Raw genomic sequence first — 45,178 nt, 5'->3', positions numbered from 1 at the left:
TTGTTGCAATATGAAAAATCTATTGTAAGGTTTTGTAAAAGCAAATAATACCTTTATTGCTCATTCGGTTTTATATTTTTAATAATGAAAGTGGGAATAGGAATCAAAGAGATATTTACATGATCCTGATATTAAATAGTCCTTTGGTTGGAAACTTTCTTTATAATCGTAAACCTACCCTTATGAGCATATCCATCTTTAAGGCGTGCTCTAAAATAAATTGTGTAGCCTCTCTCTCACCAATAATTCGAAAAAGATTGCTTTCAAGTTCCTTATACGTATAAAATTTTAATTTATCCAGAATATTGACTACGAACCATAAGCCCAAGGAGAAAGCAGGCGATATCGGTTTCTTTGGCCGAGCCATTGCAGGACGATCCACTCCAGACCTAAGGCGAGCAGCGCTATGGAGTACACCGGCAGGGAAGCGTAATCCATTAGTACGCTGTAAATCAATCCGATGGGAGAAAGGCAGGCGAACGAACTCGCCCATGCGGGATGCGGCGGGATCGACGTCAGTCCCATAGGAAGAAGCATCCAGGCGGCGAGAGTGGAGGCCGACCATAGAACTCCTTCGAGATCGTCCTTGGCGGACAAGCCAATGCGAATTCCCAGGCGCGCCGCGATGCGGAGCATAAGCCAGCCTTGCAGCCCATAAATCGCAGCGGCGGCGAGAAAAGGAATGGCTCCGAGAGGATCAGAGAGTAGAGCCAGCAAGGCAACGTATCCAAAGAGCCATTTCAGCGCCGCGTTGGGCAGCAACAGGGTTAAATATTCCTTGACTTCCAGAATTTCGCTTAGGGGAATCAGCGTAATGCGCATGGAATCGAGACGCAGACTGCGCCGCTCGTCCAATGTTTCCCGCATGACGTAGGAAGCGGCGTAGAAAGCGGAAACGGCGAGAGCGATGGCGTAAACGAATTGCAAGACGATCAGGCTAGTTTTATGGTCGAATATGGCAAGGAGCGTCAGAATAGGAAGGAAGATAACCAGACCGAATAAGGCGACTCCTTTTACGGATTCCAACCGATGAAGCGGGCCGCCCAAGGTTTGCTGGCGGATGGTTTCCAGGGTCATGTATTTCGAGCCGTCATCTTCTTTTGGGAAAATGGTTTTTTCTCTGCGGCGCAGAAAGGCGAACAATCCGGCGATCGTGGTTGGATGGGGATCGGCGAGGCGCTCCAGACGTTCCAAATCGAAGAGTTTTTCCGTTGGCGATTTTCTATGGAATAGAGAAGGAATAAAAAGAATTAGAAGAAAAGCAAAAAACATCCGAGGACCCGTGAAGATGGGACTATAAACGATCAAGAGTAAAAAATAATAGACGATCGCCGTCCCGTTGATGGTGTTCATGATATTCGATCCCAAAGGTATTCCCAGCGCGCCCGCATGAATCGCCCGCCAGATTGCGTATTCGGCGACAAGAAAGGCGATGAGGAAGAAGAGGGCGATTTTCCGGATATCAGGGGCGCTCTCCAGGGTTGAAAGGCATAGCAACGGCGCCGGAGCGACGGCTATGAAGAGCGCCGCCGTCATGACGGCGGGGGCGACGGCGATCGCGATCGTTAGCCGATGCGGCGAAAGCGGCAGCGTCATCAGCGTTTCCAGCGTTCCCCGGCTATGTTCGTCGTGGAGCAATGCGGCGGCAAAGACGGCCCCCCAAACCGCCGGCCAGAAACTGGCGGCCAGCGCGATGGCTTCCGGCATTCTGCGCAGAATGGAAAAACGGCCATCGATAGCCGAAGAAAGATAAATCGCAGCTGCGTAAGACAATAACATAACTAGCCAGGCGCCATAAGCCGCTCGGCGGTCGCGGAACAAACGAAAGGAGTATTGAAGAAATCCCGTCATTGATCGCCTGTACGCTACGCTTATTGAACGCCGGGCGAATTCTTGCGCATTGAGACGGAAAGACTGCGGCGTCACGTAAGAGGTTTATTATTAGCCGCTCAACATTTCATGAGCGGTTGGTTCGCCGCTTTCTTAGAGGTCATCAGGTTTCAGTCCAGTGTGCTTGGAAATGCGGCCTAACATCCGCGGGCCGATCTCATCATGGTCGTGAAATGCGAAAACATAGTCTGGCCATCCTGATCGCTGAAGGACGCGGTGCGAACCTCTCGCTTCGCGCTTGATCGACCAACCGATGCGAAGGAGCGCGGCAAGGACCTGGCGCTCTTTGCTGGATGACCATTGAGTCATGATGGAAGCGCAAACAGTTCGTTCAATTCCGGAATCGATTCGCCATGATCCAACCGATCCGCCAGTACCCGAAGCGCCAGCGCTTCCACTTTGACAATGGCCTCGGATCGAGTGAGTCCGTAGGCCATGACTCCAGGCAAATCCGGCGCTTCCGCGATCCAGCGCCCGTCGTCTTCCCGCTCGATATCGATTTTCATCTCGGTTTCCTTTCAACGCGCGGCGCGATCACTTCTTCAAGCGATTCCCTGTGTTCGTTCTCGCGTTCTTTCGCCAGCAGCGCATCGTAAAAATCTTCCCAGATTTCTCGATGTTTTTTAAGGTCGATAAGAACCGCCTGCTTCTGGCTGTTTTCGTCAATTACGAACTGAACACCTTTCATAGTTTCGCCTCTGTCAGATGAATACAATCGCATTCATGAACCGGTTTTCCAATTTCGTACAAAAAATCAGGAGACATATCCGCTCCATTGTCCCACATAATCGTATCAATATCGGGATTGACCCATGCCGTTTTAAAATAGTTCATATCTTTCAACGGCTCGAAGATTTCTCCATCCAAATGAGGTTCCAGATCAACAAGCTTAACGCTCCCGTCTTCAAAAGACAGCAGCAATTTATATTCGGATGTATAGGCCGCGTTTTTAACAAAGTGCATATTGTTTCTCCTATTCTAGGGGAGATATCTTTTGCAAAGGTTTTTTCGCCGTAGCCAGCTGCCAATCTATCATTAACTCATCTCGATGTTCGAACGCCCATTCGAGAACTAGCGCGATCACTCGCTTGGGTAAACGCCCTTCGATGATTTTTAAATCGGAAATGGAAAAAACTCCGGTCTGGCCTCCATTTGGCGTGGAAATGCGGCATCCCATGCTCTTTGTAATACATCGCGATGACGATGCCGAAAAACCTGCTTATCTCCGCCATAAACACTTTTCTCGGTTCATTGATATGCAAGTCATAATATCGCTGATTTTGCTATTATAGCAGAATCGGGCGGCAATCATACGCTAATTTCTTGCATGGATGGAAAGCCTGCGGCTTTCAAGCGTACACCTGGCTCCGCACGCGGGAAATATTGTCGTTAACGCAATTCAACTCGTCCAACAGCTCGCGGACTAAAAGGCAGCGTTTGTTGAACTCTTTTTTCTTCTCTTCGTACTGCGAAGGCAGTTCGTTTTCGAGACGCTTGAGGAGCAGTTGCTTATAGTCGTCGTCGAGCATCTCCTCCAATTTTCCGCGTACGATAATCAAGTGATCCTTGATGGCCGTCCATAGGTGCGTCAAAACGTGATTATAGAATTTATCCGCCTTTTCGATGTAATGCGCGCCAAGCAGTTCGCGGATTTTTTGCGTCTTGCGATGTAAGTCCTCTTTTTGGATTTCGTTCTGGCTGCTATGCAGCCGGTCGTAGCCGACTTTGGCGATGTCGAGTAATTTGTCGCAGAGATCAAGCGGACGCAGCCATTTCGTCCAGACGCTTTTAGGTTTGTAGACGAGAATGTCGTCGAGATCGCGGGCGTAGTTGTCCACTATGCCGCGGATGGTGGTGACGAAACCCTGCTTGTCAAGGATGCTGTCAATGTTTTCCTGGAACAGGCGGTCGAACTCGATATCGCGGTTGAGGGATTCGATGACGGCATTGGTTTTGATAACGAACTCGTCGAAGATGGCGGAGACGTTGGCTTTAGTCACTTCGATGAATTTCTGCTTGACTAATAAATTCAGTTTGTCGATGATTTTGGTTTCGATTTCGAAATAGTAGGGGAACTTGCGGTAAGGCTGGCTGACGATTTCGATGTACGCCTGCTGGGCGTCTGTCTCCAAACCTTGCGTGATGGTGTCGAGGATGTGCCCGCGCACGGATTGGAGCTCGTCGCTGTTCTTGAATTTTTCCAACTTGTCCATGATGACGTCGGTGAGCATGGCGTCGATGTTTTCTTTGATGAGGGTCTTGCTCTCGGCGACTTTCAAATCCGCCTGCGTCTTGATGTCGTTCTTCAAATCTTTGTCGATGCGGCTGTCCAGGTAGGATTCGTAATCCTTCTTGACGTTCGTCGACAATTGATAAAGGGGATCACAGATATTGTTGCGCAATTGGCTGACGTAGCTTTGAATGGTAACATCGCGGATTTTGTTGTTGAGAAAATCGAAGAGCGAATCCTTCAACTCCAAAATTTGGCTGTCTTCCAGCACCAGATGATGATTGCCTTGGTATCGGGTTTGCAAGTCCTGGCGGTATTGGATTTCATGGTTGCCGAGGCGGGGATCGGCGATGGGGATGTCTTGCAGGCGCATTTGCGCCAATAGGCCGTAGAGCGCGTTGGTTTTGAAATACTTGTAGTCGTTGATGCCGAAATCGTCCTTCATGGCGCGGTTGAAATTGCGGTCGGTGCGCTGGCGCTGCTCATCGGTGGTGAGACCGTCCCAGCGGTTGAGAACCCAGAAGGTTTTCTGAGCGACGCCTTCGTCGCCTTTGCGGATGATTTGCATGATCTCGTGTTCGTCCTTGTCGAAGACGCGCAGAGCGAGCAAAACGAAGACGACGGCGTGGGCTTTCTTTTCGATGAAATGATAGGTGACCTTGCGATGGCGGGGATTGGGAACGCTGACGCCGGGAAGATCGACGAAGGTGACGTCTTCCGGCAGATCGCAGGCGATGTTCAAGACCACCCGGTCGATGAAGACGGATTCTTTTTCGTTGGCGATGAGCTCCCGCGCTTCATCCAGGGAAGCCGACTTCACTGGCGGATTTTGCAGCGCTTTGCGCTGGTTTTTGAGGTTGTTGAAATTCTTGAAATATTGAACCAGAGTGCGGTTTTCGCCGTCGCTGGCGCGGCCGTCGATTTCGCTAATCAGATTCTGATAGGGCATGTTTTCGAAGGACGGCGCGTTAAAGGCGGCGATCAGTTCCTTGCGGTACATGAAATCGAGGTTGTCGATTTCGTCCTTGTTAAGATAGTGAATTTCGACATGATTGCCGCCGTTGGCGCTTCTTTGCAGGAAGGTGGGAACCGTCGTCGTGATTTCCGGCGCTTCGGGCAGGATGTAATCGCCCAGAATAGCGTTCACCAACGACGACTTGCCGGCGCTGAATCCGCCGATGAAGGCGACATACAACCGTTCCGATTTCATGCGGGTGCGGTGTTTGTCCAAACTATCCAGCGCCGATTTCAATTTATCGGGAAGAGAAGGGAAGGCCGCCAGGTATTTGCTCTTCAAATCCTCGCGGATGTCCAATAATTTTTCCACGGATTGCAATAAAGACAAACGGCATTCCGTATAATTCGAGATATCCATAACGCCCTCAAACCGTCAATAGATTGAAAGGAGCCCAAAAGCTCTTTTTATCATAATCGGATAGGCGTTATCGAACTAGGCTGTCGAAAGATTCCTTTACTTCAAGGGACTAATAGAAAGGGAAAAAAACATCAATAGAAAGAAAAGGCTGAATTAAAAAAGGCGGCCATCGACAACGCGGCCGCCGTGATTTCAATCCATGAAATGATGTCTTCAGAGAAAGCGAGGGAGTTTCTCTTCAATTATTTAAAAGGATACCGGTCTTCCCAGGCGGCAAGCAATGGGGAGCAAAGCGTACCCTGGCTTACCAGGCCGTTGGTAATGTCATACGGAAGCGAGTATTCCATAACTTTATCCATATCAGGACCGACGGAGCGGCAAAAGAAGGCGGCGTTTTTGTATTGCTCCGCGTAGCGTTTCGCCGCCGGATCGCCCGTTGCAATAAATTCGTTGCGCATTTGACGGCCTGGTTCTTGGTGATACTGCCCCATATACCATCCTAAGGAAGCGGAATTCGTTACGCCGGGCTTTTGAAAGGGGTCCCAGATCGATGTAGTGAGATAGGCGATAGGCGTAGTAACGTAGCGGTGTTGGGCGGGATCGCCATCGATGTGAGGCGGCCAGGCGGGATTGTCCAGGCGGTACATCATATAGGCGTCGTTGACCGCCTTCTCGTCGGCGTAGACGCGGACGATGAGCGCGCGCAGGCGGGCGTTGATGAAATTGGGTACGGCGATGGCGGCGAGGACGCCGATGATGGCCACAACGATCAGCAATTCGATAAGCGTGAAAGCGTATTTCGATTTTTTCATGATCTACCACCTGGAGGAATAAAAAAAATAGTATCGTTGCCGTTTCAATTATAAGATAATACCATACTCTACGAGTGATTTTATATAAGAATAATAAATTTTTCATTATTTTTCTTTCGGATTTTGTTGCGTAACGAATGTCCATCGGACTGGAAGCGGGTCATTGATTTTCGATTTGGAGGGAAAAGAAGTTTTTATCGATGGGTAACGTCGATCAATTCCGTGTAGGGGTAGCCCTCGCGGAGTTGACCTTGGATGGGACGCAAGATGTCGCCGTTGCTGACGACGCCGTTGGAAGAATCGTAGCGTCCAGCGGCGGGGCGGGGAGAGTCCAAATCGGCATCGGGGCCGAAACTTAGCAGGAAAAAGGAAGCATTGCTGTTATTCGCAAAATAATCGGGATCGTTTTTCACTCCATTTTCGTAGCCGTAAAGCAGTTTGTTCCAACACATGGACGGCTCGGCGTGGTACTGTCCCCACGTATTCTGCCAGAGAGGGTCTTTTTTCGCTGGTTCGTTTTGGGCGAAAACGTCGGCGACGGAGGTAGTAAGGTAGGATATAGGCGTGGTCAAGAAACGATGCTGGGCCGGGCCGTCGAAATGAGGCGGCCAGGCGTTGTTGTCCATGAAGTACGTCATATAAGCGCTCTCGATGGAGCGTTCTTCCGAAAAAGCGCGGGAGCATTTGGCGCGAATCTGCGCGTTGATGAAATTGGGGACGGCAATAGCGGCCAGGACGCCGATGATGGCGACTACGATCAATAATTCGATGAGAGTGAAGGCGGTTGGCTTATTCATAAGGTAAAAAGCGGGACCTGAATCGATCAGGCCCCGCCCATTTGCATTTTAACCGAAGATCAATTTCTTCTTAAAATACAGACCAATCCAGCACGCTGGTTTCATAGTCGACTTTGTAGCGAGCATATCCTATGCCGCCGCCGCTGACCAGGATTTCAACGCCGCCGTCATCGAGAATATCCAGATTAATTTCCACCTGATAGACGTTTTGCCAGGCGGCGCCAGCGTTTTCATCGAAGTCGGCGCCGGGGATGTTCGGTTCGTCGGCATCCTTCCAGGGAATCTGATAGGATCCAATCAGATCGCCTGCCATGCCGTCGCCGTCGCGGTCGTCATAAGAGACGAGAGCGATCCAGGCTGTCGGCGGACCGCCCTGAGCGGTCCAATCTTCATAGAGGCTTTTCCACTTGGGAATGCTCAATACGGCTGCGAAAGGCGCCCCCTGTTTGGCGGCGACATCGGTCATTTGCCATGCCATGAAGCGTTGAGTTTCCCCTTTGCTCGTATCCAAATCCTGGGGAGTATAGTTCCAATAAGGAGGTTGAGCTTGGAGGAATTTTCCCGCAGGATCGCCTATGGGACGTTCCATCTTATAGAGATAGCCATCGCTGCCGGGGAAGCCGGTTCCGAATACGTATTCCGTAGCGCCGATGACGATCGGTTCGCTGCAGGCGCCGCCGGTTCCCACAATGCCGCCGCGTTGATCCTGACCCTTATAGGATCTCATTTTAAAGGTCTTGCCGCCATCCTCGCTGGTATAGTACATGATGCCCGCGCCATCAAGCCAATGCCGTCCGGCCGTCGTCATGATCTTGTTTTGGCCTTCGCCAATGATATTGACGTCTTGAATAGCCCAACTGCGGTAATGGCCGTCAGTAACCACGGTTCCATCCGGCATGACGGGAGGATTGATTTTTGGGTATTCGAAAGCAAGCGTTGGCGCTTTGAAGCCGCCCTGGCCATCCGCTTCGTAACGAACCAGCATGTGCCGGTCGCTGAGATAGAGATTGCCTTCCGCATCGACTTCGACTTTTGGACTACTGGATTGCATCAAGTCCGGCCGGAAACTGCGCGCCCGGTCATCCAAAGCTCTTTCTACGAAGAAATCGGAAGTGGGCCACAAGTCCAGCGTTTTATAAGTGACTCCACCGCGCGTGAAGGTTACGCCGCCGCCGTCGTATTTCAGCGGTTCCAACGCAATGCCGATGGGAGAGCCGTTGCTAGCGTTGATCCACCAAAGGGAACGATCGGGATATTTCGCCGCCAGCGCTTGGTCATGATCCGCCTTGTCCTCATTGATGCCATTTTCAACGAGGAACAGAAGGAGCCGATCCTTATCGTAACGGATCAGAGAGGAGACCAGGTCCATATCGAACTTCGTGTTCTCGTAACCCGGAACCTGTCCGCCGCACCCTTCTCCCGCAAACGCCCCATCCCTGGCGATCATGATGGGAAACTCCGGATTTACGTGACCGATCGGCGCGTTATATTTTTCCCAGACCGGCTCGATCTTGATGTTGTCCAGAGCCATTGCGCCGGGAACGGCGATGGCTAGAAGCAACATCCCCTGCAACAACCAAATCTTTTTGCTCATAATTCGTTCTCCTTTAGAAATGGGATGAAAATCTGTTAGGAATATCCTTCCTAAAACGGATTTATTGAAGCCTGATCTAGATGAGAGTTAACATGGATGGATATGAACGTAAAATAAAATCTGGCTTGAGATTATTTTGCTTCCTTTTTCCTTACTATACAGGGGAATGCTTGAATAATCGAGGCTCTTGCATAATGGATAAAGTCTACGCTTTAATTCTCCCCCCAAGTTTGAGGGGAGTTAGAGGGGGGGTGATTTTATTAGGTTTAAGGCAACCCCAACCTAACCTCTCCCAGGCTTGGGGGAGGAATAATGGAATTTTGCAAGAGGCTCAATCAATCAAAATGATTGATATGCTTTGCTGTAAATTGTATCGAATTAATTTCTATTTTCTATATATTAATGAAATATACAATTTTTAAATCATTATTTTAACCGAATCGAAAGAGAAGATAATGATGGTCTGTTTTATAGAGATAACAGAACGGGGTTTGCTTCGCGCAAACCCCGCCTGTTTGGTTCTTTCGTAGTGGATAACTATCCGCTTAATAAACAGACCAATTCGCTACGCTGGTTTCGCCGATATCGCCGATCACATAGCGGCCATACCCGTAAATGCCGCTGTACCATAACAATTCGGCGCTGCCGGGAGTCGCCGCAGCGGGGATGTAGAGGTCCATGTCGCCCAGCGTTCCATGCCAGCGGGAGGCGGGATTGACGCCCGCCGCATTGACGGTGTCGCCGTCGAGTTCATCGGATTCGTAGACGGCCAACATGTGCGCAGAGCCTTCAATATACTCGCCGGTTTCAATGCCGTGCAAAGCCAGCCAGCCGGGAAGATAAGGCGTATCGACGGGACTGTCGCTGAAGCCAAGAGTTCCCGCCGTTTCGGAGTCTTTCGTATCCCAACTGGGCGTGGAGTAGACGGCGAAATAGGGCAGGCCAGTGCGCGCAGCGTAGCCCGACAGGAACCATCCAATGTAAGAGTCCAAGTAGTTTTTATTATCTTTATCCAATGCGGGAGCGGTGAATTGGAGCAGGGGATCTTGATAGAAGTCCTCATCGCTTCCTTGCGCGAAGAGATAGCGGGCTATGTCGCTGCCGAAGCCGCTGGCGCCGCCGGGATAGTTGCCGCCAATCACCATCACTTCATTAAATTCGTTGACGTATGGCTGACTGCCGCCGCCTTTGAAGCCGACTTTTTTCTTCTTGGCGAAAGTCAAACCGTCTTGCGTATCGAAATAGTAGTAAATCTGATCCGTACGCCAAGTTTTGCCGCCTGCGAAGACGATTGTGTCTTTCCCTTTCCCGCTCGCTTTAATAGTTTCCCAGCGCCAAGCTTTCCAGTACGTCGGATCGCCTTTGGGTTCGGTATAGGCGACGGTCGGCCCGCTGAAGCCGCCTTGTCCATCCGGCGCATAACGCAAAATCTTGTTCTTATAACCCGTAAAAATTACGCCGTCGTCAGAAACGCCGAACGTGAAATAATAATCGTTCGTACTGCCGCCATCGGCGAGGAAGTCCGCATCCAGCTGCACGGGCTTTAGACCGATCGTCAACGCCACGCCCATTGGGGAACCGTCATACGGATTGATCCAGATGAGAGAACGGTCGGGGAACTGAGCAGCTAAAGCAGCATCGTGATTGGGATCGGATTCGTTGATGCCGTTTTCGCGAACGCCGAGCAGAAGGCGGTTTTCGTCATAGCGCTTGAATCCGCCATAGGAATCGTACACGTCGGTTCCATCCCAGGCTTCATTGCCAGTTGGCTCGTTCTTTTTCAGGATGGGAAGGGGGGATTTTTCGCTAGTGATTAAGTATTCCCATAAAGGTTTAATGGATTGCTGAGCCATAGCGCTGGATGCGGCTACGGAAAGCCCCAAAAATACGGCGAAATATTTCATTTTCATAAAACATACTCCTTTTTTGTTTTAATGTTGATAGAGCGATTTTCGCTATTCGCGAACGATTGACTGCCTTACTGCGACAGCGTTGCAACGATGAAATATTCAATCTATTCAGCCCTAATAATAATTTCTTCTCGATATCGCCTCCTTATCGCAATAATGGGAAAGAAATAATAGATTCATTATAATGAGTTTTTTTATGAATCAATATATATTGCTGAGCCTTTCGATCTCCGATTCCTCCTCGCGCCGGGATTCCATGTACACCCGCTGAATTGCGGAATATAATCCTGCCGAGCCTTTTATATTTCTCGTGAATGAGGTGGATCATGCCGAAATGGACTCGCCGTGAGTTTTTGCGGACTGCCGCTGCGGGGATAGGAACTTTAACCGGAGCGCCCTTCGCCCTTGCTTCCGAAACAGGAAAAACCAAAAGGACGGCTACGGATATCGTAACGCTGGGCCGATCGGAATTGAAAGTTACGCGATTGGCCTTCGGAACCGGCAGCAATGGCGGCAGCGTGCAGCGTGCGTTGGGGCAGAAGGAATTTACGAAGATTATCCGTTACGCCTACGATAAGGGCGTACGCTTTTTCGATACGGCCGACAACTATGGCGAGATGCACGAAATGCTGGCCGCTGCTTTGGAGGGTTTGCCTCGCGAGAGCTACGCCATTCAAACGAAAATGAAATGGAGTCCGGGGCACGTTCCCAAGGAGGAAATCGACCGTTTCCGCAAAGAACTGAAGACCGATTATTTCGACTCTTTTCTGCTTCATTGCCTGCAAACCTCGAATTGGCAAGAGGAACTGAAGCCGCTCATGGACGGTCTGCAAGAGGCGAAAGAGAATAAATGGATTCGCTCTCACGGCGCTTCCTGCCATGGCCTAAAGCCGTTGAAAGCGATGGCGGGATGTTCCTGGCTGGATGTCGCTCTCTTGCGCGTCAATCACGACGGGACCCATATGGACGGCCCTACGGGCGAGTGGGCGGAGAAGGGAAGCCATGACGAGGCAGTTGGCGAGATCAAGAAAATCCACGATTCGGGAACGGGCGTGATCGGGATGAAATTAATCGGGAATGGCGATTTCACCGATCCTGCGCAAAGGGACGCCTCCCTCCGCTTTGCGATGGGGCTGGACTGCGTCGATGCCATCGTCATCGGATTCAAAAGTACGGCGGAGATCGACGAGGCCATCGAACGGATGAACAAGCATCTCAACGCTTGAGCCGGACGCCGCTTCCCTTGGAAAATAAGGGAAATATGAGAAGAACCTTCCGGTTCGGCGCATTAATCGGTTGCGTCAATTGTAATTTCGCAATAACCTAATTTTCTGGATTTTATCGATGATCCTTTAGAGGATGGGATATGAAAACCAAAATTATTCTTATCGCCTTCATCTGCCTTTCGCCGCTTATCGTATGGGCGCAAAAAAGCGAATCCATTGCCGCCGTCGTCGATAAAGACATCATTCTCAGCGGGGAAGTCAGCGCCCAACTGCGATTTTTGACGATGCGGCAAAATATCGATCCCAAATCGCTCTCTTCCGAACAACTCAAGAAGGAATGGGACAAGGTTTTGCAAATGCTGATCGACGATCTTCTTATCGATCAAGAAGTGCGGAACCGCTTGTCGGAAGAGCAAAAGGATCAAATCGACCGGAAGGTGGAAGAGTTGACCAATAAAGCGATGGTGGAGTTGCGGGATCAATACAACTCGCCGGAAGCGCTGCAACGTTTAGAACAGGAACAGGGAATATCATGGGAAGAAATCCGGCGGCTGCGCAAGCGGCAAATCTATAAGGATTATTTGCGCATGATGGTGATTCCTCATTTCATCCCCCAAAAAATTACGCCTCCTACGCCGGAGGAGATTGAAAAATACAAGGAAGAGAATCCCGGCGTAGATGCGGGCGGGAAAGCCTTGATCGCCCATATACTCTTCTATGTTCCGGCAACGGCGGCTGAGGAGGAAGCGAAAGCCATTCAGCGGCGCGCCCAGGAAATCGCTCTGCGGGCGCGGGCGGGCGAATCCTTCGAAGAACTGGCTCGCCAGTATTCGGAACATGCGCAGACGAAGGATCGCGGCGGCGCACTGCCGGAATTTAAAAAGGGAGATTATTACGAGGAATTCAACCGGATTTTCGATATGAAGGAGAACGAAATCAGCGATCCTATCCGTACGCCGATCGGTTATCATGTCGTCAAAGTTTTGAAATTGGATTCCCTCGAAGATTTGGTCTTGCAGGAAAAAGGAAAACGGATCACCCTGGCATGGCTCCAGGGATTGCGAAGCAAAGCGAAAATCGAAATCCGCGATTGATAGAAATGCCGGGTGGCAAGGGCAAGGTTGTTTCTGCCCTTGAAATGCTACACCGAAACGCATTAGCCGATCATTTCGACTTGTCCCAATTCTTTATGAAGATCGAAGCCTGCGTCGAAATCTTCGATCCGGTCTTCCTCCGTTTTTTTGATTTCGCCAACTTGCACCAAGTTGAAGACGATATTGCCGAAATCGCGGGAGGAAGCGATTCCCCATTCTTCGAATACGTCCAACGCCAAATCCCCAAACCGCTCCCGCGCTAGACGGGTGATGCCTACAAGAAGCTCTTGGCCTGTTACGTGCTTGGGCTTATTGAAGTGACATTGCGTGTAACGCAGAGCTTCCAAAACAAACCAATAAGAGTTGGGGTTGTATCGCGAATCATTCTCTCTCAGCCATCCAAGCAGTTTATTATCGCTCATTGTCAACGCCCCGCCAATTTTTCGCTTATCCGCCATAACGGATAGGATAATATAAAATTATAAATCTTTTTTTTATTGGGACAATAGCTCAACGGCGCCCATGCAGGAAAGCGAATGTTTTGCTATACTCTGCACAAACGAAGTCCAACGCCTCTATACCTTAAGCCCATCGGGATCGAAACTATGAACGCTAACTTCTCCAACGGCGGCGCCAGCAAGAAGAGCGGAACGGGAGCAACCTCGAACGGCGGCGTTTCCATCGTCATTCCGGTCTATAACGAGGCGGAGAGTTTGCCGGGATTCATTGAGGAATTGTCGGCGTTTTTGAGAGATTATCCGCGTCCGTTCGAGGCGATCTTCGTCGATGACGGTTCAAGCGACGACACGCCTCTGATCTTGGAAAAGGGTCCCTTTCCATTTCTGCGGCGCGAGGAGAATTTGGGATACGGGGCGGCCATCAAAACCGGCATCGAGAACACCGGTTACGAATCGATCGCGATTATCGATGCGGACGGCAGCTATCCGCCAGAAGAGATCGCCGCTGTGGTGGAACGTCTCGACGGCTGCGCTATGGCCGTAGGAGCGCGTACGGGGGACGATGTTCATATCCCTTGGCAGCGGCGTCCGGCCAAGCGGCTGATCGGCCTTTTCGCTTCGTGGCTGGTGCGGAGATCCATCCCGGATTTGAATTCGGGATTGCGTGCGTTTCAGCGGCGGGAAGTGGAGAAGATTGTGCGGCTGCTGCCGGATGGATTTTCTTTGACGACGACGCTGACAGTCGCTTTTCTGGCCAGCGGCAGACGGGTATACTACCACCCCATACGCTATCGCAAGCGTTCGGGACGGTCGAAATTCCGTCCTTTCGCGGATACGTGGAATATGATTCTGTTGATTTTGCGGACGGTGGTTTTAATCCGGCCGCTGAACGTCTTTTTGCCCTTGAGCCTTTTTTTGGCCGCTTTGGCGATAGCAGTGCTGGTGGTCAGCAAGGTCTTTCTTGACCGATTCATGGATGCTACCTTCATCGTTCTCATGACGAGCAGCATTCAGATGTTCGTGTTGGGCTTGATCGCCGACCTCATCGTACGAATCAATTTATGGACGCATTGATGAAACGCAACGAAATGACGCCAAAACTAAGCCGAATCCATACGCCGCTTCTTGTTCTCTCTGCGCTCGCCTTCTTTCTGACGGCTTGCGGCGAAAAGCATGAATCGATTCCATCGCCCGTCAAAAATCTGGCGGCGGCGACGTACGACGATTTGACCGTGACGGCGCAGGATATCCTTATTGCCTTTCAGGAGAGCCGCAATTTCATTGAAATTTTGATCCCTAATCCAAAGAATCCCAACGCCGACAAAGACTTGATTAAGGAAATTGCCGGACAAATTGCCTTCAATCGCTATCTCGAACAAAAAGCCCGCGAAAGCGGCTTGGCGGATAGCGAGACGTATCGCCAGAATCACGCCGCCAATGTGGATGAGGAACTCTATCAGAAAATCGTCATCGACGAGATTTTGCGCAAGATTAAAATTACTGAGAACGAAAAGCGGCAATTTTACGATATCAACAAAATGGGATTCTATCTGAAACCGCACACCAATGTTTATATGGTGCGGGGCATCTACATCAACAACGAAGGCGACCCAGAGAAAGCGGAAAAGGCCATGACCCGTTTGCGGGAAGCTCACGGCCGCCTGAAAAAGGGCGAGTCCTTCGAATCCGTCGCCAAGGAGTATTCTGACGCCGAGGTGGGCATGGTGGACAAGAGGGGCGTTCTCAATGAGATTCCTCCCGGCGTGGCTCCTCCAGAAATTGAAGATCGCCTCAAGACTCTAAAAGACGGGGAATTTTGCGAACCTTACGAATACGCGAACCGAACGCGCATCTATCTTAAAGAAAAATTCGCCGAGCCGGAATTCATGCCTTTCGAGGAAGCAAAGGATTCCATAACGAAGCGGCTTTATGGGGAAAAGCAAAATCAAGGCGTTTTTATCCTTATGCAGGAACTGCAGATGAAATACAGCGCCGTAGTGGAAGACGGCTTGTTGAAGAACGGGGAGATTGCCAATGCTTCTTCCACTATTCTCAGCGTTCCGGGCATCCGCCAGTTGACGTTGGGGGAATTTCTTAAAGAGACGGAACGGTTGGGAAAATATACATTGAAAGATCAAGTGGAATATTTGAATCTACTCTTGAATAAAGCCGTATTTCTGGCTGAAGCGCGCAAGCGGAATCTATCGGAAGAGGACGTCGCCGCCTCCGCCGCCTATTACGACCGCAATTGGCTGGCGTCGAAATATATCGAATCGCTATATGCGGATCAACCGTTGACGGAAGAACAAATGCGCGCCATTTTCGATCAGAACCGAAGCAATCCGGCGCTGGCTTTGAAGGACGTTTACGAGCTGCAACATCTTTTCTTCCGGGCGGCCTATAGTCCGGCGATGCCTTACGCGGAAAGGATGGCGCGGATGCAGCGGGCGGAATCGTACGCCCTAACTGCGAGGTCGATGATGGAAAACGGCGAATCGTTCGTCATAATCGCTGAGAATTTCTCTCAAGAACCATCCGCCGACGCCGATGGCGGCTTCTACGGACGCATACCCGGCGATCGCATTCCCGCCGCCGCCCAAAAAGCCGTCGACGCCTTGGCGGCGGGCGAGATCAGCCAGCCGCAATCCGTGCAGGATTTTCTAGTCAGCCGTTATGGATTCGAACTTTTTTACGTCAAGGAAATCGAACCGGGCCGTCCTATGACCTTCGAGGAAGCCCGTCCCATCATCGAACGCAGTTGGAAGAACGACCGTTTTGCGGAGACGCAGAAACAGCTAAAACTGGAATTCGAGAAGAGCCATCCGCCATCAGTGGAAGAAGCGGCCGTTCAATCCATCGTCGATTATCTGAAACGGCTCGCCCCGCGGGAAGATTTGCATGTGGACATCGCCCGTTATGAAGAATCGTAAAACCATTAGCGTCTATGGACAAAAAAGAATCGTCTCCCATAGCCAACGATAACATCAAGGTCCTGATCGCCGCCTCCGAAGCGGCGCCGCTGGCTAAAACCGGCGGACTGGCCGACGTGATCGGTTCGTTGCCGCGCTACTTAATCAAGCAAGGCGTCGACGCCGCCGTCGTCATGCCCAAATATCGGGGAATCGATCTGGAATCCGTTGTTGTCGGAGAATTCCCCTTGCCCGTAGGCGATAAAAAAGTCTGGGGGCGCATCGAACGAACGTGGCTTCCGGAATCGGAGGTTCCGCTCTATCTCATCGTACAAAATCAATATTACGGCCGCAGCCAGATTTATGGCGAGGAAGGGCAGGATTATACCGATAACCTGGAACGTTTTACGTTTTTCTGCCGCGCGGTTCTCACCCTAGTAACGCGCGGTTTGGTTGCGCCGCATATCATCCACGCCAACGATTGGCAAACCGGATTGATTCCCGCTTACTTGAAAACGCTGTACGCCGATCATCCAGGCGCCAGCGCTGTGAAATCGCTCTTTACAATTCATAATCTCGCTTATCAAGGAAATTTCCCTCCCGAAGCGCTTTCCGTCACCGGCATCGGAGAGGAACATTTCCACATGGGGGGATTGGAGTTCTATCGGCAGCTTTGCTTGATGAAGGCGGGGATCGAATACGCCGATTTCATCAATACCGTCAGCCGCCAATACGCCGCAGAGATTCAAACCATGGAATTCGGCTGCGGGCTGGAGGGCGTGCTGCGGCGGCGCTCCGCTTGCCTGACGGGGATTTTGAACGGAGTGGATTATTCGTCCTGGTCGCCGGATTGCGATTCGCTTATCCATACGGCTTATACGATCGATACGGCGGAAAAAGGCAAAGCGGAAAACAAGCGCGTCTTGCAAAAACAGCTCGGGTTGCCCATAACGGAAGATCGCGTTCCCATCATCGCCGTTATCTCGCGCCTGGCGCACCAGAAAGGACTAGATTTATTAGCCGAAATCGTTCCCGAATTGATTAAAGAAGGGGCGCAGTTGGCCATCCTGGGCGAAGGGGAACCGGCGCTGGAGGAAGTATTTCTCTATCTGCAAAAGGAGTATCCCCAATCCTGCGCTGTGCGCATTGCCTACGACAACCCCTTGGCCCACGCCATTGAGGCGGGAGCGGATTTATTCCTGATGCCCTCCCTTTACGAACCGTGCGGATTGAACCAAATGTATTCGTTGCGGTATGGGACCATCCCCATCGTGCGCAATACCGGCGGCCTGGCGGATACGATCGCCGACGTGAACCGGAATCCCAACGGCAATGGCTTCGCCTTCGACCGGCCGGAGGCGGAAGAATTGTACGACGCCTGCAAGCGCGCCATGAAATATTATAAAAACAAACCCGCTTGGAACAATCTCGTCCGCCGGGCGATGAGCATGGATTTCTCCTGGAATCGGGCGGCGGAGAGTTATATTGCGTTGTACGAGCATATCTTGAATGATCGCCGATAAAGTTAGGGCGGTTTCCTTCGGTTTTCCTTTTGGAGCGTAAAATCAATTGCTCAATCCATTTTACATGGACGCCTTTATCCGCGAGAATGTAAAATGACGAGAATGAAGACGCGCTGCTCCATTTATCCGCCTCACCTATTATAATAAACTTAATAATAATAATCCGGCGATTTGTTTAACGAGAAGGAACGAACATGGCGCAAAAGACGCAAGTCTATCTTCATATCTTGTGGCATCAGCATCAACCCTGGTATGTCGGGCCGGGAACCAGCCGCGCCGTCATGCCGTGGGTTCGTCTGCATGGAATCAAAGATTATTACGATATGGCTCTCTTGAGCGAGACGTTTGACGGCTGGAAGCAGACGATCAATCTTGTTCCCTCTCTGCTGGAGCAATTGACGCTTTATACGGATGGGAAGATTGACGACGATTCTTGGGAATTGAGCCGCAAACCGGCGGCGGAACTATCGTCGGAAGAAATCATCCGGGTTTTGGAGCGATTCTTCGACGGCCATTATCCCCAGATGGTGCATCCGTTTGCGCGATACGACGAATTGTATCGTCAACGCGGCTCGTCCGCCAACGAGGCCGCCGGACGCTTCACGGTTCAGGACTTGAGAGATTTGCAGACGTGGCACAACCTCGCTTGGTTCGATCCGGTCTGGCGGGACAATAGGGATTATCCCTTGAAATCGTTGATCGAAAAGCAGCGCGGCTTTACCGAAGAGGAAAAACGATCCGTATTGGATTTGCAGATGGAGGTTTTGAAGAAGATCATTCCTCTGCATCGCAAATTATGGCAAGAAAGAAAACTCGAACTGACCTGTACGCCTTTTTATCATCCCATCCTGCCGATTCTGTGCGACAGTTCCATCGCCGCCGTTTCCAATTCTCACGATGCCTTGCCCCAGCCCTCTTTCGCTTTTCCGGAGGACGCCGAATGGCAAATTCGCGAAGGGATTTCCTATTTCGAGAAAATATTGGGCGCGAAACCGCAAGGGATGTGGCCTTCAGAAGGCTCCGTCTCCGACGCCGCCTGCGCTCTGATGGTCAAACAGGGGATCAATTTCTTTGCTACGGACGAGCAGATTCTATTCCGATCGACGTCCGCCGACCGCAAAACCATTCAAAACCGGGCGGAACTCTTCCGGCTGCACCGGCTGGCGACGCCGAATGGCGGGATCGACTGCGTTTTCCGCGATCATGGATTATCGGATGGAATCGGGTTTCTCTATTCTGGCGTTCCGGCGGAATCGGCGGCGCAGGAATTCATCCGTCATCTGAAAGAGATCGGAAACAATTGGACGGGAAAACAGCCGCCGTTGGTCAGCGTGATTCTGGACGGGGAGAATTGCTGGGAGTTCTATCCCAACGACGGTCGCGATTTTCTGCGCGCTATGATCGAGGGCGTTTTGAAGGATTCGCAGATCGTCCCCACAACCATTCCGGAATACCGCCGCCAGTTTCCCGCCCAGCCGACGCTGCAATCGATCTTCCCCGGATCGTGGATCAACCACAACTTCCGCATCTGGATCGGCCATCCGGAAGACAACGCCGCCTGGCATTATCTGCGCGAGGCGCGGGAAGCCTTACTCGGCGAGGAATCTCGATTGGAGCCTTCGGCGCGGGAAGAGGCGTGGAAAATGATTCATATCTGCGAAGGGAGCGATTGGTTTTGGTGGTATGGCGACGAGAATCATTCCGTCCTCGATGTATTATTCGACCGCTTGTTCCGAGAACATCTGCTGCGCGTTTACGAGTTGATCGGAGCGCCAGCGCAAGAAGCCTTGCAAAGACCGATCAAGCAGCCCAAAGCGGCGGAAGAAGGGGGCGGGATTTTCTTCAGCGATCCGTTTCTTTGCGGCGGCTATTATCGTTGGGCGGGAGCGCGCCATTATTCCTCGCGGAAGGAGGGGGGGGCCATGCACAAAGCGGAAGACGCCGGCGTTGAAATTTTCTTTGGGCGATGCGACGGGCGCCTTTGCTTCCAGGTGGAATTTGGCGAAAAAACGAAGATCGACCATAATGCCTTCGTTACTCTTCATCTAACCAAACCGTCAGTAATGGAAGTATCCGTCAATCCCCCCCAAAAGGGCGGCTATTTTCACTTTGCGGGCGGGCGCATGGAAGCGTCGATCGACCTGAAGGGTCTGGGGATCGATCCCCAGCGGGACCTATGGTTTTTCTTGCATATCGACGCAAAGAAGAAGCAAGGTTTTTCCCTGCCCCAGGGAGGCGAACTGCATCTCCAAGGGTATACGGCGAATAACGCGAGCATGTATTGGTTCATATAATCAACGAGGACGCCGTTCCTCATTCCAAGGAATGATAAGATGATTGTCAATCGAAGAATATTTCTGCCTTTTTTCTTGTTTTTCGCCATTAACAGCGGTTACGCTCAGGAAGTTTCCGACGCCAAGCCCGCCCGCATTCCTCCGCGGACGGTTTTGGAACGAGCGCAGAAAGCGTTCGAAAAAATCGCCGATTTGCAAACGGATTTTCACCAAGTAACGCGGCATGCCAACGGCCATATCGAAGAACTTTGGGCGCGGTTGATCGTTGTTAAATCGGGGGAGAAAGTTCGTCCGGCCAATTCTTCCCTGGTTCTCGAACTCTATGATCGGCCTATTCCTTCCGTAATGACGGAAAGGGAGATCGTGCAAGACCCGACGGATCAAAAACCCATGAAGATTTATTTCGCCGATAGCGGACGCAAGCTGCTTTATACCTATGATCCCGAAGGCAATGCGCTGACGATCGAGAAACTGGACGAGAGCGGGCCGTTGCCGGAATTTATGCAACTGGCCGGTTTTTTGGAATTGAACCTGGACGAATTGGAGAAGAAGGTCTACTTGGATGCGGACGTTTACCAAGAGACGGTGGACGGCGTTTCCTGCTACCGCGTGAAAATTCAACCCTTAAAGGATATGCGCGGCATCGAACCGGATCGGATGATCTGGGTGGACCGTAAAACCAATCTCCCCAAAAAATTGGCCGTCATAGGCGAGACGCGGACGGAGATTTTTTTCGGCGAATGCCTATTGGATCGGGGATTGAACGCCGAAGCCATCGTTCCCGAAATCCCGCAAAACGCGCAAAGGACGGATTTGACGGCAGGACAACAAACCGCCAAGAAAGAATAGCGCAAATTTTATGACTGAACGACATGGGAACGGAACTTGGATTGTTTTTTTAAATAGGACGATAATAGGCTGCTGCATTTGAGAAGAAAGGTATATCGATGAATAAGCAATTCGTTGCCCCTAAAGACGGCCCGAAACCGGTGGGGCCTTATTCGCCCGGCGTTTTGGTTAACGGCTTTCTTTTCGTTTCCGGGCAAATTCCTTTGAATCCCGGTACGGGCCAGATGGCGGCGGATTCGTTCGCCGCCCAGGCGCGGCAGACGCTGGAGAACTTAAAAAGCGTCGTCGAAGCGGCGGGCGCCGCGCTGGACGACGCCGTGAAAGTTACTATCTACCTTACCGACCTCAAGAACTTCGCCGAGTTGAACTCCATTTACGAGGAGTATTTCTCGCAGGGAAAACCGGCGCGAGCCTGCATCCAGGCGGCGGCGTTGCCCAAGGGAGCGGATATCGAAATCGACGCGATCGTCGCCGTGAAATAATTGCAATATCCAACGAGTAAAATTGGGGGCTGTTCGAATCTAGCGAACAGCCCCCAATTGTTTATATAGAAACTATATGATCGATCAGACGGCGGCAGGCCGTGGAGCGCTTGCGCTGGGTCCTTGCCGGCCATGAACAAGGAAAACGTAGAGAAATGCGCCGAGGAACAACGTGAGGAGAATAACGATCGTCCATACTACTTTGTCGTGAGCGCCGCCCGCGGGGAAATCTTCGCTCTTGCGCTTCAGGCAATTCTGCAAAGCCCAAATCCACAAAATGACGAGCAGCAACAACAACGCGTGCAATAGAACATCGCCCGGACGGTCTCCATTGGGCGGACTGGCATCGAACTCCCGTTGATTCATCCGGTCTTCCCGCTCCCGCGGGGGTTGTTCTCGTTCGGAAAATTCCCGTTCGCGCCGATCGGTTTCTGCGAAACGTTGTTTCGAGTCTTCATCCCGCCGCTTCATCTCTTCCTGGATGCGGTTAAGATTGTCTTTCCGTTGTTGGAATTCCTGGTCTCTTCTCTTTAACTCGTTTTCCCAATCTTCCAATTTTCTCTGCCGGTCGTTGAACTCTTGATTCCGCCGGTTCGCTTCTTCTTGCCGCCGGATAATTTCCATTTCGGGATTCTGAAAACGATTTTCCCGTTCCTTCATTTTTCTTTGCGGGTTATTGATCTCTTCTTCGCGCCGGTTCAGTTTTTCTTGAAAATGGTTCAATTCCTCCTGACGTCTGGCGATCTCTTCGTCTTTTCGATTCAGGTTATTTTGTCTTTCCTCCCATTCCCGCTGTTGGTTATTCATCTCTTCCGAACGGCCATTCAATTCTTCCTGGCGCCGTCCCATCTCTCCTTCCCGTTCTTCCAATTCCTGTTGTTTATTATTAAGATCGTTCTCCCGGTTGTTTAATTCTTCTTGCCGCTGCGCAATCTCTTCTTCTTTTTGATTCAAGTTATTTTGCTGTTCCTCCAATTCCTTTTGCCTGTTATCCATTTCTTCTGAGCGGCTATCCAATTCTTCCCGGCGCTCTTCCAACTCTCCTTCCTGTTCTTCCAATTCCTCTTGTTTATTATTCAGATCATTCTCCTGGTCGTTTAATTCTTCTTGCTGCCGATCGATTTCTTTTTCTCGATCCTCCAAGGTTTCTTCGCGTTCTTTCAATTCCTTGGAGGCGGCGTCCAGTTGTTTTTCTCTTTCCGACAGTTCGCGGTCGCGTTGGGCGAATTGTTCTTTCGCTTCCCGCATCTCTTGAATGCGATGTTCGATCTTTTCTTTCTCTTCCAACATACTATGTTTTTGTTTCTCCAAAGCGGCGAGTTGTTCTTGCAACTGCTTATGGATTTCTTCCGGCGGCGGCAAAGGACGATCCGGCGGCGCAAGGGCTGGATTTTGAGCGATCCAGAACGAGCTGGAGGCTAAATCGAGCGGATTCTTCATAATGGCTAGACCGTCCGAATCGATGACGCTGGACATATGGACGGGAATCGCCCACCCCAGTCCGTTTGCGAAAATCAGAAAAGCGATGAGAATAAGACCCTTTTTCATGATATGTTCTCCCTTATCCAATATTGATGGAATCGATGAATGAAATTCGTCTCGTAGAAGCGCAAATTACTTCTATTATGGCATGGAATGAATTAAAAATGAAATACTATTTGGAAGGGAATGTTCGCGGTTCCTGTGGCGCGGCGGGAGTCCGCTGCTATTTGGCGCTTGGCTGTTGCTGGGTGAGGCAGTGGATGGTTCCGAATCCCCAAACCAAATCCACGGCGTGTATGCCGATTGCAGGACGATCCGCGAATAACTCGCCGAGAATGCCGAGTGCGATACGGTCGTTAGGATCGTTGAAGGTGGGAACCAAAACCGCCGCATTGGCGATGTAGAAATTGGCGTAGCTGGCGGGAAGGCGCGTCCCCTCGAAATAGAGCGGATGGGGCATGGGCAACGGAACGGCTTCGATCTTGCTTCTGTCTTCCAACCGCATTTCTTGCAATCGCTCGCGGTTTTCTTGCAAAGGCTTGTAATTGACGTCTTTCGGATTTTTCTCTTCGCAAAGAACAACTGTTGTAGGAGAAACGAATCGGCAGAGATCGTCGATATGGCCGTGCGTATCGTCTCCCGCAATGCCGCCGCCGAGCCAGAGGATATTCGAAACGCCGAGGTCGCTGCGCAATACGCTTTCCAATTCCTCCCGCGTCAAATAAGGATTGCGCGCTTGCGTCTCCCTGTCCAGCAGACATTCTTCCGTGGCCAAAAGCGTTCCCTGTCCGTTTACGTCGATGGCGCCGCCTTCCAGTACAACGTCCCGGCCTTGGCATTGGACCGGAATCAGGGGCAAGCCCAACGACTGGGCCGCCCATTCGGAAATCTTGTCGTCTTTGCGCCAATTGCGGTATTTGGCCCAGGCGTTGAAGCGGAAGCGGGCGATGGCGAGGCGGCTTTTCCCGTTTTTTCTCTTGAGAAAAAGAGGGCCGTAATCCCGCGTCCAACTCCGATTGGTAGGGAAAGTAAAAAATTCGATCTTCGCCGAATCGGCGCCGATCCGCGTCATAATATTGCGGGCGCGAGCTTCGTACTGTTTCGATGGGACGATGATGCGGACGATTTCGCCCAGGGAAAGATAGCGGGCGATCTCGCCGTAAACCCACGGAATAGGCGCGAATTTACCCGGCCAGTCCAAATGATTGTGAGGCCAGGCGATCCAGGTCGCTTCATGGCGCTCCCATTCGGCGGGCATGAAATAGCCAAGTTGTTGCGGCGTTTGAGAAAGGATCTTCGAGTCCATACGCAAAACGGTAATTTTTTATTGCTGCGCTAAATCGCGTTCGTAGAATTTTGGGAAAACATCGATTGCAACGGTATGGCCGGCCGGATCAGCCTCCTGCAATGATAGGACATCCGGGCGTGTTGCCGCCCCAGCGTCCGATATCGCCCTTACTGACGAGTCCATTACTGGGCGCATACATGCGGGCGCGCCCGCCGGCGGGATCGCCCAATTTCGTTTGCACATAAACCCATTCGATGGCGTCCTGCCAACGGTCCGGCCCCCAGCTGGCGAGGCAATATCCCTTCGTGCTTAAATCGGGACGATTGATGGCGTTCATCCAATTCCCCGGTCCCTTCTCTTCGAAGAAATAATTGAAGTAGAGATAACTTTCCTGATTGTTTCCCGTACTTCCTTGCTGCGCTTTGAAGATATCGCGGAAGCCGACGCCGCTGATATAGGAAACCGGCGTCGTCAAGCCTTTCAAATCTACAGTTAGGTGGGATTGGTTATTGGGATGTTTATTATGATCGAGAAAGTAAGTATCGATCGCCATGCCTAAGGCTTGCAGGTCGCCGTTCGTGCGGGCGACGCGAGCGCGCGTCTGCGCGTTAAGAAAATTGGGAACGGCGATGGCCGCCAAAACGCCGATAATCGCCACGACGATTAATAATTCGATGAGCGTAAAACCCATTTTGCGTTTCAATTGCATGTCATCCTCCAGGTTGCCGGGAGAGTTTTCTATAAATAAGATTATATATAGAGAATAGTAAAAGATAGATTGCCTCCCTGACAAGAGAGAAGAAGAGTTTGCCGCTTATCCGCCAACAATAATTTTCTAGGAATAAGTTTCGATTGGGCGTCTGCATTGTTCCTTTCCTCATTCGTGATAAAATGATTGTCCTATACTTTATCATTAAGGTTGAGAACGATTATTATGGTTCTGCGTAGAGCTTGCGTCGGCGATGTCCGCCGGATCAAACAGCTGATCGACGATTATATGAAGGAGGGATTTATGCTGCCTCGTCCCTTGAGCGAGCTTTACGAGAATTGCCGCGACTTTTTCGTCTGGGAAGAGGATGGCTCGGTTCAGGGTTGCGCGGCGTTGCATATTGTCTGGGAGGATTTGGCGGAAGTGAAATCTCTGGTCGTAGATCGGCAAGGGCGGAAAAAGGGCTGGGGAAAAAGCCTGGTGCAGCATTGCCTCGACGAAGCGCGGGAATTGAAAATTCACCGCGTATTCGCATTAACCAAAATTCCCGATTTCTTTCTCAAGATGGGTTTTGAGATGATGGATCGTTCCGATCTGCCGCATAAAGTCTGGGCGGAGTGCATCAAATGCCATAAGTTTCCGGATTGCGACGAATCCGCTGTAGGAATCGTCGTTTGCGAACGGTCCGCCAATCCCATTCCCGCGTCCAACGGGGCGAATGGGACGAACGGATCGGTTCCATTATGACCATTTATCAGCGAGGATGAAGGCATGTTTTTAGCGAAAGTAGTAGGAACCGTCGTAGCAACGCAGAAAGACCCGAAATTGGCGGGGCTTAAGCTGCTTCTAGTGCAAAATTTATCCCTGGATATGAAGCCCACCAGTACGTTCGTCGTGGCGGCGGACGCCGTCGGCGCGGGGAAGGACGAAGTCGTCGTGTGCGCTACTGGTTCCTCCGCCCGGCTCACGGAGATGACGGAGGGGCTGCCGGTCGACGCCGTCATCATGGCTATCGCCGATACCCTGGAAGTCGAAGGAAACATCGTTTACCAAAAGGGATCGAATTGAGGGGAGGGGCCGCCGCATGAATCTCGCCACGGTGATCGGCTCGCTTTGGGCCACCCAAAAACATCATAGTTTCATCGGCATGAAGTTCTGCGTTTTGCAGCCGTTGGATCAAAACCGCCAGCCTTTCGGCAAACCACTCATCGCCGTCGATCCCGACAACAACGTCGGACGGGGAGAGACGGTTTTCTACGTCGAGGGCGGCGACGCCGCTGAAATATGGAAAAATCATTCCATGCCCTCGGATGCAACCATCGTGGGCATCGTGGACAGCCTTTCGACCGATAGGAAAGGTAAATGCTGAATGAAACTCGCGCGCATTGTTGGAAACGTGGTATCTACTCTCAAACATCCCGCCTATGAAGGCCGCAAACTGATGTTGGTCGAACCTATCACCCCCGATGGAAAATCCGCCGGTCCTGCTACCGTTGCCGTCGATTACGTCGGCGCAGGCGAGGGCGAACTTGTCCTCCTCGGCGGCGCTCCCGGCGCCGCCCGCGTCGTTTTCGGAATCAAACTGGCGCCCATCAAAGATATGGTTATGGGCATCATCGACGAAGTCGAGCTGAACGGCGAAATCGTCCTCCGCGCCTCCGATTTTCATTAAAACGAACAGGCGCTATTTTCCTACCAACGCGTCGTCGCAAGGATTCGACGCTTTCGCTCCCAACAAGATTAGATCGCCTAAACTGCTTATTCCGTTCGTGACCATGTAGGTTACCGTATTGCCCCAAGTATTGGTAAAGTCGGGGCCGGCGCTGGTGAGTTTGAATTCGGCGCAACGCGCTTGCACGGGCAGGACCGTCAATTTGCCGAAATGGATGCGGCTCCAGGCATCGGTATAGTCGTAGGTAACATAGGCGGCGTCCTGACTCTCGTTAATGCGGGCGCCGGGAGGGCCGTAGAGAAACGGATCTTGCGGAACGGTGGAGATATAAGAAATCGGGGTGGTTAAGGGAATCAACCGGCGGTTGACGGGATTCTTTTGTACGCCGTTCGCATCCAACCAGGGGGGATAGATGGAATTGTCGACGCGATAGGCTTCGAGCGCCGTGTGAATAGAGTTCATTTCGGATTCCGCTTTGGCGATTTTGGCGCGCATTTGCGCATTCAGAAAATTGGGGACGGCGATGGCGGCCAAAATGCCGATGATGGCGACGACGATAAGCAGTTCGATCAGGGTGAAAGCGGGAGAAACATTCAATTTCTTTTTTATCATAGCGTTCCTCATTCATCATTCATTCGAATGGCTGAAGCGAAATATTTTCGATGAATCGATCCTTAGATAAAATATTTTTACATAATACATCTATGAAAATCAAGAATTTTCATTGTTTTTTCAAGTTTTTTTTTCTTTATAAGATTTATTGGAGATTGGATGGTTTTTTCTATGGATTTGAAAATGCCTGCCCTTCCAAATTATATCATTGCCGCATATAAAAATCGAATAATGTAAGTTTTTCCAAGAAGCCGGGCGAAGATGGAATGAAGCTATAGAGAAATCGTTTCGCGTTCATTATAGTATCATGACCGTCGCACTTAATTTTTTTCTGAATTTTTTCGATTGAACCTACACATTATCAACATATTACGCTAATATGCTCCAATTATTTTTTGATTAGGAGAAATACTATAGACAATAATTGAAATGCTGATTGAATCGCTTTCCAATAATATTATATTTAATATTATTCCAAAGTGTAATTATTTGTTTTATATATAATTGATATTGTATACTTTCACGGAGGAAAGAAGAATGGAAGCGAAGATTGTCATTTCTAGCGTCAAGGAAGATCGAAAGAGGTTTTTACGAGAAGGGATTTTGGATGAAATTATCAAGAGGATGCGCCATTGGGACAAACACGCCTGGACGATCAATCGTCCTTTTTATCCTTCCTTTTCCACTATAATTTCGCTCTTCGAATCCAACCGGCATGCGCTTCAATCCGTCGAAAAGCTGATCGAAGAGATGCGCAGGTCGGAAGAGCCGGATCAAGAAAAATTGATTCGCGCTGCTTCTTTTATCCAAATGGGTTTATGGAACGCCTTTGAGGGGTTAGAGGAAGAATGGAGCCAGGTGATTGCAGAAGCCTCCAGGGTAAAGGAGTCAACGGAATAAAAAAAGAGGGGGTGCGTGATTAGCCCCTTCGGTTTGCAATGGAAAAAACGAAGGGGCGGTCATGCGGCCGCCCCTTCTTGTCTTTCTTGAATGATTCTTTATTGAATCTCCAGATAATCCTTGTCCGGCAGGACGGGAAACTTGGCATGCGGTTCTTTTTGATACCAGAACGCCGTGGAGGAAATGTCGTCTTGCAGCGGCAGGTAGCGTCCGCCGGATCGCCAGCCCAAGGCTTGAATCGTTACTTTCAAGTCCTTCTCGAAACGGATGGGATCCGTAATATGCCAGCGGTAGAGGCCAAAGCGCTGCTGGGATTTATAAAGGCCGTCGGGGCGGATGACTTGCGCCAGGCCAGTGTAGGGAGTAGAAAATTCCTGATAGCGCCCGGAAGCTCTATTTTCGAAATTATAGGAGCCGCAGAAGTAATCTTCCGTGCCCGTTCCGCAGATCGTAGGGAACTTATCGTCTCCATCCAGGTAAAACTTGATCTCGCCTTCCCCCCACCAGCTGTTATTGTTGACGCCCCAGGCCAGGTAAGTCCCCACAAATTGGCCTTTGCCTTGAATCCCATCCAAAATCGTATAGACGTCCTTGTAGGGCAGGGGATTGATTCTCCGAAATTGGGCGTGGAAATAGGCGGCGTCTTCCGGGAGGCTTGTCAGGGCGTAATCGATTTGGTAGTAGAGTACCATATCGTTGACATCGATATTTTCCAAAGTGATCTTGCATTTTTTGCGGAAGGGCATCGTCCAGTAGCAATTAAAAGCGCTGCCGGGATTGACGCAGACCGCCAACGAACTGACCTGGGCGTATTCTCCCCAACCGCAAGCGAAGAAATCGCCGATGGGGCATTCCACCGATGGCTCTTTTTCGCCGTCCCAGTACATGCGCAGGATAGAAAAGCGCCAACTGCCCGTGGGAGTGAGCCAAATATGCTGAATGACTCCGGGACCGTCGATTTCCGCCATAGTAAAAGTCGTATTCGCTTTAATTTTCACGGACGGCGACACCTTCCAGCCTTGGCCTAAATCTCTGGAAGCGTTGGAACCCGTGCCTTCGGTCGCCATTCCGCCTTTTCCTTTTTCACCCGTAAAATTTTCCGGGCTGATGGATCGGGTTTTGGCGTCGGATAGGCGATATAGGTTGCCTATATCCGATCCAACGCCGTTGAATCCTCCATCCGCCGCCTGAACGGCCGCCGTCGCAGCGATCCATACGCCCACGGAAACTAACGCCATCAATACGCCTCGTCTCATGCTTCTTCTCCTTTTTCTCGTTATATTTTTAAGGATAAGGATAGCAAAACTTCCATTCGTTATTGCGAAGGAAAAAAAAGGGATTGTCAAGATAAGAAGAAATTTCTCATGATGTTTTTCTTTATAAATATGCTTCTAGATAGTTTTTCCCGTTTGCGCGATTTTTGCCTGAACGGATTCCATGATCGAATCCCTAATAAATCCGCTTGCGCTTAGGATTTCGATGCCAATCAATTCTCCAATGCCGTTCAATTCCGCTGTTATATTTGGACTAAGTTCAATGCTTCCTTCTTCCGGTTCGTCGGAAATCGACAAATGAAGAATATCTTCCTTCTCGAAATAAGTCATTTTTGTTTTATTCATAAATAAACCTTCCTGTTCTAATCCGAAAATTGATCTGTGAGCGCGTCGTTGCATGAATAGTTATCGGCGTAATGAAATTCTTATCCTCTTCGAAGGGAATTATAACTAATGTTGTATCATGTTGACCAATCGCGATTCGCCTTGTAGTCATTCTATCGAAGTAACGTTCCGTTGAAAACCTGACAATGCGTTCTATTTTTTCAAAATCAAATCCGCGCAAAACGGCTTTATATTTTAAATAATCCGTCCATTGAATAATCATACCTGAAATAACCTCTAAATCTATATTCCCTTTTCCAACGCTTTACATACCTCTAGCAGCTGTTCCATGCGTTTGGCGAAGGTATGGTTCTTGGCGATGATTTCGGCGGCGTAATTCACCCACTCTCGTCTTGAGAATTCGTCTTGCAGATATCCTAGCGCCGCTGCGGCCATCGCTTCCGGCGTTTCATAGGAAGGCGCCCAGGGGAAATCTGACAACCGAAAACGATCGGAGGGATCGTTGGCCCTCCAATCTATTGCGCTTGGCGAAATCGATGTAGCCAGCATGAATCCTCCCAGGCGGGGGATAAGAAAATCGCGCTGAGTCGGCGCCGAGAATCCTTGCAGGCTGCGCAGGTTGATGTTGATCGCCGCCGAATGGATCAAATGCGGATACTCCGTAAAAGGATCCAATTTTCCCTTGAAACAAGATTCCAACGCCGTCCCTTGTATCGCGGGCTTCCAGGCTTCGTTTCCGTAAAGCCGCAGTCCAAAAGGCGCCAGGGCATTGAGAAAACGCAAGCGAGCGAGGCGGTTGGCTTCCGTATAGAGATAATAGGCCAAGGGGCCGGAAAACGAGACGCGCTTGCCCTCGGTGATGGGATCGCGTTCCAGCAGATCGGGGAAGGACGCCGCTGGTTCCAGGGCTTTGCGGCGCGCAATGCGGTCTAGATAAGCCGCCATGTCTGGGGCCATGCGCGCTCGCATTCCGTCCAGGCTCAGCGCCGCTCCGACATAGGCGATAGGGACCGCGTGTGGCGGCAACGTTTGAAAATCGTTTTGCATGGGAGCGGCGACGGGGAGAAAATAAATTTTTTCCGCGCCTCGCGCGCGGGCGCCTTCAATAAATCCCGGATCGGCGGCGAGTACGATTTCATCGGGAGAATAGCGCTCATCCCCCATCATATAAGGATCGTCGAAAATCCAAACCAGAGTGGGGCAGGGCGGTTCGTTTAATCCGATTTGAGAGTAGAAGAGAGAGGCGGGATGATTGGCTAACAAAACGGCGTCTGGCCGAAAACGCAGCAGGTCTTCCCGCAATTGGACGGCGGCGTTGGGAGCGGAGGGATCGAAGGGAAAAAGCCGCGCTTCTTTGCCGATAGCGCGCAGACCTTCCGCCGCGCCCCGCAATATCGCCCGCGCTCCATAAGAACGAGGATCGTCGAATAGCCAAAACCGCTTCAGGTTCAATCTCATCGCATCCTATAGGAAATTCTTTAAAACTATTTCATCGTCCAAACGTTTCTATCATTGATAACTTATAACATATCGGGGGAAGATATCATGAAAAAACATTGGATTTTTCTTTTCAACTCCATATTCTTCGTCAGTATATTCGCTTCGGCGGGGTGGACGCAGGGGTTGATCGTTCCTCCGCCTTCCAGCGGCGAGCGATGGGGGTTGTCGCTGCCCATCGCCAAGTATGACGTCCGCGCTTCCATCCAGAACCAGGCCGCCGTCACCAAGATCGAACAGGAATTTTCCAATCCCTACGACCGGCAGGTGGAAGGAACTTACTTGTTCGCTTTGCCGCCCGGCGCTCATATCTCCAAATTCGCCATGGAAGTGGACGGCGAGCCGGTGGAGGCGGAATTGCTGGACAAGGATAAGGCGATTAGCATTTACGAATCCATCGTACGCAAAAGCATGGATCCCGGCATCCTATACTATAACGGAAGAGACCTGATCCGCGCCCGCGTTTTTCCCATCGAAGCCAAGAAGAGCAAAACCATACGCTTACAATACGAAGAAATTCTGCCTTACGACGGGGGCGTAAGCCGTTACTGTTGCGCCTTGGCGGCGCAGCCATTATGCAAAAAGCCGGTCGAGTTCTTGAAAATCAAACTCGATCTCAAGGCGGAAGAACCGATCCGCAATATCTTTTCCCCCAGCCATGATATCAAAGTCGATCGCGAGGATCAATTTCACGCCAAGATCCAATTCAGCGACGAAAACGCCGCGCTGGATAACGATTTCGTCCTTGTCTATAGCGTTTCCAAAAATTCCATCGGCATGAACCTGGCTTCCTATAAAGAAAAAGCGGAAGACGGATTCTTTCTGCTTTTGGCCGCGCCTTCCGTGGCGGAGAAAAAAGAAGTCAATCCCAAAAATATCATTTTCGTGCTGGATAAATCGGGCAGCATGAAGAGCGACAGGAAAATCGATCAGGCCAAGGAGGCGTTGGAGTTCTGTCTTCGCAGCCTCAACCGTGAGGACCGCTTCGCGCTGGTGGTTTTCAGCGATGAAATCGAGACGCTGACCGATGCGTTGACTCCCTTCGACGAAGATCGAGTCGACGATTATTGTTCCAAGATCAAGCAGATCGAAGCCGGGGGCGGCACCAACATCGACGGGGCGTTGAAAAAGGCGTTGAGCCTGGCCGAGAAAAGCGAGCGCCCGACGTATATCCTTTTTTTGACCGACGGCTTGCCTACGGCGGGCGAGAAAGACCCCGCGAAAATTCTGTCCCATCTTGAGGATTGGAACGAGGCCAAATGCCGCTTCTTCACCTTCGGCGTCGGCTACAATGTCAATACTTTTCTGCTGGATCAAATCGCGCAGAATAATAAAGGGCTGGCGACGTACGTTAAGCCGAATGAAGATATCGAAACCTATGTCTCCTCCATGTACAACAAAATCGCCGAACCGGTTCTGTCCGATCTCGAACTCGATTTTGGCGACATACATGTTTCCAAGATGTATCCCAAGGAACTGCCCGACATCTTCAGCGGTTCGCAATTGGTTCTTTTAGGACGTTACGATGAGGGCGGCTCGGAGAAAGTAACGCTGTCCGGCAAGGCGTCGGGGCAGCGGCGGACGTTCAGCGAGGAATTTACGTTCACGCAATCCAACGACGAACTGGATTACATTCCCCGCTTGTGGGCGGCGCGCAGAATCGGCTATTTGATGGATGAAATCCGCCTTCGCGGCGAGAACAAGGAACTGACGGAGGAGATAATCCATCTCAGCCAGAAATACGGCATCCTCACGGAATACACGTCGTTTCTCGTGAAAGAAGCGCCCATCGCCGCCGTACCCATGCGTCTGGTGGAACGGGAGCAATTGCGCCAACGCGCTAGTTCCCAGACGGTGGAGAGTTTATCCTTGGGATTCGGCATGGCGGAGGGCCGGCAGGCGGTTTCCAATTCGGCCATGCTGCAGGATCAATTCAAGAATGCGTCTTCGCTTTCTTCGCAGAACCGAGTCTATTCCTATTACGAGGAATCAGGCAAAAAGCAGGCTGAGTCCATCCAGGGCGTACGCTACGCCGCCAACCAGGCGTTCTTCAACCGGGGAAGCGCCTGGATATCCACCCAATTCGACGCCAACCGCGAAATGATCCAGGTCAAGCCGTATAGCAAGGCCTATTTTCAACTGGCCAACGTTGCGCCCGCCGTTTCTCAGGCGCTGGCGCTAGGAACTGAGGTTTCCTTCGTGCGCAACGGCATGATGATCCAGATCGATGAGAAAGGTATTGAAGAACTGACGGAGGATCAGCTAACCCGCCTGCGTTGATTCAAAAAAGGCGAATAATTTTGGTGGGGCAGGCTGCAAGCAAAACGCATCCCGCCCCAATTTTCTTCATTCGTCATTCATTAGCAGTAATCAATAAACCATCGCCATCCGCGATTTGTTCTATCGTTTTTGAATGGAAACAAGGAAGGGAAATGTTATTGAAGAGCGGTTAGAAAGGAAATGCCGGAGGCGGGACTCGAACCCGCACGTCCCGGAGGACACTAGGTCCTGAACCTAGCGAGTCTACCAATTCCACCACTCCGGCATGATCGAAAGGCGATTTTGTACTATGTTTCCCCTGCTGGGGGATCGCTTGCGGTGTTAAATTTTAGTAAGATTTTCCAGGAATTCAAGCCGCAAGCCGTTAATATCGCGGATTAGGTTTCCTTGAAAATTCGGCGCGCCGTCTGACGTCGGATTTTCTGTTTCGCCTTCTTCTCCTCCTGCGCCAGGCGCACCAGTTCCGCCAACAATTCCGTAAACGTTATTTTGGGTTTGGCTCCTTCCCAGAGGTAATAGGAAAAGGAACCGGGCAGGGGATTGATTTCGTTCAAGTAGAGTCTTCCGTTCTTTTTGTTGACGAGAAAATCGATGCGGATTACTCCCCGGCAATCCAAACCGTTAAATGCCTGCACGGCGAATTTCCTTACTTGATCTTTGATGGCGGCTGGAACATCGGCGGGATCGAGGTCGCGCGGCAATGACGCCATTCCCTGGCTGGTGGAAGAGGCTGTCAGTTTTTTATTTCCCTTCATATATTTCTGTTCGAACGTTAGAACGGGGGCGTCGCGTCCCGGACGTTCGATGGCGGAGAGGCGGGGAGGATCGCCTTCCAGGACGGAGATGTTGAGTTCGTACATATCGTCCAGAAACGGTTCGACCAGTACTTGGCTGTCGAAAGCGAAGGCGCCCGCGAGGGAAATCATCAATTGTTCTTCATCTACCGCTGAGGAAACTCCGATGCTGGAGCCAAGATTGTTGGGCTTGACGATAAGAGGAAAGGGTAAATTTTTAAGGACTTCCTTGACAGTAACATCCGCCTTGGCGGGGTCCCATTCCCGTTGGTGAATCATCACGCCGGGAAGGACGGAGATGCCGAAGGTGGAGAGGATCTTTTTGGCGGCGTGCTTATTCATGGCGATGGCGGAGGCTCTGGTTCCGCTGCCCACATAATCGGCGCCGATCAATTCAAAAAAGCCCTGAATGCAGCCGTCTTCGCCGAAAGAGCCGTGAAACGCCGGAAAGAAGACGTCGACGGGGAAGCGCTTCGGTTCGCGTTTGGAAAGCCAGCCTTTCGGCGCAGCGGCTTCGATCAGCTCGGATTGCGGATCGCTGGAGAGGCGAACCTGGCATAATTTATTTTTCAATTCTTGGGAAGGTATATAAATTTCCCTCTTGCGCAACTCGTCTCCCGTATACCAAAATCCTTCGGAATCGACATAGATGGGAATGGTTTCGAAGCGAACGGAATCGAACGCGTCCAATACTTGCAAGCCGGTGATGATGCTGATTTCATGTTCGGTGGAACGTCCGCCGAACAAGACGGCTACGCGCGTCTTTTCCTGTTGGGTCATGATCGTATACCTGTCCTCTTTTGAAGAATGACGGCGCGGCGAAATGGCTGCCGTCCGCTTTGATCCCCGCTGGATCGATTGGCGAATCTACATGAGCGTGAAGGCCGTTTGCGCTTCCAGCAGGTCGGGGAGGTCGTTTTCGAAGAGAACGGCGTCTCCCGGTTTGAGGTAATGCCGCAGCCATTCTCTAGCTTGCTGCAATGTTTCGAATTCAAATAGATTTTCGCTTGGAAATCTGTTTTGCAAAAGGCCTAAACGAAGCGGGGCGGTTCGATGCGGCGCCACTAGGGCGACGGCGTTGCAGACTTGGGCGGCAAGGACGGCAATTTTGCGATGTTCTTCCTCATGCTTGCTTCCCAATTCCGCCATGCCCGGCGTTACGAGTATCTTCCGGTTGGCGGATAAGGCGCGCAGCGTCTCCAAGGCGTTTTGGAAGCCGATGGGATTGGAATTATAGGCGTCGTCAATAGTCGTGATTCCGTCGCCGCCCCGTTGTACGACGAGGCGATGGGGGATCGGAGGTATCGTGTTCAGGGCGGCGGCGGCGGTCAACGGGGGAACGCCCAGGCTCGCTGCCGCGAGGAATGCTCCCGCCGCATTCAGCGCCTGGTGTTGGCCGTGTATGGGAATGAGGAATTTATAGGTTTTTCCTTCGTACTCCAAGCGGCCGGACGTTCCTTCATCCTTAATTTCCACATTCGCCAAGCGGCAATGAAGTAGGCCGAAGCTATCTTCTTTTCCGTAATAATAGACTTTCGTCTGGAGTCCTTCCCCCATGCGGCGGCATTGGAGATCGTCGCCATTGAGAATGGCGGCGCCGTCCGGCGGCAAGGCGCGCGGCAATTCCGATTTCGCTAAAGCGACATTTTCCAAAGATTGAAATCGCTCCCAATGCGCCAGCCCCACCGCTGTAACCATCGCAGCGTCCGGTGGCGTAAGGCCGCAGAGTTTTTGGATCGATCCTACGCCATAAGCCCCCATCTCCACGATGAAATAGCGATGCTCTTCTCGCAGCCGCTCGCGGATGATGCGGGTGATGCCCATAAGTGTATTGACGCTGCCCGGCGTGGCTAGGACGGGTTCATGAGCGGCGAGGATATGCGCCAGAATATGCTTGGCGGAGGTTTTGCCGTAACTGCCGGTGATGCCGATAATCTTAGGTTGGAATTTTTTGAGAATCGCCTTCGCCTCATTGAGATAATGCCGTTGGATCCTTGCTTCGTAAGGCGATAAAACCAGATTGGCGAGCATGAGAAAAAACGGAATGATGGTCAGAAAAAGAACGAGGCAAAGGAAATAAGTGATGATTTGACAGGTAAGAAAATGTACAGGATTGTGAGCTGAGTTCAAATTCATAATTATGGTTAGAACTTGCATTGCCATTGAGTTGGCAAGGGCGAAGATGGCGAGTTGCAGCGCCAGGCTGACGCCGAAGATACGTTTGGCGCGCGCCGTCATGACTAGCGGCTTTTTGGATTTACGCAAACGATTGCTCCAAGCCAATAGCGCCAGTGCGGCGAATATGACAAGAAGCGCTATGAAATAGTAATCGCTTCTTCGTTGAGAATAGGAGCGCGGCGCCGTAATAAAGATGGTAATTCCTAGCAGCAACGACGCTAGGGTTGTTCGTTTTTCGAAGGAAAGGGTTTTGATCCACCAGCGGGGAAAGCGCTTATTATCGTATTCTTCCTGCTGAAAGAACTGCAAAAAGCAGAGAGTGATCGGCCAGGCTGTAACAAGATAAAAAGCGCAAAAAAGGAAAGGATATATCTCAATAAGTGTTTTAATATTCCAATATGGACCTAAGTTGTCGTTCATCATTCTTGGATTTCCTTCAAAAATCCCCGCATTTGATGGCCGGTCTGATGACGGCCCCGGTCGAGGATGGAAAAATGGTCGAACTCCGGCAATTCAATGCAGCGGGAGTTGGGAAGCAACGCATTCATTTTCTTCCCAATCGATGGCGGCGTCTCTTCGTCGTTCTCTCCATAGATCAACAGCGTTGGAATTTGGATGCCGGGAAGTAAGCTGGCAAGGTCTTCGTTAACGACTTTAACGAAGATGCTGCGCATTTCTCCCGCGTTGAGATAATCCCGCGAGGCGATGCGTTGATAGAGCGAATCCTTTAGTTTTATCCCCATGCTTCCCGGCAGCAATCGTTGCGCCAACCGCGCCGCGGCGCGGATCGTTTTGACGCGGATTTTGCGCCGGAAGGGAACGTCCCGCTTTAAGCCCGCCGCTCCGATTAAGACCATGCCTCGCAGAACATCGGGATGTTTGCGCGCTAGCCGCAGCGCCGCCCGCGCCCCAAAAGAATGGCCGATCAGCATAGGCTTCTCCAGGCGGTATTGTTTAATTAACCGATATACCAAATCGCCGTATTCTTCCGTACCCCAAACGGCTTCAGGACGCGGCGATTCGCCGAAGCCGGGAAAATCGATGGCAATATGCCGCCCCTGATCGGATAGATTTTCTATCAGCGGATAAAAGATGGAATGATCGCAGCCCCAGCCGTGCAGGTATAATAGCGGCATCCCCTCGCCCCAATCGAAATACCGCAAACGCTGCGAATGGGATTGGCAATCGATATCGATAAATTTTATATGACGTGAAAAATCCATAATTGAAAAAGCAAGTTCCCTTTACCCTGTTATTAATTCATTATAAGCCATAAAAGCGGGCTGCGCTTCGCTTTGATCTCTCCCTACAAAGTTTTCTTTCTATCGCGGCAGAAAGGCCAAAGAGGTTTGCAGGGAATATTCGCACGTGCAGCCCGAACTGGATTCGGGGATCAAAACCAGGCCGCCGACGGGGATGGTATTGATGAAGCATCCCGGCCGCGTGATATCGCATAAAGGATTGGACGAAGGCCGCAGCGAGCCGTATTCGTAATAGGATGGATTGCCGTCGCGGGCGAACAAGAATCTCGTCGAAGCGGAATAGGTTCCGCATCTTCCGCCTAGATTCAACGTAAATTTTTCGCGGGCGCCGGTTTGCAGATTGTAAAAATAGGGCCGCGAGAAAACGTTGCCGTTCAAGATGACGGGATGCTGCCATTGTTCGCCGTGCGAACCGCCGGGATCGCTGCCGGAATCGTAATCGTCCTTCCATTTCGGCTGACCCGAATCCGCCGCGTAAGCGTATACGGCGTAACGGCAATTTCCCGCCAGATTATAGGAGCCGACGGCGACGACGGTTTGATTGGAGTAACTCAGATACATCATTTCCGTAAAGGGCAAATTGACTTGCCGCTCCCAGATTTTTTCTCCCGTTTTCAGATCGAGCGACGTCAGATAAGTATTGTTACCCGCCGTGAAATTGCCTACCCAACGCCGGCCAGGCTTTTCCCAAACGCCTTTGGAAGCGGGCAGGCTGCGGTTTTCCGCGAAATAGACGCAGCCGTCTCCGGCGGCGATCGAGCTTTCCAGTATTGCGCCTTGGTTGTAAGTCCATAACAATTCGCCCGTTTGACGGTTGCGGGAGAAGATAAAGTCGCTAATCATGCAGGCGCGTCCGTCTTCTTCCAGTTCGTTGCAATTGCCATTGTATGAATATTCGTAAAAAGGCGTTCCTTTTTTGTGCGCGGTACCCACGATTTGGTCGTCGATGCAGGAGAGATATCCCCATTCTAAAGTTTCGTTTTTATTCAATTGCGGAACTTCGAGGCTGAACGCCGGGAGACCGTTGGTTGCGCTAATGGCATGGCAACGATCTCTTTGGGCGATATATACATATCCATCGGCGGCCGCCATTTGAGCGCTGCCTTTGAAGGCCCCCATGCGGCGCGAACCGGGAACGCCCAAGTCCCACAAGCGCGTTCCGTTGTAAGCATCAATCGCGATGATGCGGTCGTCCGCCGGGATGAAGACGCGTCCATTTTTGTAAAGCGGGGACATGGGGCGGCTGTGGCGATTGACAATCAAGCGCGGTCCAGGACGGCCATACCACAAAACATTCATAGGAGCTTGGACGACTTGATCGGAACTGCAAGCGGAATTGCCCGGCTCGGCGTAATAGTGCGTCCACTCGCCCGTTCCCGGCAACGGCTCTCTCGTTTTCTTGAACCATAATCCCTCATCGTCATTACACGCTAGAAATCCCTTAATGCTACCCGAAGCCAGCCAATTTTCCCAAGCGGAACGATCGTCGGCGGAGCCGTATTTCGTCTGCCCCAGATAGAGAACTCCGCCGCAAGGCCGAAGAATCCGCAATGTTTCCGAAGCCGATCCAACAGGTTTCCCCGTCAGCAAAAATCGGTCGGATACGATAAGATTGGCGAAATAATTCCCATACGGCAGTTCCGTCAAATTTCCCTGCTGCACGGATATCCTGTCGCCATATACGCCCGCCGCGCGCAGGCATTTGCGGGCATAGGCGATCTTCTCCGCATCCTCTTCCACGCCGACAATTTTTAGATGCGTGCGCTTGGCGATTTCATAGGCCAAGCGCCCTTTATCGAATCCCAGCACCAAGCAGAATCCTTTGTCAATGCCGGTTTCTTTAACGATTTTTTCCGCCGCTGTCTCATAGAAGCCGGTCAATGAGTCTTCGGGATAAGGGGATGCGATGGATGGGAAGTCTCCAGCGCCGCCATCGTAAGTGGAATCGAAATGGAATGTTTCTCCAAAGGCTTCCGTTCCGTCTAGTTTGGTTTTGATGGCGAAGGAATAGATCGATTCTGGATGTAATTCGTTCAATGTCAGTTGGTGCTTGATTTTCGGCGCCGCATCCTCGGCTCGCCGAGTAGTTTGTCCATTGCTGAATTCGATGATGGAAGGGCTGAGTTCCATGGTTTCCCATATCACTTGCGCCGATTGCTCATCGATGAAATGCACCAGCGGCCCATTGGCTAAGATGGGCGGGGGCGTTGGCGTCGGCGTAGGAACCAGAGTCGGGGCGGGCGTAGGAGGGGGAGCTTGATCCGAGACTTTTACGTTATCGATGGCCCAATACCAATTGTTTCCTGCGTTGAAAATTTTCCACTTAATGACCATCGCGCCATCGTTCGTGGGAGCGGGGATGGTCAGGACGAGGAGCTGGTTTTCACGATCCTCTCCTTGGTTGTTGGAATCGGGGCCGCTGTGATAATGCAGCAATACGATGTCGGGTTTGCCATCGAAGGAGACGAGAACCTGCGCCTCTTGCGGTTTTTCCTGCCGATAGTGGGAATCGAAATAAAGGAATAATGGCTTATTGGCGATGACGGGAATTGGAGGCGATATTAGGACGCTTTCGAACGAACCGGACGCGCTGGGTTTGTTGCGGTCGTCCCATTCGTCGGGATCGGCGATGGCGAAGACGCCGCCGCTTAACGTGAAATTCGCGCGATCTTGCGCATCGGCGCCGGTCCAAAAGTCCATCGTGGCGAAACTCCACCCATGCCATTCCATCATCCCTTTCTGGAAGGGCATTTTCGAATTATCGACGCTCCATCCCGCCGGGGGCGTATGCGTCCAGCCGAGAATTGACGGATCGATGAATTCGTTCGCGGCGGGCTGAAGGTTGGCGGATAATTCATCGAAATTTTCATTCAGAAGATCATGCTCCGAATAGGCGGAATTAAGAAAGACGAAAAAGAGCGCTATGGTTAACGATGCAATTTTCATTTATCCTTCTCCAAAGTCATAATAACGAAGTTATCATTTTTTCGATTGGCGGGATTGAAATAACTCAAGGGCAAAAACGACTTTGCCCTTGCCATCCGGCGGATTTCACGGATGATTTTGGTTGCCGCAAAGAATTCTTTTTTCGGCGTTATTCCTTATTCGATGGGTCAAAAAACGCGACCCATCCTGCTTTTCTGATATGGTTAGACTTGTAACTCTTCACTCTGATCCCCCCCAAAAAAGCGAGAGATGGAAATGCGCAAAATGAGTTAATAATAAATCCAATGCGAAACGCCGGCGCCTGAACTGAAGCGATGAATGGTTCCCTGATCGGTGCTGACAAAGAGGCTGCCATTGGCGGCGGCCAAACCGTAAGCGCGCCCGGTTACTGCGCTTTTCCATAGCAATTCCCCGTTCGTCATGCTATACGCGGCGGCTTCGTTGTCGCCGCCCGCGAAAAGAAGATTCCCCGCCGCGATCAGCGAATAGGGATGGGCGCACATCGCCGACCACAAAACCGCCGCCTGCTTCGCTTGAACGCACTTTTCCATCTCGCTCTGCAAAGTTGTAAGTTCGTCCAACAGCGACGGGGATTTTTCCGAGCGCGTTTGGACGTCCATTTGCTTTATTTGCTTGCGAATCTCTTCGCTGCGCCGCCGCATCTCCGCTTCTCTCGTGGAAGCGGAGAAATAGGCTTCGCGGTCGATGGCGGTTAGCCGACTGTCCGTGTGGAGGAAAGAGATTTTGTCCGTAACGATCACATGATTTCCCTGAAAGGAAGCGACGTTGGCGCGAGTATCAGTATCGTACGTATTGAGCCAATCCGATCCCGCTTCCGTATATCCCGGCCCGGATACGATCTTGTCGTCCACAATCAGCGCATAGGTTCCTCCCGAACGTCCGTTGCTGTAGGAGCCGATTTTTCTGCCGTCCGTGGAACTAAAAACGATCGGATTCGTATTTCCCGTAGGTACGAAAAGATTATCCAGCGTACTTAGGAGATACCCTTGCGGCGAGTCCGATAACGTTTTTTCCCAAATCTTCGATCCGTTATCGGGATTGAGAGCGCAGAGATAAACTCCCTCCAGCGGAAAGATGCCCGCGCAGAAATAGACGGCGCCATTTTGGATCAAAACGGAGGTGCGAATTGGACAAACCGAAATCATGCGCCCATTCCCAATGATCCGCTTGTTTTGGGGATAGGGCTTATATTTCCAAATTAAATCCCCCGTCTGGGCGTTCAGGCAGTAGGCGTAGCCGTCGTCGGAGCCGAAATAGGCTTTCCCCTCGTAAAGGCTGGGAGCGAAGCGTACTGGTCCTTCCGTGAAAAAGACCCAACGCTCCTCGCCGGAATTCATGTCGCGGCAGCTGACAATGTCGTCGGAAGAAGAACCGAAAAAGATCGAATCGCTGACGGCGCTGATATAGTTCGCCTGATCGAAGAGCGACCTTGGCCTCAAATTCTTGAAAAAATGCCAATAGTCGTTGGGAGCGGGGCTTCCTTCCCATGCGGCGCGCGGTTTTTGCCGGGGCGCTAACGTCCATTGGGCGTTAAGCGGCAACGTCAGCTTTTCCGACGTAACTCCCGAACGCTGGTTATCGTGCTGGTATGTCGGCCAATCTTCCGCATCGGCGAAGTAACCGGGAATGGAAACGATTGTCAACAAAAAGATAAAAACGAAATAACGACAAACCAGCGGCGGACGATACTCTTTACGTGATGATTTCCGATACCGCATGGAACAACCTCCTAGTAGGTTCAGTTAATATTTTGCCGTGTTAGCACCCGAAGGAAACGATTCTCTTGTTCGTGGACATCGCACTATAGCATAGCATATTTGCCTATGCGAATTCGATAAAGAATGGGAAGGCGGCGTAACAATAATTTAACCGAATCTATTTAGGCAGTTTGCCCAGCCATTTCCAAATCAGGCGATGAAGGCGATGCGGCCATCCCGCCGGTTCGGCGAACATCAAGATGCACTCGCCATGCACAACGCTGATTCCCTTTTCTTCGCAGAAACGGATGGCTTCCGGCGATTCCGCGCCCTGTTGCATCCAAAGGCGCGCGATGCCCGCTTCATGCGCGTCGCGAACGATCTTTTCCGTTTGCGGCGGCGGAGTGACGATCACGGCGGCGTCGACTTTTTCCGGCAAGGCCAGAAGACTCTCATAACAGGGATTTCCATCGATGGTTTTCGCATGGGGATTTACGGGGAATACGTTATAGCCCTTCGATAGAAGGTTTTTATAAACGACATAGCCGAATTTTCGTTTCTTCTGGGAGACGCCCGCTACCGCGAATCGCTTTTGCTGGAGAAATTCTTCTACGGTGGATCGTTTTGTCATATTGTTTTATCCTATGAGCCTCTTGTAAAACTCCATAATTCCTCCCCCATGCTTGGGGGAGGTCAGGAGGGGATTGCTTTAAGTCTAGCATAATCACCCCCCCTCTAACTCCCCCCAATCTTGGGGGGAGAATTTAAAAGCGGATTTTATTAATTTTGTAAGAGCCTCCCATTACATGGATAATTCGACAATGTCGCCGTCCTGGAGAACATGATCGCGCTGGACGATCTGACCATCGAATTTGGCGCTGCCCCAAATGCGCGCCGATTTCAAATGCGCCGCGAAATCCTTATGCACCAAGCCCGCGAATCCCATCACATCGCAGCCTGCCGGGGCGGTGAAGGGCGCGTCCAAATCCGGCGGTTTGCCGGGATGCTTGGAATAAACGCGGATGATATGAAGCAGATCGAAAATGTCTTTCGCTAAGCCGTCCAGGTTGATTTTTCGTTTGGCGGAAATAGAACGCGCAGGCAAGGAACTCTCGATCAATTCCGCCGCCAACTCCGCCAATTCGCCGTCCGGATCGAGGTCGCATTTATTGAAAATCAGCAGGCTGCGGATATCCGATGTTCCTCCCGTCTCTTCCGTTTCTCGCTCTACCTCCGGCGGGATCAAGCGAATTTTCTTTTGCTGGAGAATTTCCGTTGTCTCTTGATAATCCTGCGCTGGATCCGCTGCGCCCAAGTCGAGCATCAACAATGCGCCATCCGCGCCGCGTATGTTGTCGAAGACGAAACTCTCGCAATGCTCTTTGGATATGGGAGGAAGATCGAGCAGTTGAATTTGAATGTCCAGATAATGCAGCATTCCCGGAATGGGTTCGCGGGTGGAAAAAGGATAATCGGCGATAACCGGTTCGGCTCGGCTAAGCGCGGCGAGGAGGGAGGATTTGCCGCTGTTGGGCGGGCCGATCAGCGCGATTTGGCCCGCGCCTTCCGGCTTTATGCGATAGGAGGGGCCTTTTTTCTTGCTGTGCGATTCTAGGCGTTCCTTCAGTTGGGCGATGCGGCGCTTGATATCGGCCTGCATCTTCTCGGTTCCCTTGTGTTTGGGAATCGTGGAGAGCATCCGCTGAAGGCATAACAGCTTGTCCTCCGGCGTTTTGGCGGCTTTGTATTCTTTTTCCGCGTTGTTGAACTCGGGAGAGAGATTGGCGGGCAATGTTCTTCCTCCACGGCGTCAGCCTTGCAGGGGAATCCCTTTTATGGAATCTCTATCGAAACCAGCGCTGGATTTCAGCGGATGGTTCAAGAGAACTTACGGATTTGAATCGGCTTCTTTCCTGCGGGGGCAGGAGCAAATATGTTTTCCTTTTTTAATCCTAACTCTATCGCCATTTTCACGCAATAATCCAACTTCTCCACATCCAGGCCGTGGATGTTGGTGCCGAACGAGAATAACGCCCCCGCAGTTTTCGCCATTTTGAGAAAAGTTGGGCTGGGCAGATTATAGGCGGAATTGATCTCGATGGCCGGATGGTATTTCACGGCGGCGGCGATGATCTTTTCCATGTGCTTTTCCGTCCATAAAACGTCAAATTCCACCCGGATGCATTCGGGGAGAAATAACGGATTGGCGAGGATGTCCAATGGCTCTTGCGCGATGACTTGGATGTTAAAATCGGGTTGGGGTTTCATTATGTGGGCGCGTTGACCCCTGCGCATCTTCGCGCGCTGATTCACGAGGCCAAACGGCGATTCGAACCGATCGAGATCAACGGCGAATCGCTTTCCGTCTTTCGGGACCGGCGCGAGATATGGGGAGAACTCCGAACGCTGGTGGCGTATGTGTCCGCTCAACTCGAAAAAATGTCCACACAGGAGACCACGCTGATGGACGCGCTTGGAATCCAATTAACGCACTTAGAACGCCCGCAATTTCAGGGCGTTAGCGTATACGCCTCGGAGACTGTTTAACTATCTCATTTCACTTGAATTGAATGAAAACCATTATCGCTTCTATAATAAACTCACGCTAGGCGTTCTCCTTTGCCGGGCTTGACATCGCGGTCAAGGCTTGCCCATCCTGCAACGTTCGCTCGCTGGCTTCCAAAAACTTGGTCGAAGCCAAGAGGTTGCAGTTACGCAGGAGATGATTGATATCTTTTCGCAATAGGAAGACGAATGATGAATTGTTTATGTATTTGA

General features: G+C 51.2%; 42 protein-coding genes and 1 tRNA gene. 15 read left to right on the top strand and 28 right to left on the bottom strand.

What is annotated here, in order from left to right:
• Window positions 1-309 precede the first annotated feature (309 nt).
• From AB1656_01410 to AB1656_01360, 11 genes are all read right to left on the bottom strand, one after another.
• Window positions 310-1,851, bottom strand: coding sequence for a hypothetical protein (locus tag AB1656_01410; protein MEW6234020.1), 1,542 nt, complete (start codon window positions 1,849-1,851; stop codon window positions 310-312).
• A 132-nt stretch (window positions 1,852-1,983) separates the two neighbouring features.
• Complete coding sequence (locus AB1656_01405; GenBank protein MEW6234019.1) at window positions 1,984-2,199, bottom strand: type II toxin-antitoxin system HicA family toxin; 216 nt, start codon at window positions 2,197-2,199, stop codon at window positions 1,984-1,986.
• Complete coding sequence (locus AB1656_01400; protein ID MEW6234018.1) at window positions 2,196-2,396, bottom strand: type II toxin-antitoxin system HicB family antitoxin; 201 nt, start codon at window positions 2,394-2,396, stop codon at window positions 2,196-2,198. The genes AB1656_01405 and AB1656_01400 overlap by 4 nt, the downstream gene beginning before the upstream one ends.
• Entirely contained in the window at window positions 2,393-2,578 is a 186-nt protein-coding gene (locus tag AB1656_01395) for a hypothetical protein (protein MEW6234017.1), read from the bottom strand. Before AB1656_01395 ends, AB1656_01400 begins: the two co-directional genes overlap by 4 nt.
• Entirely contained in the window at window positions 2,575-2,853 is a 279-nt protein-coding gene (locus tag AB1656_01390) for a DUF2442 domain-containing protein (GenBank protein MEW6234016.1), read from the bottom strand. Before AB1656_01390 ends, AB1656_01395 begins: the two co-directional genes overlap by 4 nt.
• A 10-nt stretch (window positions 2,854-2,863) precedes the next feature.
• Entirely contained in the window at window positions 2,864-3,067 is a 204-nt protein-coding gene (locus tag AB1656_01385) for a DUF4160 domain-containing protein (GenBank protein MEW6234015.1), read from the bottom strand.
• A gap of 172 nt (window positions 3,068-3,239) precedes the next feature.
• Window positions 3,240-5,495 carry a dynamin family protein gene (locus AB1656_01380; protein ID MEW6234014.1) on the bottom strand — a complete coding sequence of 752 codons (2,256 nt, stop codon included), beginning with the start codon at window positions 5,493-5,495 and terminating at the stop codon, window positions 3,240-3,242.
• A 242-nt stretch (window positions 5,496-5,737) separates the two neighbouring features.
• Window positions 5,738-6,307 carry a type II secretion system protein gene (locus tag AB1656_01375; protein MEW6234013.1) on the bottom strand — a complete coding sequence of 190 codons (570 nt, stop codon included), beginning with the start codon at window positions 6,305-6,307 and terminating at the stop codon, window positions 5,738-5,740.
• A gap of 194 nt (window positions 6,308-6,501) precedes the next feature.
• Window positions 6,502-7,104, bottom strand: a complete 603-nt coding sequence (locus tag AB1656_01370) for a prepilin-type N-terminal cleavage/methylation domain-containing protein (GenBank protein ID MEW6234012.1) — start codon at window positions 7,102-7,104, stop codon at window positions 6,502-6,504.
• A gap of 70 nt (window positions 7,105-7,174) precedes the next feature.
• Window positions 7,175-8,698 carry a hypothetical protein gene (locus tag AB1656_01365; protein MEW6234011.1) on the bottom strand — a complete coding sequence of 508 codons (1,524 nt, stop codon included), beginning with the start codon at window positions 8,696-8,698 and terminating at the stop codon, window positions 7,175-7,177.
• 545 nt (window positions 8,699-9,243) lie between these two features.
• Window positions 9,244-10,608, bottom strand: coding sequence for a hypothetical protein (locus tag AB1656_01360; GenBank protein ID MEW6234010.1), 1,365 nt, complete (start codon window positions 10,606-10,608; stop codon window positions 9,244-9,246).
• 326 nt (window positions 10,609-10,934) lie between these two features.
• On the opposite strand from AB1656_01360, the gene AB1656_01355 reads away from it, so the two are divergent.
• A complete protein-coding gene (locus tag AB1656_01355) occupies window positions 10,935-11,834 on the top strand; it encodes an aldo/keto reductase (protein ID MEW6234009.1) in 900 nt (299 codons plus the stop codon).
• 140 nt (window positions 11,835-11,974) lie between these two features.
• A complete protein-coding gene (locus AB1656_01350) occupies window positions 11,975-12,928 on the top strand; it encodes a peptidylprolyl isomerase (GenBank protein ID MEW6234008.1) in 954 nt (317 codons plus the stop codon).
• Window positions 12,929-12,990: 62 nt separating this feature from the next.
• Here AB1656_01350 and AB1656_01345 read toward each other — a convergent pair whose 3' ends face one another.
• Window positions 12,991-13,350 carry a Minf_1886 family protein gene (locus AB1656_01345; protein MEW6234007.1) on the bottom strand — a complete coding sequence of 120 codons (360 nt, stop codon included), beginning with the start codon at window positions 13,348-13,350 and terminating at the stop codon, window positions 12,991-12,993.
• Window positions 13,351-13,533: 183 nt separating this feature from the next.
• On the opposite strand from AB1656_01345, the gene AB1656_01340 reads away from it, so the two are divergent.
• From AB1656_01340 to AB1656_01315, 6 genes are all read left to right on the top strand, one after another.
• Window positions 13,534-14,460: a glycosyltransferase family 2 protein gene (locus tag AB1656_01340; protein ID MEW6234006.1), complete on the top strand. Its 927-nt coding sequence runs from the start codon at window positions 13,534-13,536 to the stop codon at window positions 14,458-14,460.
• Window positions 14,460-16,316 carry a peptidylprolyl isomerase gene (locus AB1656_01335; GenBank protein ID MEW6234005.1) on the top strand — a complete coding sequence of 619 codons (1,857 nt, stop codon included), beginning with the start codon at window positions 14,460-14,462 and terminating at the stop codon, window positions 16,314-16,316. Before AB1656_01340 ends, AB1656_01335 begins: the two co-directional genes overlap by 1 nt.
• A gap of 14 nt (window positions 16,317-16,330) precedes the next feature.
• A complete protein-coding gene (gene glgA / locus AB1656_01330; GenBank protein MEW6234004.1) occupies window positions 16,331-17,818 on the top strand; it encodes a glycogen synthase GlgA in 1,488 nt (495 codons plus the stop codon).
• Between the two features lie 194 nt (window positions 17,819-18,012).
• Window positions 18,013-20,112, top strand: coding sequence for a glycoside hydrolase family 57 protein (locus AB1656_01325; GenBank protein ID MEW6234003.1), 2,100 nt, complete (start codon window positions 18,013-18,015; stop codon window positions 20,110-20,112).
• Between the two features lie 39 nt (window positions 20,113-20,151).
• Window positions 20,152-20,961, top strand: coding sequence for a hypothetical protein (locus AB1656_01320; GenBank protein ID MEW6234002.1), 810 nt, complete (start codon window positions 20,152-20,154; stop codon window positions 20,959-20,961).
• Between the two features lie 98 nt (window positions 20,962-21,059).
• A complete protein-coding gene (locus AB1656_01315; protein MEW6234001.1) occupies window positions 21,060-21,443 on the top strand; it encodes a Rid family detoxifying hydrolase in 384 nt (127 codons plus the stop codon).
• Between the two features lie 84 nt (window positions 21,444-21,527).
• Here the strand turns inward: AB1656_01315 and AB1656_01310 are convergent, their stop codons facing one another.
• The 3 genes from AB1656_01310 to AB1656_01300 all read right to left on the bottom strand — a co-directional run bounded on the left by AB1656_01310 (window position 21,528) and on the right by AB1656_01300 (window position 24,922).
• On the bottom strand, window positions 21,528-22,991 hold the full coding sequence (locus tag AB1656_01310; protein MEW6234000.1) for a hypothetical protein: 1,464 nt from the start codon (window positions 22,989-22,991) through the stop codon (window positions 21,528-21,530).
• 157 nt (window positions 22,992-23,148) lie between these two features.
• Window positions 23,149-24,231, bottom strand: coding sequence for an agmatine deiminase family protein (locus AB1656_01305; protein ID MEW6233999.1), 1,083 nt, complete (start codon window positions 24,229-24,231; stop codon window positions 23,149-23,151).
• A gap of 88 nt (window positions 24,232-24,319) precedes the next feature.
• Complete coding sequence (locus AB1656_01300; GenBank protein MEW6233998.1) at window positions 24,320-24,922, bottom strand: type II secretion system protein; 603 nt, start codon at window positions 24,920-24,922, stop codon at window positions 24,320-24,322.
• A 225-nt stretch (window positions 24,923-25,147) separates the two neighbouring features.
• Here AB1656_01300 and AB1656_01295 point away from each other — a divergent pair, with 225 nt between their 5' ends.
• The 4 genes from AB1656_01295 to AB1656_01280 are packed head-to-tail and all read left to right on the top strand — an operon-like array spanning window position 25,148 to window position 26,594.
• On the top strand, window positions 25,148-25,669 hold the full coding sequence (locus tag AB1656_01295; GenBank protein MEW6233997.1) for an N-acetyltransferase: 522 nt from the start codon (window positions 25,148-25,150) through the stop codon (window positions 25,667-25,669).
• A 24-nt stretch (window positions 25,670-25,693) separates the two neighbouring features.
• Window positions 25,694-25,990: a EutN/CcmL family microcompartment protein gene (locus AB1656_01290; GenBank protein ID MEW6233996.1), complete on the top strand. Its 297-nt coding sequence runs from the start codon at window positions 25,694-25,696 to the stop codon at window positions 25,988-25,990.
• Between the two features lie 16 nt (window positions 25,991-26,006).
• Entirely contained in the window at window positions 26,007-26,291 is a 285-nt protein-coding gene (locus AB1656_01285) for a EutN/CcmL family microcompartment protein (GenBank protein MEW6233995.1), read from the top strand.
• Window positions 26,292-26,594 carry a EutN/CcmL family microcompartment protein gene (locus AB1656_01280; protein MEW6233994.1) on the top strand — a complete coding sequence of 101 codons (303 nt, stop codon included), beginning with the start codon at window positions 26,292-26,294 and terminating at the stop codon, window positions 26,592-26,594. It begins immediately after the preceding gene.
• 12 nt (window positions 26,595-26,606) lie between these two features.
• On the opposite strand, the gene AB1656_01275 is transcribed toward AB1656_01280, so the two are convergent.
• On the bottom strand, window positions 26,607-27,206 hold the full coding sequence (locus AB1656_01275) for a prepilin-type N-terminal cleavage/methylation domain-containing protein (protein MEW6233993.1): 600 nt from the start codon (window positions 27,204-27,206) through the stop codon (window positions 26,607-26,609).
• A gap of 537 nt (window positions 27,207-27,743) precedes the next feature.
• Here AB1656_01275 and AB1656_01270 point away from each other — a divergent pair.
• Window positions 27,744-28,106, top strand: coding sequence for a hypothetical protein (locus tag AB1656_01270; GenBank protein MEW6233992.1), 363 nt, complete (start codon window positions 27,744-27,746; stop codon window positions 28,104-28,106).
• A 98-nt stretch (window positions 28,107-28,204) separates the two neighbouring features.
• On the opposite strand, the gene AB1656_01265 is transcribed toward AB1656_01270, so the two are convergent.
• The 3 genes from AB1656_01265 to AB1656_01255 form a co-directional block, all read right to left on the bottom strand.
• Window positions 28,205-29,362 carry a glycoside hydrolase family 172 protein gene (locus AB1656_01265; protein ID MEW6233991.1) on the bottom strand — a complete coding sequence of 386 codons (1,158 nt, stop codon included), beginning with the start codon at window positions 29,360-29,362 and terminating at the stop codon, window positions 28,205-28,207.
• A gap of 135 nt (window positions 29,363-29,497) precedes the next feature.
• On the bottom strand, window positions 29,498-29,725 hold the full coding sequence (locus AB1656_01260) for a DUF2283 domain-containing protein (protein ID MEW6233990.1): 228 nt from the start codon (window positions 29,723-29,725) through the stop codon (window positions 29,498-29,500).
• Window positions 29,726-30,007: 282 nt separating this feature from the next.
• Window positions 30,008-31,183 (bottom strand): hypothetical protein, encoded by a 1,176-nt coding sequence (locus tag AB1656_01255; protein MEW6233989.1) that lies wholly within the window; start codon window positions 31,181-31,183, stop codon window positions 30,008-30,010.
• 87 nt (window positions 31,184-31,270) lie between these two features.
• Here AB1656_01255 and AB1656_01250 point away from each other — a divergent pair, with 87 nt between their 5' ends.
• Window positions 31,271-33,502 carry a VIT domain-containing protein gene (locus AB1656_01250; GenBank protein MEW6233988.1) on the top strand — a complete coding sequence of 744 codons (2,232 nt, stop codon included), beginning with the start codon at window positions 31,271-31,273 and terminating at the stop codon, window positions 33,500-33,502.
• A 181-nt stretch (window positions 33,503-33,683) separates the two neighbouring features.
• On the opposite strand, the gene AB1656_01245 is transcribed toward AB1656_01250, so the two are convergent.
• The 9 genes from AB1656_01245 to AB1656_01205 form a co-directional block, all read right to left on the bottom strand.
• Window positions 33,684-33,767: transfer RNA gene (locus AB1656_01245), tRNA-Leu, on the bottom strand.
• A gap of 112 nt (window positions 33,768-33,879) precedes the next feature.
• On the bottom strand, window positions 33,880-35,076 hold the full coding sequence (locus AB1656_01240) for a D-alanine--D-alanine ligase family protein (GenBank protein MEW6233987.1): 1,197 nt from the start codon (window positions 35,074-35,076) through the stop codon (window positions 33,880-33,882).
• Between the two features lie 87 nt (window positions 35,077-35,163).
• On the bottom strand, window positions 35,164-36,897 hold the full coding sequence (murF, locus tag AB1656_01235; protein ID MEW6233986.1) for a UDP-N-acetylmuramoyl-tripeptide--D-alanyl-D-alanine ligase: 1,734 nt from the start codon (window positions 36,895-36,897) through the stop codon (window positions 35,164-35,166).
• The gene (locus AB1656_01230) at window positions 36,894-37,697 is read right to left on the bottom strand and encodes an alpha/beta hydrolase (protein MEW6233985.1); all 804 of its coding nucleotides are present in this window, start codon (window positions 37,695-37,697) and stop codon (window positions 36,894-36,896) included. The genes murF and AB1656_01230 overlap by 4 nt, the downstream gene beginning before the upstream one ends.
• A gap of 99 nt (window positions 37,698-37,796) precedes the next feature.
• Window positions 37,797-40,682 carry a PQQ-binding-like beta-propeller repeat protein gene (locus AB1656_01225; protein ID MEW6233984.1) on the bottom strand — a complete coding sequence of 962 codons (2,886 nt, stop codon included), beginning with the start codon at window positions 40,680-40,682 and terminating at the stop codon, window positions 37,797-37,799.
• Window positions 40,683-40,951: 269 nt separating this feature from the next.
• Window positions 40,952-42,421 (bottom strand): PQQ-binding-like beta-propeller repeat protein, encoded by a 1,470-nt coding sequence (locus AB1656_01220; protein ID MEW6233983.1) that lies wholly within the window; start codon window positions 42,419-42,421, stop codon window positions 40,952-40,954.
• A 157-nt stretch (window positions 42,422-42,578) separates the two neighbouring features.
• Entirely contained in the window at window positions 42,579-43,031 is a 453-nt protein-coding gene (locus tag AB1656_01215) for a CoA-binding protein (GenBank protein MEW6233982.1), read from the bottom strand.
• A gap of 171 nt (window positions 43,032-43,202) precedes the next feature.
• Entirely contained in the window at window positions 43,203-44,192 is a 990-nt protein-coding gene (locus AB1656_01210; protein MEW6233981.1) for a GTPase, read from the bottom strand.
• Window positions 44,193-44,278: 86 nt separating this feature from the next.
• The gene (locus AB1656_01205) at window positions 44,279-44,668 is read right to left on the bottom strand and encodes a hypothetical protein (GenBank protein MEW6233980.1); all 390 of its coding nucleotides are present in this window, start codon (window positions 44,666-44,668) and stop codon (window positions 44,279-44,281) included.
• Between the two features lie 3 nt (window positions 44,669-44,671).
• Here AB1656_01205 and AB1656_01200 point away from each other — a divergent pair, with 3 nt between their 5' ends.
• On the top strand, window positions 44,672-44,947 hold the full coding sequence (locus AB1656_01200; GenBank protein MEW6233979.1) for a hypothetical protein: 276 nt from the start codon (window positions 44,672-44,674) through the stop codon (window positions 44,945-44,947).
• Window positions 44,948-45,178: the final 231 nt, after the last annotated feature.

This window comes from Candidatus Omnitrophota bacterium (genome assembly GCA_040755155.1).
Taxonomy (GTDB): domain Bacteria; phylum Hinthialibacterota; class Hinthialibacteria; order Hinthialibacterales; family Hinthialibacteraceae; genus JBFMBP01.
This window is presented reverse-complemented; position numbering and strand designations above follow the sequence as displayed.

Coding starts and splice junctions, on each gene's coding strand:
- AB1656_01410 (MEW6234020.1), bottom strand. CDS start 1,851: ATGACGGGATTTCTTCAATACTCCTTTCGTTTGTTCCGCGACCGCCGA.
- AB1656_01405 (MEW6234019.1), bottom strand. CDS start 2,199: ATGACTCAATGGTCATCCAGCAAAGAGCGCCAGGTCCTTGCCGCGCTC.
- AB1656_01400 (MEW6234018.1), bottom strand. CDS start 2,396: ATGAAAATCGATATCGAGCGGGAAGACGACGGGCGCTGGATCGCGGAA.
- AB1656_01395 (MEW6234017.1), bottom strand. CDS start 2,578: ATGAAAGGTGTTCAGTTCGTAATTGACGAAAACAGCCAGAAGCAGGCG.
- AB1656_01390 (MEW6234016.1), bottom strand. CDS start 2,853: ATGCACTTTGTTAAAAACGCGGCCTATACATCCGAATATAAATTGCTG.
- AB1656_01385 (MEW6234015.1), bottom strand. CDS start 3,067: ATGGGATGCCGCATTTCCACGCCAAATGGAGGCCAGACCGGAGTTTTT.
- AB1656_01380 (MEW6234014.1), bottom strand. CDS start 5,495: ATGGATATCTCGAATTATACGGAATGCCGTTTGTCTTTATTGCAATCC.
- AB1656_01375 (MEW6234013.1), bottom strand. CDS start 6,307: ATGAAAAAATCGAAATACGCTTTCACGCTTATCGAATTGCTGATCGTT.
- AB1656_01370 (MEW6234012.1), bottom strand. CDS start 7,104: ATGAATAAGCCAACCGCCTTCACTCTCATCGAATTATTGATCGTAGTC.
- AB1656_01365 (MEW6234011.1), bottom strand. CDS start 8,698: ATGAGCAAAAAGATTTGGTTGTTGCAGGGGATGTTGCTTCTAGCCATC.
- AB1656_01360 (MEW6234010.1), bottom strand. CDS start 10,608: ATGAAAATGAAATATTTCGCCGTATTTTTGGGGCTTTCCGTAGCCGCA.
- AB1656_01355 (MEW6234009.1), top strand. CDS start 10,935: ATGCCGAAATGGACTCGCCGTGAGTTTTTGCGGACTGCCGCTGCGGGG.
- AB1656_01350 (MEW6234008.1), top strand. CDS start 11,975: ATGAAAACCAAAATTATTCTTATCGCCTTCATCTGCCTTTCGCCGCTT.
- AB1656_01345 (MEW6234007.1), bottom strand. CDS start 13,350: ATGAGCGATAATAAACTGCTTGGATGGCTGAGAGAGAATGATTCGCGA.
- AB1656_01340 (MEW6234006.1), top strand. CDS start 13,534: ATGAACGCTAACTTCTCCAACGGCGGCGCCAGCAAGAAGAGCGGAACG.
- AB1656_01335 (MEW6234005.1), top strand. CDS start 14,460: ATGAAACGCAACGAAATGACGCCAAAACTAAGCCGAATCCATACGCCG.
- glgA (MEW6234004.1), top strand. CDS start 16,331: ATGGACAAAAAAGAATCGTCTCCCATAGCCAACGATAACATCAAGGTC.
- AB1656_01325 (MEW6234003.1), top strand. CDS start 18,013: ATGGCGCAAAAGACGCAAGTCTATCTTCATATCTTGTGGCATCAGCAT.
- AB1656_01320 (MEW6234002.1), top strand. CDS start 20,152: ATGATTGTCAATCGAAGAATATTTCTGCCTTTTTTCTTGTTTTTCGCC.
- AB1656_01315 (MEW6234001.1), top strand. CDS start 21,060: ATGAATAAGCAATTCGTTGCCCCTAAAGACGGCCCGAAACCGGTGGGG.
- AB1656_01310 (MEW6234000.1), bottom strand. CDS start 22,991: ATGAAAAAGGGTCTTATTCTCATCGCTTTTCTGATTTTCGCAAACGGA.
- AB1656_01305 (MEW6233999.1), bottom strand. CDS start 24,231: ATGGACTCGAAGATCCTTTCTCAAACGCCGCAACAACTTGGCTATTTC.
- AB1656_01300 (MEW6233998.1), bottom strand. CDS start 24,922: ATGCAATTGAAACGCAAAATGGGTTTTACGCTCATCGAATTATTAATC.
- AB1656_01295 (MEW6233997.1), top strand. CDS start 25,148: ATGGTTCTGCGTAGAGCTTGCGTCGGCGATGTCCGCCGGATCAAACAG.
- AB1656_01290 (MEW6233996.1), top strand. CDS start 25,694: ATGTTTTTAGCGAAAGTAGTAGGAACCGTCGTAGCAACGCAGAAAGAC.
- AB1656_01285 (MEW6233995.1), top strand. CDS start 26,007: ATGAATCTCGCCACGGTGATCGGCTCGCTTTGGGCCACCCAAAAACAT.
- AB1656_01280 (MEW6233994.1), top strand. CDS start 26,292: ATGAAACTCGCGCGCATTGTTGGAAACGTGGTATCTACTCTCAAACAT.
- AB1656_01275 (MEW6233993.1), bottom strand. CDS start 27,206: ATGATAAAAAAGAAATTGAATGTTTCTCCCGCTTTCACCCTGATCGAA.
- AB1656_01270 (MEW6233992.1), top strand. CDS start 27,744: ATGGAAGCGAAGATTGTCATTTCTAGCGTCAAGGAAGATCGAAAGAGG.
- AB1656_01265 (MEW6233991.1), bottom strand. CDS start 29,362: ATGAGACGAGGCGTATTGATGGCGTTAGTTTCCGTGGGCGTATGGATC.
- AB1656_01260 (MEW6233990.1), bottom strand. CDS start 29,725: ATGAATAAAACAAAAATGACTTATTTCGAGAAGGAAGATATTCTTCAT.
- AB1656_01255 (MEW6233989.1), bottom strand. CDS start 31,183: ATGAGATTGAACCTGAAGCGGTTTTGGCTATTCGACGATCCTCGTTCT.
- AB1656_01250 (MEW6233988.1), top strand. CDS start 31,271: ATGAAAAAACATTGGATTTTTCTTTTCAACTCCATATTCTTCGTCAGT.
- AB1656_01240 (MEW6233987.1), bottom strand. CDS start 35,076: ATGACCCAACAGGAAAAGACGCGCGTAGCCGTCTTGTTCGGCGGACGT.
- murF (MEW6233986.1), bottom strand. CDS start 36,897: ATGATGAACGACAACTTAGGTCCATATTGGAATATTAAAACACTTATT.
- AB1656_01230 (MEW6233985.1), bottom strand. CDS start 37,697: ATGGATTTTTCACGTCATATAAAATTTATCGATATCGATTGCCAATCC.
- AB1656_01225 (MEW6233984.1), bottom strand. CDS start 40,682: ATGAAAATTGCATCGTTAACCATAGCGCTCTTTTTCGTCTTTCTTAAT.
- AB1656_01220 (MEW6233983.1), bottom strand. CDS start 42,421: ATGCGGTATCGGAAATCATCACGTAAAGAGTATCGTCCGCCGCTGGTT.
- AB1656_01215 (MEW6233982.1), bottom strand. CDS start 43,031: ATGACAAAACGATCCACCGTAGAAGAATTTCTCCAGCAAAAGCGATTC.
- AB1656_01205 (MEW6233980.1), bottom strand. CDS start 44,668: ATGAAACCCCAACCCGATTTTAACATCCAAGTCATCGCGCAAGAGCCA.